Origin of the sequence: Anaeromyxobacter sp. SG17 (genome assembly GCF_022690695.1) — a bacterium.
Classification (GTDB): Bacteria; Myxococcota; Myxococcia; order Myxococcales; family Anaeromyxobacteraceae; genus Anaeromyxobacter; species Anaeromyxobacter soli.
In genome coordinates, this window is the sequence record NZ_JALCYX010000001.1 from 1 (window position 1) to 54666 (window position 54666).

Annotated in this window: 54 protein-coding genes and 1 riboswitch (1 of these 55 only partly in view); of the genes, 35 read left to right on the forward strand and 19 right to left on the reverse strand. The window is 75.0% G+C overall.

The window, feature by feature from the left end:
- Positions 1–95: 95 nt before the first annotated feature.
- Positions 96–875 carry a GNAT family N-acetyltransferase gene (locus MNY60_RS00005; RefSeq protein WP_242352854.1) on the reverse strand — a complete coding sequence of 260 codons (780 nt, stop codon included), beginning with the start codon at positions 873–875 and terminating at the stop codon, positions 96–98.
- A gap of 402 nt (positions 876–1277) precedes the next feature.
- On the opposite strand from MNY60_RS00005, the gene MNY60_RS00010 reads away from it, so the two are divergent.
- The 7 genes from MNY60_RS00010 to MNY60_RS00040 all read left to right on the forward strand — a co-directional run bounded on the left by MNY60_RS00010 (position 1278) and on the right by MNY60_RS00040 (position 8324).
- Positions 1278–1709, forward strand: coding sequence for a helix-turn-helix transcriptional regulator (locus MNY60_RS00010; RefSeq protein WP_242352990.1), 432 nt, complete (start codon positions 1278–1280; stop codon positions 1707–1709).
- 158 nt (positions 1710–1867) lie between these two features.
- Positions 1868–3079 (forward strand): threonine ammonia-lyase, encoded by a 1212-nt coding sequence (locus MNY60_RS00015; RefSeq protein WP_242341452.1) that lies wholly within the window; start codon positions 1868–1870, stop codon positions 3077–3079.
- Complete coding sequence (locus MNY60_RS00020) at positions 3080–3310, forward strand: hypothetical protein (RefSeq protein WP_242341453.1); 231 nt, start codon at positions 3080–3082, stop codon at positions 3308–3310.
- Between the two features lie 187 nt (positions 3311–3497).
- The gene (locus MNY60_RS00025) at positions 3498–4067 is read left to right on the forward strand and encodes an RNA polymerase sigma factor (RefSeq protein WP_242341454.1); all 570 of its coding nucleotides are present in this window, start codon (positions 3498–3500) and stop codon (positions 4065–4067) included.
- 14 nt (positions 4068–4081) lie between these two features.
- A complete protein-coding gene (locus tag MNY60_RS00030; RefSeq protein WP_242359809.1) occupies positions 4082–7387 on the forward strand; it encodes a protein kinase in 3306 nt (1101 codons plus the stop codon).
- A gap of 2 nt (positions 7388–7389) precedes the next feature.
- Positions 7390–7878: a hypothetical protein gene (locus tag MNY60_RS00035; protein WP_374109391.1), complete on the forward strand. Its 489-nt coding sequence runs from the start codon at positions 7390–7392 to the stop codon at positions 7876–7878.
- A gap of 113 nt (positions 7879–7991) precedes the next feature.
- A complete protein-coding gene (locus tag MNY60_RS00040; RefSeq protein WP_242337773.1) occupies positions 7992–8324 on the forward strand; it encodes a hypothetical protein in 333 nt (110 codons plus the stop codon).
- 9 nt (positions 8325–8333) lie between these two features.
- Here MNY60_RS00040 and MNY60_RS00045 read toward each other — a convergent pair whose 3' ends face one another.
- From MNY60_RS00045 to bioB, 3 genes are all read right to left on the reverse strand, one after another.
- Entirely contained in the window at positions 8334–8573 is a 240-nt protein-coding gene (locus MNY60_RS00045) for a DUF2905 domain-containing protein (RefSeq protein WP_242337775.1), read from the reverse strand.
- A 65-nt stretch (positions 8574–8638) separates the two neighbouring features.
- On the reverse strand, positions 8639–9817 hold the full coding sequence (gene bioF, locus MNY60_RS00050; RefSeq protein WP_242337777.1) for an 8-amino-7-oxononanoate synthase: 1179 nt from the start codon (positions 9815–9817) through the stop codon (positions 8639–8641).
- Positions 9818–9820: 3 nt separating this feature from the next.
- Entirely contained in the window at positions 9821–10930 is a 1110-nt protein-coding gene (gene bioB, locus MNY60_RS00055; protein ID WP_242352865.1) for a biotin synthase BioB, read from the reverse strand.
- Positions 10931–11091: 161 nt separating this feature from the next.
- Here bioB and MNY60_RS00060 point away from each other — a divergent pair, with 161 nt between their 5' ends.
- Complete coding sequence (locus tag MNY60_RS00060; protein ID WP_242337781.1) at positions 11092–11244, forward strand: lmo0937 family membrane protein; 153 nt, start codon at positions 11092–11094, stop codon at positions 11242–11244.
- 138 nt (positions 11245–11382) lie between these two features.
- On the opposite strand, the gene MNY60_RS00065 is transcribed toward MNY60_RS00060, so the two are convergent.
- On the reverse strand, positions 11383–11619 hold the full coding sequence (locus MNY60_RS00065; protein WP_242337783.1) for a DUF2892 domain-containing protein: 237 nt from the start codon (positions 11617–11619) through the stop codon (positions 11383–11385).
- Positions 11620–11736: 117 nt separating this feature from the next.
- Here MNY60_RS00065 and radA point away from each other — a divergent pair, with 117 nt between their 5' ends.
- Positions 11737–13122, forward strand: coding sequence for a DNA repair protein RadA (gene radA, locus MNY60_RS00070; RefSeq protein WP_242359810.1), 1386 nt, complete (start codon positions 11737–11739; stop codon positions 13120–13122).
- A gap of 40 nt (positions 13123–13162) precedes the next feature.
- Here radA and glpK read toward each other — a convergent pair whose 3' ends face one another.
- Both glpK and MNY60_RS00080 read right to left on the reverse strand, forming a co-directional pair.
- The gene (gene glpK / locus MNY60_RS00075) at positions 13163–14641 is read right to left on the reverse strand and encodes a glycerol kinase GlpK (RefSeq protein WP_242337787.1); all 1479 of its coding nucleotides are present in this window, start codon (positions 14639–14641) and stop codon (positions 13163–13165) included.
- Positions 14642–14643: 2 nt separating this feature from the next.
- Entirely contained in the window at positions 14644–15537 is an 894-nt protein-coding gene (locus tag MNY60_RS00080; protein ID WP_242359811.1) for a carboxylesterase, read from the reverse strand.
- Between the two features lie 101 nt (positions 15538–15638).
- Between MNY60_RS00080 and MNY60_RS00085 the strand changes: the two genes are divergently transcribed.
- From MNY60_RS00085 to MNY60_RS00125, 9 genes are all read left to right on the forward strand, one after another.
- Positions 15639–15950: a DUF3467 domain-containing protein gene (locus MNY60_RS00085; RefSeq protein WP_242337791.1), complete on the forward strand. Its 312-nt coding sequence runs from the start codon at positions 15639–15641 to the stop codon at positions 15948–15950.
- Between the two features lie 145 nt (positions 15951–16095).
- Positions 16096–16905 (forward strand): ABC transporter substrate-binding protein, encoded by an 810-nt coding sequence (locus tag MNY60_RS00090; RefSeq protein WP_242359812.1) that lies wholly within the window; start codon positions 16096–16098, stop codon positions 16903–16905.
- A 150-nt stretch (positions 16906–17055) separates the two neighbouring features.
- Positions 17056–17316, forward strand: coding sequence for a hypothetical protein (locus MNY60_RS00095; protein ID WP_242352873.1), 261 nt, complete (start codon positions 17056–17058; stop codon positions 17314–17316).
- Complete coding sequence (locus MNY60_RS00100) at positions 17313–17633, forward strand: helix-hairpin-helix domain-containing protein (protein ID WP_242337797.1); 321 nt, start codon at positions 17313–17315, stop codon at positions 17631–17633. Before MNY60_RS00095 ends, MNY60_RS00100 begins: the two co-directional genes overlap by 4 nt.
- Positions 17634–17745: 112 nt before the next feature.
- Positions 17746–17924: riboswitch (cobalamin riboswitch) on the forward strand.
- A gap of 79 nt (positions 17925–18003) precedes the next feature.
- The gene (locus MNY60_RS00105) at positions 18004–19971 is read left to right on the forward strand and encodes a TonB-dependent siderophore receptor (RefSeq protein WP_242359813.1); all 1968 of its coding nucleotides are present in this window, start codon (positions 18004–18006) and stop codon (positions 19969–19971) included.
- The gene (locus MNY60_RS00110; RefSeq protein WP_242359814.1) at positions 19968–21557 is read left to right on the forward strand and encodes an MXAN_6577-like cysteine-rich protein; all 1590 of its coding nucleotides are present in this window, start codon (positions 19968–19970) and stop codon (positions 21555–21557) included. Before MNY60_RS00105 ends, MNY60_RS00110 begins: the two co-directional genes overlap by 4 nt.
- Complete coding sequence (locus MNY60_RS00115; RefSeq protein WP_242359815.1) at positions 21545–22459, forward strand: ABC transporter substrate-binding protein; 915 nt, start codon at positions 21545–21547, stop codon at positions 22457–22459. The genes MNY60_RS00110 and MNY60_RS00115 overlap by 13 nt, the downstream gene beginning before the upstream one ends.
- A complete protein-coding gene (locus MNY60_RS00120) occupies positions 22456–23496 on the forward strand; it encodes an iron ABC transporter permease (protein ID WP_242359816.1) in 1041 nt (346 codons plus the stop codon). The genes MNY60_RS00115 and MNY60_RS00120 overlap by 4 nt, the downstream gene beginning before the upstream one ends.
- Positions 23493–24284 (forward strand): ABC transporter ATP-binding protein, encoded by a 792-nt coding sequence (locus MNY60_RS00125; protein WP_242359817.1) that lies wholly within the window; start codon positions 23493–23495, stop codon positions 24282–24284. The genes MNY60_RS00120 and MNY60_RS00125 overlap by 4 nt, the downstream gene beginning before the upstream one ends.
- Before the next feature lie 166 nt (positions 24285–24450).
- On the opposite strand, the gene MNY60_RS00130 is transcribed toward MNY60_RS00125, so the two are convergent.
- Together MNY60_RS00130 and MNY60_RS00135 are read right to left on the reverse strand one after the other, a co-directional pair.
- On the reverse strand, positions 24451–25746 hold the full coding sequence (locus tag MNY60_RS00130; protein WP_242359818.1) for a tetratricopeptide repeat protein: 1296 nt from the start codon (positions 25744–25746) through the stop codon (positions 24451–24453).
- A 131-nt stretch (positions 25747–25877) separates the two neighbouring features.
- Positions 25878–26741, reverse strand: coding sequence for a hypothetical protein (locus MNY60_RS00135; protein ID WP_242337811.1), 864 nt, complete (start codon positions 26739–26741; stop codon positions 25878–25880).
- A 102-nt stretch (positions 26742–26843) separates the two neighbouring features.
- Here MNY60_RS00135 and dksA point away from each other — a divergent pair, with 102 nt between their 5' ends.
- From dksA to MNY60_RS00150, 3 genes are all read left to right on the forward strand, one after another.
- The gene (gene dksA / locus MNY60_RS00140) at positions 26844–27197 is read left to right on the forward strand and encodes an RNA polymerase-binding protein DksA (RefSeq protein WP_242337813.1); all 354 of its coding nucleotides are present in this window, start codon (positions 26844–26846) and stop codon (positions 27195–27197) included.
- 224 nt (positions 27198–27421) lie between these two features.
- Positions 27422–28291 (forward strand): UTP--glucose-1-phosphate uridylyltransferase GalU, encoded by an 870-nt coding sequence (gene galU / locus MNY60_RS00145; protein WP_242337815.1) that lies wholly within the window; start codon positions 27422–27424, stop codon positions 28289–28291.
- Positions 28288–29055: a hypothetical protein gene (locus MNY60_RS00150; protein WP_242337817.1), complete on the forward strand. Its 768-nt coding sequence runs from the start codon at positions 28288–28290 to the stop codon at positions 29053–29055. The genes galU and MNY60_RS00150 overlap by 4 nt, the downstream gene beginning before the upstream one ends.
- A 383-nt stretch (positions 29056–29438) precedes the next feature.
- Here the strand turns inward: MNY60_RS00150 and MNY60_RS00155 are convergent, their stop codons facing one another.
- From MNY60_RS00155 to MNY60_RS24090, 3 genes are all read right to left on the reverse strand, one after another.
- Positions 29439–30911 carry a sigma-54 dependent transcriptional regulator gene (locus MNY60_RS00155; protein ID WP_242337819.1) on the reverse strand — a complete coding sequence of 491 codons (1473 nt, stop codon included), beginning with the start codon at positions 30909–30911 and terminating at the stop codon, positions 29439–29441.
- A gap of 17 nt (positions 30912–30928) precedes the next feature.
- The gene (locus tag MNY60_RS00160) at positions 30929–32479 is read right to left on the reverse strand and encodes an ATP-binding protein (RefSeq protein ID WP_242337821.1); all 1551 of its coding nucleotides are present in this window, start codon (positions 32477–32479) and stop codon (positions 30929–30931) included.
- Positions 32480–32628: 149 nt separating this feature from the next.
- Positions 32629–33603 carry a diguanylate cyclase gene (locus MNY60_RS24090; protein ID WP_242337823.1) on the reverse strand — a complete coding sequence of 325 codons (975 nt, stop codon included), beginning with the start codon at positions 33601–33603 and terminating at the stop codon, positions 32629–32631.
- A gap of 158 nt (positions 33604–33761) precedes the next feature.
- Between MNY60_RS24090 and MNY60_RS00170 the strand changes: the two genes are divergently transcribed.
- The gene (locus MNY60_RS00170; RefSeq protein ID WP_242337825.1) at positions 33762–34532 is read left to right on the forward strand and encodes a haloacid dehalogenase-like hydrolase; all 771 of its coding nucleotides are present in this window, start codon (positions 33762–33764) and stop codon (positions 34530–34532) included.
- Between the two features lie 13 nt (positions 34533–34545).
- Here the strand turns inward: MNY60_RS00170 and MNY60_RS00175 are convergent, their stop codons facing one another.
- Complete coding sequence (locus tag MNY60_RS00175; RefSeq protein ID WP_242337827.1) at positions 34546–35886, reverse strand: hypothetical protein; 1341 nt, start codon at positions 35884–35886, stop codon at positions 34546–34548.
- A 55-nt stretch (positions 35887–35941) separates the two neighbouring features.
- On the opposite strand from MNY60_RS00175, the gene MNY60_RS00180 reads away from it, so the two are divergent.
- The 4 genes from MNY60_RS00180 (at position 35942) to MNY60_RS00195 (ending at position 38585) form a co-directional block, all read left to right on the forward strand.
- A complete protein-coding gene (locus MNY60_RS00180; protein ID WP_242337828.1) occupies positions 35942–36505 on the forward strand; it encodes a cob(I)yrinic acid a,c-diamide adenosyltransferase in 564 nt (187 codons plus the stop codon).
- A 100-nt stretch (positions 36506–36605) separates the two neighbouring features.
- The gene (locus MNY60_RS00185) at positions 36606–37301 is read left to right on the forward strand and encodes an SDR family oxidoreductase (RefSeq protein WP_242337830.1); all 696 of its coding nucleotides are present in this window, start codon (positions 36606–36608) and stop codon (positions 37299–37301) included.
- A gap of 121 nt (positions 37302–37422) precedes the next feature.
- On the forward strand, positions 37423–37812 hold the full coding sequence (gene erpA / locus MNY60_RS00190) for an iron-sulfur cluster insertion protein ErpA (protein ID WP_242337832.1): 390 nt from the start codon (positions 37423–37425) through the stop codon (positions 37810–37812).
- Positions 37813–37931: 119 nt separating this feature from the next.
- Entirely contained in the window at positions 37932–38585 is a 654-nt protein-coding gene (locus MNY60_RS00195) for an MBL fold metallo-hydrolase (RefSeq protein ID WP_242337834.1), read from the forward strand.
- Positions 38586–38598: 13 nt separating this feature from the next.
- Here MNY60_RS00195 and MNY60_RS00200 read toward each other — a convergent pair whose 3' ends face one another.
- The gene (locus tag MNY60_RS00200; RefSeq protein ID WP_277956783.1) at positions 38599–39456 is read right to left on the reverse strand and encodes an enoyl-ACP reductase; all 858 of its coding nucleotides are present in this window, start codon (positions 39454–39456) and stop codon (positions 38599–38601) included.
- Between the two features lie 6 nt (positions 39457–39462).
- The gene (locus MNY60_RS00205; protein ID WP_242337836.1) at positions 39463–39792 is read right to left on the reverse strand and encodes a tetratricopeptide repeat protein; all 330 of its coding nucleotides are present in this window, start codon (positions 39790–39792) and stop codon (positions 39463–39465) included.
- Positions 39793–39894: 102 nt separating this feature from the next.
- Between MNY60_RS00205 and MNY60_RS00210 the strand changes: the two genes are divergently transcribed.
- The 6 genes from MNY60_RS00210 to narI all read left to right on the forward strand — a co-directional run bounded on the left by MNY60_RS00210 (position 39895) and on the right by narI (position 49072).
- Positions 39895–40503, forward strand: coding sequence for a molybdenum cofactor guanylyltransferase (locus tag MNY60_RS00210; RefSeq protein WP_242337838.1), 609 nt, complete (start codon positions 39895–39897; stop codon positions 40501–40503).
- 285 nt (positions 40504–40788) lie between these two features.
- The gene (locus tag MNY60_RS00215) at positions 40789–41307 is read left to right on the forward strand and encodes a hypothetical protein (RefSeq protein WP_242337840.1); all 519 of its coding nucleotides are present in this window, start codon (positions 40789–40791) and stop codon (positions 41305–41307) included.
- Entirely contained in the window at positions 41304–44909 is a 3606-nt protein-coding gene (locus MNY60_RS00220; protein ID WP_242337842.1) for a nitrate reductase subunit alpha, read from the forward strand. Before MNY60_RS00215 ends, MNY60_RS00220 begins: the two co-directional genes overlap by 4 nt.
- Positions 44910–44982: 73 nt before the next feature.
- A complete protein-coding gene (gene narH / locus MNY60_RS00225; protein ID WP_277956785.1) occupies positions 44983–46434 on the forward strand; it encodes a nitrate reductase subunit beta in 1452 nt (483 codons plus the stop codon).
- A complete protein-coding gene (locus tag MNY60_RS00230) occupies positions 46431–46976 on the forward strand; it encodes a molecular chaperone TorD family protein (protein WP_242359819.1) in 546 nt (181 codons plus the stop codon). The genes narH and MNY60_RS00230 overlap by 4 nt, the downstream gene beginning before the upstream one ends.
- On the forward strand, positions 46973–49072 hold the full coding sequence (narI, locus tag MNY60_RS00240; protein WP_277956786.1) for a respiratory nitrate reductase subunit gamma: 2100 nt from the start codon (positions 46973–46975) through the stop codon (positions 49070–49072). Before MNY60_RS00230 ends, narI begins: the two co-directional genes overlap by 4 nt.
- 79 nt (positions 49073–49151) lie before the next feature.
- On the opposite strand, the gene MNY60_RS00245 is transcribed toward narI, so the two are convergent.
- Together MNY60_RS00245 and crcB are read right to left on the reverse strand one after the other, a co-directional pair.
- On the reverse strand, positions 49152–50186 hold the full coding sequence (locus MNY60_RS00245) for a hypothetical protein (RefSeq protein ID WP_242359820.1): 1035 nt from the start codon (positions 50184–50186) through the stop codon (positions 49152–49154).
- 152 nt (positions 50187–50338) lie between these two features.
- On the reverse strand, positions 50339–50713 hold the full coding sequence (gene crcB, locus MNY60_RS00250; protein WP_242337848.1) for a fluoride efflux transporter CrcB: 375 nt from the start codon (positions 50711–50713) through the stop codon (positions 50339–50341).
- 187 nt (positions 50714–50900) lie between these two features.
- Between crcB and MNY60_RS00255 the strand changes: the two genes are divergently transcribed.
- Positions 50901–51647 (forward strand): SDR family NAD(P)-dependent oxidoreductase, encoded by a 747-nt coding sequence (locus MNY60_RS00255; RefSeq protein ID WP_242337850.1) that lies wholly within the window; start codon positions 50901–50903, stop codon positions 51645–51647.
- Positions 51648–51827: 180 nt separating this feature from the next.
- Here MNY60_RS00255 and MNY60_RS00260 read toward each other — a convergent pair whose 3' ends face one another.
- Together MNY60_RS00260 and MNY60_RS00265 are read right to left on the reverse strand one after the other, a co-directional pair.
- Positions 51828–52196, reverse strand: coding sequence for a DUF1841 family protein (locus tag MNY60_RS00260; RefSeq protein WP_242337852.1), 369 nt, complete (start codon positions 52194–52196; stop codon positions 51828–51830).
- A gap of 102 nt (positions 52197–52298) precedes the next feature.
- Positions 52299–52787 carry a hypothetical protein gene (locus MNY60_RS00265; protein WP_242337854.1) on the reverse strand — a complete coding sequence of 163 codons (489 nt, stop codon included), beginning with the start codon at positions 52785–52787 and terminating at the stop codon, positions 52299–52301.
- A gap of 376 nt (positions 52788–53163) precedes the next feature.
- On the opposite strand from MNY60_RS00265, the gene MNY60_RS00270 reads away from it, so the two are divergent.
- Complete coding sequence (locus MNY60_RS00270) at positions 53164–54501, forward strand: YeiH family protein (protein WP_242337856.1); 1338 nt, start codon at positions 53164–53166, stop codon at positions 54499–54501.
- A 9-nt stretch (positions 54502–54510) separates the two neighbouring features.
- A protein-coding gene (locus MNY60_RS00275) for a hypothetical protein (RefSeq protein WP_242337858.1) crosses the window boundary here: on the forward strand, positions 54511–54666 show its 5' portion. The gene runs 78 nt beyond the window's last position; only the first 156 of its 234 coding nucleotides appear in the window; its start codon is at positions 54511–54513; the stop codon falls past the right edge of the window.

The following is a 54666-nucleotide window of genomic DNA, read 5'->3' on the forward strand; positions in this document are numbered from 1 at the left end:
GGTCGCCGCGGGCGCCGCCGCCGCTCCGCGCCGCGCGCACGCGCCGAGCGGCAAGGCCGCGAGCGCCAGCGCGAGCGCGATCCCGCGCGCGGCGCTCATCGCTCCCTCACCAGCACGGCCCGCGGGTACGCGCAGCGGAAGCCCGCCTTCTCGAGCGTCCGCTGCGAGGCCGTCCCGGGCTCGGTCGCGGAGGCGGCGAGATCGCACCCCAGCGCGGCCGCCCACGCGAGCCGCGCGCGCACGAGCGCGAGCTGGAGGCCGCCCCCGCGCCGCTCGGGCACGACGCCGGCGCCCGACAGCGTCGCCACGCCGCGGTGCGCGGAGGCGAGCGCGACCCCCGCGAGCGTGCCGCGCTCGAACGCGCCGAACGCGACGTTGCCCGGGGCCCGGGGCATCGTCAGGAGCCCCTCGATCATGGAGGCGTACTGCGGCATCCGCCCGAAGTACGCCACGGCGAAGGTCTCGGCCCAGGCGCGCTCCTCCTCCCGCCGGATCGGCCGGACCTCCACGGTGGGCGCCTCCGGGAGCGGCGTGGGCGCGCGGAACCAGATCTGGTGGAACCGCTCGATGCGATAGCCGCGCCGCGCCAGCTCCGCGCGGAGCGACGCATCGGCCGGCGCGGCGATCTCGATCCGGATCGCGCCACCGCCGCTCCCGAGGTGCGCCTCGATGCGGTCGACCTCCGCGGCGGTCACCGTGCCCGCGAGGCCCACGCCGAGCGCCGCCGAGAACGGCGAGCCCTGCCCCTTGGAGACTGCGAGCCCGCCCCCGAGCTCGAGCGCTCCGCTCGGCCCCGGCTCGCCGGTCCGCGCGAGCTGCTCCGCCTCGGCGCGTTCGATGCGCCGGGCGAGCTCGCGCAGGTCGGGGAAGGGCATGGCTTCGAGTCTCCGCGCGGATCCCGAGCGTGTCCAGCGCGTTCGCGGCCGCTCGCCCGCTCGACCTCCGCGGTCACGGAGCGTCTCCCCGGCTGCGGCAGATCGCACGCTGCGCTCGCCCGTACCCACGGTCGGTGCCTGCGGTGAACCCGCGCAGAGTCCTTGGGTCACCGGACACGAAGGCCCCTGATCTGGCAGGCGAAAACCCAAATTAGCTTTCGAGCGGCCCGCGTCGGGTGACCTGTTGTTTTCAAGCCTGTAGTATGTGGGACCTGTCTCCACAGAGACGACAGGGGGTGCAGTGCCATGATGCGCGCGAACGTTCGCGTCCCCGCACCGCGGGGCGCCGCGGCTCATTGCGAGGGCGACGCCATGCTCCGCTGCGACCGTCAAGCGGAGGACATGCTACGCGTGTTCTTCCCGGAGGCCACCGACGGCGCAACCATTCCGAGCGAGCTCCGAGGCCTCACCGACGGGGCGCAGCAAGGGCCGCCGGGGATCCGCCGCACGCTCGTGATGGAGGGCCACGGCGAGCGGCTCCGGATCGAGGTCACCGCGGTCGGGAAGGGCAAGACGCAGCTGCACCTCTGGCGGGAGCCGCTGCCGGAGCCGGTGCAGATCGGGCCCGAGCCCGTGCAAGCCTCTCCCGGCGATGGGCTCACCCAGCGTGAACGCGAGGTCGCCCTGCTCGTCGCCGACGGGCTGCGGTCGCGCGAGGTCGCGGAGCGGCTCGGGATCGCCTCGCAGACCGTGAAGAGCCACCTCAAGACGATCTTCGACAAGCTCGGCGTCCGGAACCGCGTCGAGCTGGCCCGCCGCCTGGTCCAGCACTAGGCGGCGCGGCGCACGCCGTTCGCCGAAGCCCGGCGACGGCGGCGCGCCGCCTCCGTCACCGCCGAGCCCGTCGCTGGCCTCACGGCCGACGCGCAGGCCCGCCGCGCGCCCCCGGCCTTGCGATCGATCGCCCGCGAGGGGTAGCGTCACCCTCCCACATGATCACGCTCCAGGACGTCCAGGCTGCGCTCGGCCGGATCCGGGATCGCATCTACGTCTCGCCCTGCGCCCGCAGCGAGACGCTCTCCCGGCTGACCGGCACGAGCGCCCACCTCAAGCTCGAGAACCTGCAGATGACCGGCGCCTACAAGGAGCGCGGGGCGCTGAACAAGCTCCTCCTGCTCTCGCCGGCGGAGCGCGATCTCGGTCTCATCGCGGCGAGCGCGGGCAACCACGCGCAGGCGGTCGCGTACCACGCCGGCCGGCTGGGCGTGAAGGCGACCATCGTGATGCCGGAGACGACGCCCATCACGAAGGTCGCGAACACCCGCGCGCACGGCGCGCGGATCGTCCTCCACGGCGCGAACTACGACGAGGCGTACGCGGAGGCGCGGAGGCTCGAGCAGGTCGAGGGGCTCACGTTCGTCCACCCGTTCGACGACCCCGCCATCATCGCGGGCCAGGGGACGATCGGCCTCGAGATCCTCGATCAGGATCCGGAGGTCGAGACGATCGTCGTCCCGATCGGCGGCGGCGGGCTCGTGTCCGGCGTGGCGGTGGCGGCGAAGGAGCGCCGTCCGGGCGTGCGCGTCGTCGGCGTCGAGACCGAGGCTCTGCCCTGCATGATCGCGGCGATCGACGCGGGCAAGCCCGTGACGCTCGAGCCGGCGAACACCATCGCCGACGGCATCGCCGTGAAGCGCGCGGGCGAGCTCACCCTCGACCACGTGAAGCGCTACGTGGACGACATCGTCACCGTCTCCGAGGAGGAGATCGCGAGCGCGATCCTGTACCTCCTCGAGCGCGAGAAGACGGTCGCCGAGGGCGCCGGCGCCGTCACGGTCGCCGCGCTGATGCAGCGGAAGCTGCGCGGCGTCGAGGGCCGCAACGTCGTCGCGATCGTCTCGGGCGGCAACATCGACGTGAACCTCGTCGCCCGGGTGATCGAGCGCGGCCTCGTGAAGGACGGCCGGCTCGTCCGCATCAGCGTCGCGCTCCAGGACAAGCCAGGCCAGCTCGCGAAGGTGTCCTCGATCGTCGCCCACCACCGCGCGAACGTGATCGAGGTCCACCACACGCGCGCGTTCGCCTACCGGTTCGGCGACACCACCCTCCAGCTCACGCTCGAGACGCGCGGGCCCGAGCACGTCGAGGAGCTCCTCACCGCGCTGCGCGAGCGGGGCTACCAGGTGCAGCGCATGGGGCTGTAGATGGCGAGGCGGCGGGATCGCAGGGGGGGCGAGGCGCGGGCGGACGCGATCGTGGCGGACGCGCACCGGCGGCAGCGGGCGCGCACGCTCCTCATCGGCGCGATCGTGGCCGCGATCGTGGGGTTCGGCGCTGGCCTCCTCGTGCGGATGTGGACCGATCGCTCGCCCGAGGCGCGCGCCAGGGACGCCGTGGGAGAGCTACAGGAGCACGCGCGCGAGCACGCGCGCTGAAACGGCACGTCACGTCGTCCCCGCCCGCGCCTCGCTCCGGGGGAGCCCTCGCCCGCGCTGCGGGGGCGACCCGCGGAGGACGAAATTGGGCAGCCTCGTGTGCGTTGAACGGATCCGTCCGGTCGGTCATGATCCCGGCCTGGTAGCCGTGCCCCGGAGGTGGGAGCCGGCAGGGAGGTCCGCGCGCATGAGGGACGACCGCGCTGGGGCGCTCATCGAGGACGGAGAGCTCCAGGCCGGCGCGGAGGCGGTCGTCCGCGACTACGGCCCCCAGATCCTGGGGTACCTCACCTCGATCCTGCGCAACGACGCGGACGCGGCCGAGGTCTTCTCCCAGTTCACCGAGGATCTCTGGCGCGGGCTCCCCGGGTTCCGCGGCGAGTGCCCGGTGCGCGTCTGGGCGTACCGGCTCGCCTGGCACGCCGCGGCGCGCCACCTGCGCGATCCGTACCGGCAGCGCGGCAGGCGCCTGGAGACCACGGAGCTGTCGCGCATCGCGGAGGAGGTGCGCTCGAGCGTCCTCCTCGGGCAGCGCGAGGCGCGGCAGCGCGGCATCGACCTCCTGCGCGCGCGCCTCTCGCCCGACGAGCAGACGCTGCTCGTGCTCCGGCTCGATCGCGGCCTGTCCTGGCGGGAGGTCGCGACCGTCCTCGCGGAGGAGGGTGAGGGCGTGGACGAGCCGGCGCTCCGCAAGCGGTTCGAGCGCCTCAAGGAGCGGCTCGCCCGGATGGCACGCGAGGAGGGGCTCCTCGAGTAGGAGCGCGGGAGCGCATGGACGACGGGATCCACCCGCGGCGCCCCACCTCCCCGGAGCTGGCGGGGGACGGCGAGGCTCTGTCCTCCCTGCTCATGGAGCTCGCGAGCGCGCCCGCGCGCGATCCCGGCGACCTCGCCCGCCCCATCGTGGCGGGCCAGCGGATCGGGAGGTTCGAGCTCCTCCGTGAGGTGGGGCGCGGCGGCTTCGGCGTGGTCTTCGAGGCGCGAGACACGGAGCTCGGGCGGCTCGTCGCGTTCAAGGCCATGCGCCCGTCGCTCGCGCAGCCGGCGCTGCTCGAGAAGCCGCTCCGCGAGGAGGCCGAGGCGGCCGCCCGGCTCAACCACCCGAACGTCGTCACGCTGCACGACTACGGGATCCACGAGGGGACGCCGTACCTCATCCTCGAGCTCCTCCGCGGCGAGACCCTCCAGCAGCGGATCCGCCGCGGCGCGCTGGCGCCGCTCGAGGCGGTGCGGTTCGCGCGCGACGTCGCGCGCGGGCTCGTGCACGCCCACGCGAACGGCGTCGTCCACCGGGACCTCACGCCGGGCAACGTCTTCCTCACCGACGAGGGCGGCCTGAAGATCCTCGACTTCGGCCTCGCCCGCCTCCTCGATCGCGCGAGCCTCGCCGGCGGCACGCCGGCCTACATGGCGCCAGAGCAGCTCCGGGGAGAGCCCGGCGACGCGCGCGCCGACGTGTTCAGCGCCGCGGTGATGCTCTTCCAGATGCTCGCCGGACGGCTCCCGTTCCCGCAGGTCGAGGGCCGGAGCGCGGCCCTCGATCCCGGCCCGCCGCCGCCGCTCCCCCTGCACGACGCGCCGCCCGAGCTCCCCGCGCTGCTCGCGAGCGCCCTCTCGAAGGATCCCGCCGGGCGCCCCCAGAGCGCGAGCGCCCTCCTCGCCGCCCTGCAGCGCGTGGAGGAGGCGTACACCGAGCGGGCCGCCGCCGCCTCCCGGGCGCTGCGCCACCGCCGGCTGCGCCGCGTCGCGGCGGTGCTCGGCACGATCACGATCGCCGCGGCCTCGGGCGCGGCGGCGCTCGCGCTCCGGGCGCGCGGCGAGGCCGAGCGCGCCCTGCGCGCCTCGCGCATCGCGAGCGCGGCGGAGGGCGCCTCCGACCCGCTCGCCGCGGCGCTCCTCATGACCGAGCTCGGCGAGGATCCGCCCGCCCGCGCGCTCGAGATCGCGCAGCGGATCCTGTCGGAGCCGATCCCCGTCGCCGTGCTCGACCACCCGCCGGGCGGCCTCGGGCTCGCGGTGAGCCCCGACGGCAGAGAGGTCGCCGTGGGGGTGGGCTCGGCGGAGGCGGCCGGCGGCGGCGCCCCGGCGGCGGGCGTGGCCATCTGGAACGCGGACGGCACCGGGGGCGCTCGCGTCCTCACCGCCCCGGGCCTGCACACGACCGCGCTCGCCTTCACGCCCGACGGGGCGCGCGTCGTCGTGGGGACGCACGACGGCGAGCTGAGGGTGTTCCGCGCGGACGCGAGCGGGAGGCCGCTCGTGCTGGCCGCCGGCTCGAGCCCGCACGCGGCGCTGGCGGTCGCGCCCGACGGCCGATCCGCCGCGGTCGGCGCGCTCGACGGGCGCGCCTGGATCGTCCCGCTCGACGGCGCGCGGCCGGCGCGCCCGCTCGTCCACGACGGGGCGGTGCTGACCCTCGCCTACGCACCGGACGGCGCGCGGCTCGCCACCGGCGGCGGAGACGGGCACCTGCGCGTGTTCGACACGCGCTCGGGCGCGCTGCTCGCGCGCGTGACCCTGCCCGGCGGTGCGATCTTCGCGCTCGCCTGGGCCCCCGACGGCGGCGCGATCGCGACGGCCTCCGAGGACGGGGTGGCGCGCCTCTTCTCCGACGGCGGCACGCCCCGCGCGGCGTTCGGCGCGGCGGGCGCGCCGCTCTCCTCCGTCGCGTTCAGCCCCGACTCGCGGCGGATCGTGATCGCCTCGCAGGACGGGTCCGCGCGGATCCACCCGGTCTCCGCGCCCGCCCAGCAGGTGCGCCTGCGCGGCCACCGCGGCGCCGTCATCGACGCGCGCTTCAGCCCCGACGGCGCGCACGTCCTCACCGTCGGCGCGGACGGGACCGCGCGCGTGTGGGCGGCCGACGGCGAGGGCACGCCGCTCGTGCTCCGCGGCCACACGGCCTTCGAGGCGGCGTTCTCTCCCGACGGATCGCGCATCTTCACGCGGGGGAAGGATCGGACGATCCGCGTCTGGAAGGCCGAGGACCCGCGGGAGCGCGGCGTCCTCCGCGGGCACGGCGAGCTCGTGGACACCGTCGAGTGGACGCGCGACGGCACGCGCATCGTCACCGCCGGGCACGACGGCACGGCGCGGATCTGGCCCATCCACGGGGACGGCGCCCCCCTCGTCATCTCCGACCCGGGTCGCGTGCTGCACTCGGCGGACCTGGATCGCGACGAGCGGCGGCTCGTGACGGCGTCGGAGGACGGGACGGTACGGCTCTGGGACGCCCGCGACGGGCGGCTGCTCCGCGAGCTGCGCGGCCACACGAGCTCGGTCCTCTCGGCGGCGTTCAGCCCCGACGGCACCCGCATCGCGAGCGCCTCGCTCGACGGGACCGTGCGCATCTGGCCCGCCGACGGAGACGGCGAGCCGCTCGTGCTGTACGGCCACGAGAAGGGCATCACCTCGGTGTGCTGGACGCCGGACGGCAAGTTCGTGGTCTCGGCCTCGCAGCTCGACGCCACCGTCCGCATCTGGCCGGTGGACGGCTCCCCGGCGAGCGTCATCCGCGCGGAGCGGAGCGTCTTCCGCGCGACGGTGACGCCCGACGGGACGCGCCTGCTCGTCGCCGAGGAGAACGGGCCGCTGCACGTGTACCGGCTCGAGCCGCTCGAGGAGCTGCCGCCCATCGCGGCGCTGCCGGAGGGGCTCTTCTCCGCGGCGGCGAGCCCGGACGGCGACCGCATCGCGCTCACCTCGCACGACGGCATCGTGCGCGTCTACCCGGCCTCGGGCACCGGCGAGCCGCTCATCCTGCGCGGCCACGACGGCAGCGTGGGGCACGCGGCGTTCAGCCCGGACGGCACCGAGCTCGCGACGGCCTCGGTCGACGGCACCGCTCGCGTGTGGACCGTCTCGTGGGGACGCGTGCTCGCCCTCCTGCGCGCCTCGACGACGGCGTGCCTGCCGGTGGCGCACCGGGTCCAGATCCTCGGGGAGAGCGCGGCGGAGGCGGAGCGCCGGGCCGGCGCGTGCGAGCAGCGCCACGGGCGGGCGCCCGAGCCCCGCCGGCCTCCGGAGGGAGAGCCGGGCGCCGGCCTTCCGCCGCCGACCTCGGCGCGGGGAGGATGACCGTGAACGCCCGCGCCCTCGCCGCCCTCTCCCTCGTGGCCGCGCTCGCCGCCGCGCCCGCGCACGCCGACGCGCCCACGCCACCGCGGCTCCCGCCCCCCGCTCCGGAGCCACCGCCGGCCGGCGCCGAGCGCGTCGAGGTCCGCGTCACGTTCCCGCCCTGGCAGTACACCGGCAAGTTCCGGCTCGAGACGGTCTCCGGCGACCTCCTCGACGAGGGGACGGCGCGGGACGACGGCGGGTTCGCGTCGCAGGCGACGGTGGAGCGCGTGCTCGAGGGCGCGCGCGGGACGCTCGTCCTCCGCGTGCAGCGCACCGCGAAGGTGCCGCGCTTCCCGGCGCTGTTCGGGCGCTGGACGGTCGTGGGCGGCACGGGCGCGTACGCGCGCGCGGTCGGCCGCGGCACGTTCACGAGCTGTGCGTCAGGTGAAGTCGGTAAGGGAAGTCCCTTCGAGCTACAGACGCTCGTGGGCTACGCGCGCCTCCGGTGATACCCCTGGCCCTGCGGTGGGCCCCCCAGGGACCGCGCCGGCGCGCGTCACGAGACTGCTTCTCGCTGCTCTAGATCATCGGGTGGTGGCAGCGCCCTCTGGAGGAGCGGAAAATGACGCGCGAGAAGCAGGAAGTCCTCTTTGCCGGGTTGCCGCGCAGGCGGCGTCTCGCCGGGTTCGTCACGATCGCTCTCTGGCTCGGTATCGCCGTCGCCTTCGCGACCGACCTGGTGCCCACGAAGTCGAGCGCCGAATGGCTGTACGGGGTCGAGGCGCGACGCGACGCCTACGCCCACGTCCTCGCTGCGCGCGCCGCGCAGCAGACCGACGCGCCGCGCCGCGCGCGGACGCCGCCGGCCACCGCTCAGCGAGACCGAGCGGCGGCTGTCGTCACGCCCGCCACGCTGCAGGTCCACACGCCGCCCGCGCTCTGCCAGGCGCCGTGACGCGGACGGTCAGCCTCGTCGACCGAGGAGCCAGAGCAGCAGCGTGAGGAGGATCGACAGGACGATCGACGTGCCGAGCGGGAGGTAGAGGCGGAAGCCGTCCCGCTCCACGGAGACGTCGCCCGGCAGCCGTCCGAGGCGAAGCCCGGGGAAGCGCTCGGCGAGGATGAGGAGGACCCCGGCGAGCGCGATGATCGCGCCGGCGAGGACGAGCATCCGGCCGAGGCCCCCGAGGCCACCCGCTGCCATGCACCCATCCTAGCGGAGGCGAGAGCGTGTCGCGAAGGGTGAGCCGACGGGGACCCCGGTTCGGCTCAGCCCTTCGCGGCTAGGGGGATCACCTCTGCGAGCGCGCCGAGGAAGGCGTCCACCTGCGCCTCCGTGTGCCCTGCGGTCAGCGTGACGCGCAGCCGGCTCGTGCCGCGCGGCACCGTGGGCGGGCGAATCGCGCGCACGTAGAAGCCGCGCTCGCGGAGCGCCTGGGACGCGGCGACGGCCCGGGCCTCGTCCCCGAGGATCACGGGGAAGATCGGCGCGACCACGCGCGCCACGTCGAACCCGAGCCGGGCCAAACCGGCCTTCATGCGCGCGACGAGCGCCCCGAGCCGCTCCCTGCGCTCCGGCTCCGACGCGACGATCCCGAGCGCGGCGAGCGCGGCGGCCGACGCCGCGGGCGCGGGGGCCGTGGTGAACACGAACGTCCGCGCGCGGGTGATCAGCAGATCGACGAGCCGCCGCTCCCCGGCCACGAACGCGCCGGCCGCGCCGAGCGCCTTGCCGAGCGTTCCCATGTGCACGTCGACGCGGTGGGCGATCCCGAGCGCCTCGGCCAGCCCGCCGCCCCGCGGCCCGAGCACGCCCTCCGCGTGCGCCTCGTCCACGTAGAGCATCGCGCCGTGCCGGTCGCAGAGCTCGGCGAGCTCGCGGAGCGGCGCGGCGTCGCCGTCCATGGAGAAGATCGCGTCGGTGACGACGAGCTTGCGCCGCGCGCGCGAGCGCGCGAGCAGGTCCGCGAGCTCCTGCACGTCGCAGTGCCGGTAGCGCACGAGCTCCGCGCGTGACAGGAGGCAGCCGTCGACGATGGACGCGTGGTTCAGCACGTCGGAGAAGACCGCGTCGTCGCGTCCGACCAGCGCCGGGGGGACGCCCGCGTTCGCGTGGTAGCCGGAGCCGAACAGGAGCGCGGCCTCCGCCCCGGCGTGCGCCGCGAGCGCCCGCTCGAGCGCGCCGTGCACCGGGAGATCGCCGGCGACGAGGCGCGAGGCGCCGCTCCCCGCCCCCTCGCGCTCGGCCGCGTCCGCGGCGGCGCGCCTGAGGCGCGGGTCGGCCGCGAGCGCGAGGTAGTCGTTCGAGCAGAGGTTCACGAGGCGGCGGCCGCCGAGCTCCACCTCCGGCCCCTGGGGCGAGCCGATCGGCTCGAGCGCGCGGCGGAGCCCCTTCGTCTCGAGCGCCTCGAGCTCGCGATCGATCCAGTCGAGCGAGGCGCGCCCCATCGGCTACGCGCAGCCGCCGCGCGGCGCGCCGACGACGGGCAGCGCCCGCTTCCCGCCCGGCTCGGCGGCGCGGCGGTTCCACTCGGCGTCGGCCGGGACCGTCCCGTCGAACGACCAGGCCCGGCCGGTGTCGGGCGCCCGGAGCGAGAGCCCCTGGGCCTCCACCATCTCCACCGTCTCGCCCGGACCGCGCCCCGCGCTCGTGAGGTAGTTGCCGACCATGGTGCCGTTCGCGCCGGCCCGGAAGATGAGGTGCTGGTGGACGCCGAGGTTCACCTCGCGGCCGCCCATCACGAAGATGTGCGCGGCCGGCATCATGAGGCGGAACACCGCGATCGCGGCGAGGCACTCCTCCGCGGTGATCGCGCTCACGTGCTCCATCGGCGTGCCGGGCCGCGGGTTCAGGAAGTTCATCGGCACGCAGTCGACGCCGAGCTCGCGGATGGTCTCGGCGAGCTCGACGCGCTGCTCGGGGGTCTCGCCCATCCCGAGGATGCCGCCCGAGCACAGCTGCAGGCCCTGCCGCTTCGCGGCGCGGATGGTCTCGAGCTGCTCGTCGTAGGTGTGCGTGGTGCAGACGTTCTCGAAGAAGCTGCGCGCCGTCTCGAGGTTGTGATGGTAGTGCATGAGCCCGGCGGCCTTGAGCCGGACGAGCTCCGGCTCGCGCACGAGGCCGAGCGACGCGCACGGCTCCACCGCCGTCTCGGCGCGCAGCTTCCGCACCGCCTCCTCGATCGTCGCGAGCTCGCTCTCCTTCGCGACGCGCGTGCCGGAGGTCACGATCGAGAACTCGCGCGCGCCGGCGCGCTCCGCGGCCTTCGCCTGGGCCACGATCTCCTCGGCCGGGACGAGCGGATAGACCGGCGCGTCCGCCGCGGGGAAGTGCGCCGACTGCGAGCAGAACCCGCAGTTCTCGGGGCAGCGGCCGCTCTTCGCGTTCGTGATGCCGCAGAGCGCCACCTCGTCGCCGTGGACGGCCCGGCGCACGGCCTCGGCGCGATCGAGCAGCGCCTCGAGCGCAGGGCCGGAGGTGTGGCGGATGAGCGTGCGCGCCTCGTCGGCGCCGATGGGCGTGATGCCGGGCGGGAGCGTGGTCTTGGCGGTCTCGCACATGGGAGCCGCACGATAGAGGCCGCCGATCCGCTCGTCAACCGACCGGTCAGGCAGGGGTTTACGACGCGCCGCGCCGACCTCCCCCCGCGGCCCGGCGGAGCGGAGCCGCCGGCTGCGTCGGCCCCGGAGCAGTGGCTAGCTTCTCGATCGGGAGGGAAACAATGCTCTGGACGATCACGATCCTGCTCGTCGTGCTGTGGGCCATCGGCATGGTCTCCGGCGCGACGCTGGGCTGGTGGATTCACCTGCTGCTCATCCTCGCGGTCATCTCGCTCATCTTCGCTGTGATGCGCCGCGGTTCCGCTGCGGTCTGACGCTGGCGGCGGCGTCGTCCCGTACGGACGGCGCCGCCGCGTCGTTCCTGCCGGTCGCCCGCCGGCCAGGCGAGCCAGCGCCGCGCCATTCGACGGAGCGTGACGCGCCGCGACGACACCGTCGCGACCGCGCGGTGCTCACGCGCGCGGCTGCGCGAGCGTCTCCGGCTCCCGGTCGGGCAGCCCGGCCTTCCTCAGGATCATCTCCGCCGGGCAGAACCCCGAGAAGGCGCTCTGCACGAGGTTCAGGCCCACGAAGGCCGTGAACCACAGGAAGCGGGCCGAGACGAAGAGCGGGCTCGCCTCGACGCCCAGGGCGAGGGAAAGAAGGACGAAGGTTCCCGCGAGGACGCGGACGGCGCGATCTACGGTCATCTCAGGTGTACTCCCGGGCGACCTCGGGTGGACGCCACGGAGGTCGGAGACGGAGCGACGCCGAAAGGGTTCGCCCCGCCGCCCCGACGCGGTCAGAGCCGCGTGCTAACGGTGCGCATGGCCCGCCCCGCCCCGAAGGCGAAGACCGTCTACGCCTGTGCCGAGTGCGGACAGACGAGCCCGAAGTGGCTCGGCCAGTGCCCGGCCTGCAAGCAGTGGAACACGATGCAGGAGGAGGTCGCCGCGCCGGAGCCGAGGGGTGCGTCGCCGCGCGGCTGGGGGGTCGCCAGCTCGGCGAGGCCGATCTCGCTCGCCGAGGTAGAGGCCCGGGAGGAGGACCGGCAGCGGACCGGCATCGGAGAGCTCGACCGCGTGCTCGGCGGCGGCGTCGTCCCGGGTGCGCTCGTCCTGCTCGGCGGAGACCCCGGCATCGGCAAGTCCACCCTGCTCCTCGCGGCGCTCGACCGCCTCGCGCGCGCCACCCCGGACCGGCCGGTGCTGTACGTCTCGGGCGAGGAGTCGGCGCGCCAGGTGAAGCTCCGCGCCGATCGGCTGGGGGTCGGTGCCCCGAACCTCCGCGTGCTCGCCGAGACCGACGCCCAGAAGGTGCTGCACGCGGCGGAGGCGCTCGCGCCCGCCGCGGTGGCGGTGGACTCCATCCAGACGCAGTACCTGCCCGAGCTGCAGAGCGCGCCCGGCACGGTGACGCAGATCCGCGAGGTCGCAGCGCGGTTCATGGCGTACGCCAAGACGAGCGAGACGCCGGTCTTCCTCGTGGGGCACGTGACGAAGGACGGCGCCATCGCCGGCCCGCGCGTCCTCGAGCACATGGTCGACACCGTCCTGTACTTCGAGGGCGGGGGCGCGCACCCGTACCGCGTGCTGCGGGCGCACAAGAACCGCTTCGGCTCGGCGAGCGAGATCGGCGTGTTCGAGATGAAGGCCGGCGGGCTCGCCGAGGTCACGAACCCGTCGGCGCTGTTCCTCGCCGAGCGCCCCGAGGACGCGCCGGGCAGCGCCGTGGCCGCGGTGCTGAACGGGACGCGCACCCTGCTCGTCGAGATCCAGGCGCTCGTCGCGCCGACCGGCTTCGGCACCCCCCGCCGCACGGCGCTCGGGATCGACTCGAACCGGGTGGCCCTCCTCGCGGCGGTGCTCGAGAAGAAGGTCGGGATGGAGATCCTGGGCTGCGATCTCTTCGTGAACGTCGCCGGGGGGCTGTCGGTGGACGATCCCGCCGCGGATCTCGCCGCCGTGGCCGCGCTCGCCTCGAGCTTCCGCGATCGCGCGCTGCCGCGGCGGACGCTCGTGCTCGGCGAGGTCGGCCTCGCGGGTGAGGTCCGCGCCGTCTCCCAGCCCGAGATCCGCCTCGCCGAGGCGGCGCGGCTCGGCTTCGAGCGCGCCATCATCCCGGCCGCGAGCGCGCGGCACGCCGAGGTGCCGTCGGGGATCGAGATCGTCGGGGTGGACACCGTCGCGGACGCGCTCGATCGGTTGGGGTGACCGCCGCGCCCAGCGCAGCAGCCCGGGATCGTGCGCCGACTCAGGCCGACTGGACTGCCTTTCGCCACTTCGCGAGATGCCCCTCGCGCTCGACCGGCTTCATCCTCGGGTCGAAGCGCTTGCCGACCTTCCACGCCTTGCGGATCTCCTCGCGATCCTTCCAGAACCCGGTCGCGAGGCCGGCGAGGAACGCGGCGCCGAGGGCGGTGGTGTCGATCATGCGCGGGCGCTCGACGGGCACGTCGAGCAGGTCCGCCTGGAACTGCATGAGCAGGTCGTTCTGCGAGGCGCCGCCGTCCACCTTGAAGACCGGGTAGGCCTTACCCGCCTCGGCCCGCATCGCCTCGGCGAGATCGTAGATGAGGAACGCGATGCCCTCGAGCGTGGCGCGGGCGAGGTGCGCGGCGGTGACGCCCCGGTCGATGCCGCGGATGACGCCGCGGGCCTCGGGGCGCCAGTGCGGCGCGCCGAGCCCGGCGAGCGCCGGGACGAACACGAGGTCGCCCGTGTCCTTCACCTGCCTCGCGAGCACCTCGACGTCCGGCGTCTTCTTGAACAGGCCGAGCCCATCCCGCAACCACTGCACGGCGGCCCCCGCGATGAAGGAGGAGCCCTCGAGCGCGTAGGTCACCTCGCCGGCAACGTCCCAGGCGACGGTGGTGAGGAGGCCGCGCGACGACAGGAGGGGCTCCTTCCCGATGTTCTGGAGCAGGAACGCGCCCGTGCCGTAGGTGCACTTCGCCTCGCCGGGCTGGAAGCACGCCTGGCCGAACAGCGCCGCCTGCTGGTCGCCCGCCATGCCCGCGACCGGGATCCCGTCCGGCAGGACCTTCACGTTCCGCGTGACGCCGTACACGTGCGAGGAGGGGACGATCTCGGGCAGGACGTTGCGCGGCACGCCGAACAGGTCCAGGAGCTCGCGGTCCCACGCGCGCGTGCGCAGGTCCATGAGCAGCGTGCGGCTCGCGTTCGACACGTCCGTCACGTGGGTGGCGCCGTTCGTGAGGCGCCAGACGAGGTAGCTGTCGATCGTCCCGAACGCCGCCGCGCCCGAGTCCGCCCGCTCGCGCAGGCCGCGGACGTTGTCGAGGAGCCAGCGCATCTTGGTCGCGGAGAAGTAGGGATCGATGACGAGCCCGGTCTTCTCGCGCACCCGCGGCTCGTGCCCCTCCGCCTTGAGCAACGCGCACACGTCGGTGGTGCGCCGGTCCTGCCAGACGATGGCGTGGTGGAGCGCGCGCCCCGAGATCCGATCCCAGGCCGCGGTCGTCTCGCGCTGGTTCGTGATTCCGATCGCGGCGATGTCCCGACCGGTGAGGCCTGCCTCGCGCAGCGCGCGCTGGACCGTCGCGATCGTCGAGCCCCAGATGTCGTCGAGATCGTGCTCCACCCAGCCCGGCTTCGGGAAGATCTGCCGGAACTCCTGGTTCACCCGCGCGCGGAGCCCGAGCCGCTTGTCGAGGACGAGGACGGTCGTCCCGGTCGTCCCCTGGTCGATCGCCATCACGTAGGAAGCCATGCTCACCTCGCGCGCGGGCGCCACCCCGGCCCGCGTCGCCTCGTGCCGCCGCTCCGCTCCCGCGCCCGGGCGCCGTCCTCGCCGCGCGTCCTCCGCCCCGGCTCCGGCGTGGCGCGCGCCCCCGGCACGGGGAGGCTCGTCAGGAAGCGCGCGGTCACGTCGGCGCAGAGATCGCGCTCCACGTCGATCCCGACGAGGTGCCAGCTGTCCTCGAGGACCACGAGCTCGGCCGGCCCGCTCCCGATGCGCCGCGCGATCCGCCGGGCGCCGCCGACGGTGACGGTGTGATCGCGCGCCCCGGCGACGACCAGCGCGGGCGCGGCGATGCCCGGAAGCTGGCGGTCCACGTGCGCGGCGAGCGCGGCGAGCTCCGCGACCGCGCCGAGCGGCACGCCGCCGAGGGTCGGGCCGCGGTTGCGCTCGCGCATCTCGGGATCGCGGACGTCCGAGCCCGCCTCCTTGGGGACGACGATCCGCGAGATCGGCCCGAGCCGCGCCAGCAAGGCGCCGAGGCGGCCGTGGAGCTGGAGCTCGAGCGCGGGGGCGAGGAGGACGAGGCCGTCGACGCGCTCCGGGTGATCGTGGGCGAGCGCGCAGGCGACGAGCGCGCCCATCGAGCAGCCGACCACGAACGTGCGCCGCGCGCCCTCGAGCCGGCCGAGCTCCCGGCGCGCCTTCGCGATCCACTCCGACCACGGCACGCCGAGCAGGTCCCGGGGGTCGCCGCCGTGCCCCGCCATGACCGGCGCGAGGCAGCGCATGCCGGTGTCGGCGAGGCGGCGCGCCACGACGTGCATCTCGAAGGTGGAGCCCGTGAGCCCGTGCAGGAGCAGGACGGCGTCCGGGCCGCCGCGCAGCTCGAACTCCCTCCCGTGCTCGATGCCCGTGCGTGCCAACCGAACGATCGCTTACCCCTGGACGGGCTACGTTTCAATGCTCCCGGTGCGACGGCCCCGTCCAGGCAGCGCTCCCGGCGCCGGCATGCTAACACCGCGGCATGTCCGACAAGCCCGGCGTCCCGCCGCACGCGATCCAGCTCCAGCTCGAGATCGACCCCGTCACGGCGAACGGAGTGTTCGTCAACATGGCGATGGTGAACCACACCGAGACCGAGTTCACCCTCGACCTCATCTACATCCAGCCGCAGGCGCCGAAGGCGACCGTCCGCTCGCGGATCATCACGACGCCCAAGCACATGAAGCGGCTCATGCTCGCGATCCAGGACAACGTCGCGAAGTACGAGGCGCGCTTCGGCGAGCTGGACCTCGGCGACACGCCTCACTTCCCCCACGGAGGCGCGGTGGCGTGACGCCGGCGAGCCACGCCGTCTCCCGCCCCCTCCCGCTCGGGGTTCGTGCGTCGCCGCCCCTGCTCGTCGCGTCCCATCACGGCGCCGCCGGACGCGGCGACGCCCCGGCGCTCGCCTCGCTCGGCGATCCTCCACGGAGCGTTCCATGAAGATCTCCTCCCCGCTCCTCGGCACCACGTTCGAGCTGCCGGAGCGCCCCGGGCGCATCGTCTCCCTGGTCTCGTCCGCCACCGAGACGCTCTTCGCGCTCGGCGCGGGCGACGCGGTGGTGGGCGTCACGCCCTACTGCGCGCGCTACGTGCCCGGCCTCGGCGCGCCCGTGGTCGCCGACTACGTCTCCGGCGACCCCGAGGCGATCCGCGCCGTCCGCCCCGAGCTCGTCGTGGCGACCGACGGCGTGCAGCTCCCGCTGGCGCGCCGGCTCGCGGCGGCGGGGCTCCCGGTGGCGCTCCTGCCCGTGCCGCAGAGCCGGTTCGGCATCCTCGAGAACACCGTCGCGCTCGGGGCGCTCACCGGGCGGCTCGCCGAGGCGCGCTCTCTCTGCGACCGGCTCGAGCGCGCGTGCGCCGAGCTCGTCGCCTCCGCTCCCTCCCCGCGGCCACGCGCGTACGCGGAGCTGTGGTTCGGCCGCCACCTGCGGCGTCCCGGGGGGCGCGCGTTCGTGCACGACCTGCTCTGGCTCGCGGGGCTCGAGCCCGTGCACGGCGATCGGCCGGACGCGTACGCCCCGCCGGAGCTCGACGAGGTGCCGGGCCTCGCGCCGGACTGGGTGATCGTGTTCTCGGAGCCCGAGCACCCGATCGACGCGGAGGCGCTCGTGCGCGAGCGCGGCTGGGATCGGGCGTTCGCGCCACGCGTGCTCGCGTCCACCACCGAGCGCGGGCGGAACCTCATCCACGACGGCCCGTCGTTCGTCGAGACGGCGGCGTGGCTGCGCGACGCGACCGCCGCGTGAGAGCGCGGCCGCCGCGCGGCCGCCGCGGCCGGGCCTGAACCCCCGTTCCGTGGACGGTCCAAAGGATCCCGCGGGGTTGGGACCGGCACAGGCGCTGCTCTCCTGCCGCTCGCGCGCACGACCGCGCGCTCGAACGGAACGGAGAGAGAGATGAGCGACACGAACGACAAGGGCGGCGCCCGCAAGCTCGCGGTCTACGCCATCCCCGACAGCGCGAACGGCGAGCGGACCTGGTGGCCGAAGATCGGCGTCGCGTTCACGAACAGGGACGGCAGCATCGCGATCCTGCTCGACGCCTTGCCCCTCGGGACGAACAAGCTCCAGGTGCGCGAGCTGCGCGAGGACGGGCGGCCCGCGGGGAACGGAGCGCCGCGCCGCGTGGGGCTCGAGACCGTCGAGGTGCGGCCGTGAGGCGGGCCCTCCTCGCCGCGGTCGCCGCCGCGGTGCTGCTCCTCGCGGGCCCCGCGCTCGCCGCGAAGAGAGCGCTCGGCCCGGGCGAGCGGATCGACCTCAACCGCGCGAGCGTCGCCGAGCTCATGCGCCTGCCGGGCGTCGGAGAGAAGCGCGCCCAGGCGATCGTCGCTCAGCGGGCCCGCCAGCCGTTCCGCCGGCCGGAGGACGTGCTCGTCGTGAAGGGGATCGGCCCCGCGTGGCTCGCGAAGGTGAAGGCGAACGTCGCCGTGGGCTCCGCTCCGTCCGGCACCGCTGCGGTGACCGCACGGAAGTGAAGGCACCCGGATTCGCTCGGGGACCCGGCCGGCGCATGCACTCTCCGGCCGGGTGCCCCGGCGACGCCCCGCGGGGTCCTGCTTGACACCCGGCGCGGGCGGGCGCTACTCGTGGCTTCGATTCAGCGGCACGGAGGAACAGGGAAGCCGGTCGAAGTCCGGCGCGGTCCCGCCACTGTAGCCGGGTGAAGGTGCCTCGGAAGTCGCCACTGCCGCAGCCCAATCGCGGTGGGAAGGTGGAGGTACCGAGCGGAGCGTCCCTCCGCGACCCGGGAGCCAGGAGACCTCCCTCCGAGCCTGTCGCGCATGGTGCGCGGCCTCGCCGTTCGCGGCGAGCAAAGATGCATCGGGTCCGGAGGAGACCCGACACTTGGGCTCGACTTCCCGCTCATCGGGGCGCGCGTGCGCCCTCATCGCCGCGCTGGCGCTCGGGCTCGCGCTGCGTGCGCGCGCCGACGGCACCGTCCCCGACGCGCCGCCGTCCGAGAGCGAGCCGCCGGTGCGGCTCCCCGAGGTCGAGGTCCGGGTGCCACGCGCCGAGGTCGAGAAGGATCCGACCGCGTCCGCGACGGTGGTGTCCGCGAGCCGCTTCGAGGGCGAGGCGAAGGACGTGGCGCAGCTCCTCGCCACCGCCCCGGGCGTCTCGGTCACCCGCTACGGCACGCTCGGCCAGCTCGCCACCGTCTCGGTGCGGGGCGTCGCCGCGGACGGCGTGAAGGTGCTGCTCGACGGGCTCCCGCTCGGCACGGCTGGCGGCGGGGTGGATCTCTCGACCATCCCGCGCCAGTGGATCTCGCGCATCGAGGTGGTGCGCGGCGCGGCGGGCGCGCAGTTCGGCGCGGGCGCGCTCGGCGGCGCGGTGAACGTCGTGATGCGCCAGGGCGAGAAGGGCGAGCTCTCCGCCGAGGCGACCACCGGCGCCTTCGGCACCTACGCGATCTCCGCCGACACCGTCGCGGAGGTCGGGCCGTTCTCGCTCTTCGCGGCGGCCACCGGCGAGGACACCCAGGGCGACTTCACCTACGCATTCGACGACCGGCCGTCGCTGCCGGGGAGCCCCCTCGAGGAGCGGACCCGCCGGAACAACGGCGCGCGGCGCGCCGGCGCCCTCGCCAAGTTCGGCGGGGTCGCGAGCGGCTTCCGGGTCGACGGCCTCGCGCAGCTCACGGCCGGGCGGCGCGAGCTCCCCGGCTCGCCCTACCAGCCGACCCCCGCGGACTGGGAGGAGGACGGGCGGGTGCTCGCGATGCTGCGCGTCGCGCGCGCGGTTCACCCTCGCCTCACGCTCGCCGCTCGTGCGTTCGGCCGCCGCGACCTCCTCGACACGCGGCTCGCCGCGATGGGGTCGGACCCCACGCGTCAGCGCGGCGGCGCCGGCGGGCTCGAGCTCGAGGCGGGGCTCACGCACGGTCCGGGCGTCCTCACCGCCGCCGCCTCCGCGGAGGTGGAGGGCTACTCGAGCGACGCGCTCGGCGGGACGCGGAGCCGGCCCGGCTTCGCCGGCGCGCTCGCGGAGGACCTGCTCCTCGCCGGTGGCCGGCTGCGCGTCGGTCCGTCGGTGCGGGCGGAGCGGACCGGCGGATACTCGGGCGTCTCCGCCAAGCTCGGCGCCGCGTTCGAGCTCGCCCGCGGCCTCGCGGTCCGGGCGAGCGGCGGACGGACCTACCGCGTCCCGAGCTTCGCGGAGCTCTACCTCGAGCAGGGACTCCTCGCCCCGAACCGCGACCTGCGGCCGGAGACGGGCGCCGGCGCGGACGCGGGGCTCGTCTACGACGGCGCGCTCGGGCTCCTCTCCATCGGCGGCCACGCGACCGTCTACGACGACATCATCACGTACGAGCCGGCGAGCGTCGGCCGGTTCCGCCCGTTCAACACCGGCCGCGCGTTCGTCGCGGGCGTGGAGGCCGAGGCGGCGACCTCGCCCTGGCGGCGCGCGCTCGGGCTCGCCCTCTCCGGCGCGTACACCTTCCTCCCCACCGAGGTGCTGCGCGGCAGCGCCGACGTGCTCGGGAACGCGCTGCCCCGCCGGCCGCGCCACCGGGTCTACGCGCGGGCCGCGATCTCGCCCGGCCGCCTCGGCGCCCACGTGCAGGTGGAGCACGTGCGCGACCAGTACCTCGACATCCGGAACCAGGCCCGGCTCCCGGACCAGACGATCCTCGGCGCCGGCGCCTCCGTGCGGATCCTTCGCCAGCCGCTCGTGGCCCTCCACCTCGAGGTCGAGAACCTCGGCGACGACCGGACCCTCCTCGACGGCTACGGCAACCCCCTCCCCGGCCGGACGTGGATGGTCACGCTCCGCGCCGGGACCTCATCTCGCAGTGAAAGGACCCCATGACCCTCCGTTCCCCCCTCGCGGTCGCGCTCGCCCTCGCGTTCGCCCTCGGCTGCAAGAAGGACCTCGTCTGCCCCTCGGGCGAGGTCGACTGCGGCGGCCGCTGCGTGTCTCTCCTCACCGATGCCTCGAACTGCGGCGCCTGCGGAGCGACCTGCGGCGCGCTCGAGGCGTGCAGCGCCGGGAGCTGCGGCTGCGCGCCGGGCATCGCCCTCTGCGGCGGGGCCTGCACCGATCTCGCCCGCGACGCGCAGCACTGCGGCGCGTGCGAGACGGCCTGCGGCGCGGCCGACTTCTGCACGACGCAGGGGGACGCCACCGCCTGCACCGCGGCGTGTCCCGGCGGGTTCACTGCGTGCGGCCGGTCGTGCGTGGAGCTCGCGACGGATCGGCAGAACTGCGGCGCCTGCGGCAAGGCCTGCGGCGCGGGGGAGGCGTGCCGCGACGGCGCCTGCCGCGCCGAGGTGTTCGTCGCCTGCTACGCGACGGGGGACGTGCGGCCGGTGACGGTCGATCTCGCCCCCGCCGGCGCCCCGCGCCTGTCGCGCGGCGGTCCCACGGCGCTCGCGATGGGCGCGGACGTGCTCTACACCGCGAACGGCTTCCCCGCCGGGGTGGGCGTCGTGCCCATCGACGCGAGCCTGCCGACGAGCCTCACCGTGCTCCCCGGAAACGACCTGCAGTACGTCACGACCTACGCCGGCGCGGTGCTCGCCGCGAACTCCGGCGTCGGCACGCTCGTGGTCCTCGACGCGGCGGGCGGGGTGCTCGACGAGATCGTGCTGCCCGGCGACGCACCGAACCCGCACGGGCTCGCCGTCGCCGGGACGACCGCGTACGTCGCGCTGTACGGCAACGGGCCCACGGGCGACCAGACCGCCCCGGTCGGCCAGCAGATCGCGAAGGTCGATCTCTCCGGGCTCGCCGAGTGCGCGAAGCCGGACGCGCCCGCCTGCGGCGCGGGCGGCGCCTGCGCCGCCGGGCGCGAGTGCCGCGACGGCCGCTGCCGGGCGCGCTGCGGCGAGGTCACGGGCACGATCGACGTCCTCGCGGTCCCGGGCAGCGCCGACGCCCCCGGCTATCCGTTCCCGAACCAGGTGGCGACCGTCGGCGCCCGCGTGTTCGTGTCGCTCCCCAACTTGAAGTTCGCGGACTTCGGCGGCGGCTTCGCCGGCTACTTCGCCCCCGCGGGCAACGGACGGCTGCTCGTCGTCGACACCGCCGCGGGCGACGCGACGTCCATCGTGGACCTCGGGCCCGGCTGCAAGAACCCGGGCGACGTGGCGGTGCTGGGCTCGACGGTGTGGATCGCGTGCGGCTCGTTCTCCTTCCCGACCGAGGCCCCCGGCGCGATCGTGCCGGTGGACGTCTCGGGCGCGCCGAAGGTCGGCGCGGCGGTCGACGCGAGCGCGATCGTCCCGGGGAACGTGACGTTCTGCGGCGGGCGCGGCCTCGTGACCGACCAGAGCTCCGGGAAGGTGCTGCCCTTCGACCCTGCGTCGCGCGCCACCGGCGCCGCGACCGAGGTCTGCCCGGTGAATCCCGACACGCACTTCGCCTGGGTGTCCGACATCGCATGCAGCGAGTGATCCGCCCCGCCGCCCTGGCCCTCGCCGTCGCCGCGCTCGCCCTGTCGCGCGCGGCGGCGGACGATCCCCTCCGCCCGAGCGGCAAGGGCGCCGCGGAGGGTGGCGCGATCTGGGTGGGGCCGCGCCCGAAGGCGCCGCCCCGCCGCATCGTCGTGCTCGCGCCGAGCCTCACCGACGTCGTCGTCGCCCTCGGCCACGCGGACCGGCTCGTGGGCGTGACGCGGCTCGACGACTCTCCAGAGGTGAAGGACCTCCCGCGCGTGGGCGGGTTCCTCGACCCGAGCCCGGAGGCGGTGCTCGCGCTCTCGCCCGATCTCCTGCTGTGGGTGACGGACGGGGGCGCCCTCGGCGCGGTGCGGCGCATCGCCGAGCTGTCGGCCGCGTCGCGCCACCCGTTCCCGGTCCTCGCCATCCCGATCGTGAGCGTCGCCGACGTGCTCGCGACGCCGCGCCTCGTGGGCGAGGCGCTCGGAGACCCCGCGGGCGGTGAGCGGCTCTCGCGCTCCCTGCGCGCGGCGGTGGACGACGTGCGGCGCCGGGGGCGGGAGGTGAAGCGCAAGCGCGTCCTCTTCGTCGTCGGGCGGGAGCCGCTCGTGGTGGCGGGTCCGGGGAGCTTCCCCGACGAGCTCCTCGCGCTCGCCGGGGCGGAGAACGTCGTCCGCGGCGAGCGCCCCTGGCCGGTCTACCCGCTCGAGAAGGCGGTCGTGGACGATCCGGAGCTCGTCGTGGACGGCGCGGCGCGCGAGCCGCCGGAGGGGATCGCGCGGCTCGCCGCGATCCCCGCGGTCCGCCGCGGCCGGGTCTTCCGGATCCCGAACGACGATCTCCTGCGGCCGGGGCCGCGCATGGTCCGCGGCCTCGACGCGCTCTTCCGCGGGATCCACCCCGAGGCGAGCCGGTGACCGTGTCCCCCGCGGCCCGGCTCGCGCTCGCCCTCGCCGCCGGCGCCGTCGCCGTCGCCCTCGCGATCGCCCTCTCCTGCACGCTCGGCGCCCAGCCGATCTCCATCTCCGCCGCGCTCGCGGGCCGCGATCCCGACGCGGCGATCCTCCTCGGGCTGCGGCTCCCGCGCGCGGTGCTCGCCGCGCTCGTCGGCTGCGCCCTCGCCGCCGCGGGGACCGCGCTCCAGGCGCTCCTGCGGAACCCCCTCGCCGAGCCGTTCGTGCTGGGCGTCTCCGGCGGCGCCGCCCTCGGCGGCTCGATCGTGCTCGTCGCGGCGGCGGGGCTCGCGCGCGTCGCCGGGAGCGCGGGCGAGGCGCTCGCCGCGGCGCCGCCGGTCGCGGCCGGCGCCGTGCTCGGAGCGCTCGCCTCGACCGCGCTCGTGTTCGGGCTCGGCCGCGTCGCGGGGCGGCTCGTGCCGGAGGCGGCGCTCCTCGTCGGCATCGTCTTCAACGCCTTCGTCGCGGGCGTCATCACGCTCATCAAGCTGCTCGTCCCGCCCGAGCAGGCGAGCCGGCTCATGTACTGGCTCGTCGGCGCGGTCGGCTACGAGACCTCCGGCACGATCGCCGTCGGGGCCGTCCTCATCGCCCTGTCCGTGGGGGCGCTCGTCGCGCTCTCGGCGCGCCTCAACGTCCTCACGCTCGGCGACGAGGAGGCGGCCTCGCTCGGGGTCGACGTCAGGCGCGCCCGCGCGGCCGTGTTCTTCGCGGCGAGCGCCGCGACCGGCGCGGCGGTCGCGCTCGCCGGCATGGTCGGGTTCGTCGGCCTCATCGTCCCGCACCTCGTGCGCCGCGTGGTCGGGCCCGACCACCGCCTGCTCGTCCCCGCCTCGGCGCTCTTCGGCGCGGCCTTCCTCGTCCTCGCCGACGCGCTCGCGCGGCTCGCCTTCCTCCCGCTCGGCACCGAGCCGCCGGTCGGCGCGGTCACCGCGTTCCTCGGCGGGCCGTTCTTCCTCTGGCTCCTCCGCCGCACCGAGCGGCCGTCGGAGGCGGCGTGAGCGCGCCCGCGCCGGGCCCCATCGTCGAGGTGCGCTGCGCCTCGTTCGCCTACGGCGCGCGGAACGCGCTCGAGGACGTCTCCTTCACCGCGCGCGCGGGCGAGTTCGTCGGGCTGCTCGGCCCGAACGGCGCGGGCAAGTCCACCCTGGTCCGGCTCGTCGCCGGGCTCGCCGCGCCCTCGTCCGGCTCGGTGCGCCTCGGGGGGCTCGATCCCCACGCCGCGCCGCGCCGGGAGGTCGCCCGGGTCTGCGCGCTCGTCCCGCAGGAGCCGCGCGTCGGCTGGCCGTTCACGGTGCGCGAGGCGGTGATGATGGGGCGCACGCCGCACCAGGGCCTGCTCGCCGTGGCGACCCGCCTCGATCACGGGGCGGTGCGCGGCGCCCTCGAGGCCTGCGACCTCCTCCACCTCGCCGGACGCCGGCTCGACGCGCTCTCGGGCGGCGAGCGGCGCCGCGTGTTCTTCGCGCGCGCGCTCGCGCAGGAGCCGCGCGTGCTGCTCCTCGACGAGCCGACCGCCTTCCTCGACCTCGCCCACCAGGTCGCCGTGATGCGGATGGCCCAGCTCGCGGCCCGCGGCGGACTCTGCGTCGTCGCCGTGCTGCACGACCTGAACCTCGCCGGCGCCGCCTGCGATCGGCTCGTCGTGCTCTCCGGCGGCCGGGTCGTCGCGGAGGGCCGGCCCGCGGACGTCCTCACGGACGCGCGGGTGAGCGCGGTGTGGGGAGTGCCGGTGTGGCGCGGCGAGAACGGGGCGACGGGGAAGCCGATCGTGCTGCCGAACGTGTGAGGATGGCCGGCGCCCGGAAGGTGCACGGAACAGTCACCGTGGGAGTGCCCGGCCCATCGCGCGAGGAGAGGCGACGCCCCTCCCGGCAGCGGAGGAGTCGAGCGTCCCTTCGAGCGGTGAGTGAAGCTGACAGCGAGCGTATCGGCACGGGACGCCGGCGGCGCAGTCACCTCGCGGCGCCGAGCTCTCTCAGGCGTTTCTCGGCGATCTCTTGCTGCCTCGGCGAGATCGGCATGCCGAGGAAGCGCCGGTAGCGCGCGACCGCCTCCGCCTTGCGCCCACTGTCGCGGTAGACGTCGCCGAGGTTGAGCTGGATGGCCGGGCGCTCCGGAAACTGCTGCTCGCACTCGAGGAGGACCCTCTCCGCGGACGCGTGATCCCCGATCGCCCAGTATGCGAACCCGAGGTTGTTGCAGATCTCGCCCTCGTCCAGGAGACGCCGGCCATCCTGCAACGCGGACCTCCACGACGCGATCGCCTCGGAGCGGCGCCCCGCCTTCCACAGCGCGAGCGCTCCCGCGTCGAGCTCGCCGAGGTCCTCGCGCTCGCGGTCGAAGGCGGCGCTCGCGGTGTCGACCACCGGGCCGAGCGGACGGACGTCGAAGAGCTTGCGCCGAGCATCCCAGCGAACGAGCGTGGAGCAGTTCAGGTGCGCCCCTCCGGGCACGTAGAACTGCTCCACCGTCACGGCTGCGTCCGTGGCGCGCAGGGCGCTCACCGTCCCGAGCCCGCCGCAGCTCGCCGTCGGGCCGGACAACCCGTCCCCTAACTCGACCGTGCGCCCCGCGTCGATCGCTCCGCGTGAGGGGTCGTGGACGAACACCTTCGCCTCGAAGCCCGCGCCCGGATCCCTCTCGTCCACGTACCGCCCGCCGGACTGGACGTACACGAGGAGCAGCCCCGACCCCGGGAGCGTCGCCGCCATCAGCTGCGCCGGTCGCGCAGGGCCTGCAAACTCGACGAATGCACTCGACGCATGGAAGGTCGCCCTCGCGGACGCGCTCGGGCGGGCGCTCCAGCTCGCTCCGGTCGCCAGCGCGTCGCGCGCGGCGTCGGTCGCGAGGAGGTCCCGGCGCGTGACGTCGATCGTGGAGCGCTTCGGGTCCCATGTCACGAAGCAGGCCGGGCGCGGGTCGCGGCCACCCGCGAACCCGATCACCACGGCCCCGCCGATGCCGGCGACGTTCGGCGTCCCGTGCTCGGGCGAGCCGAGGCACCTCGCGTCAGGATCCGCACCTCGTATGGCCTCGGCGAGCGCCGCCGTCAGCGCTCCGTCCGGCGCGCCGTTCGCGCGCAGCACGAACGCAGCCTTCGGGCTCGGTCCGTCCGGCTGCGCGGGCCATGCCTCGACCACTGCCACGTGCATCGACGACCCGGGGAGCGGAACGTACTGCTCGTGCGCAGGGAGCGGGCCCCCGAGGAAGGCGCGAACGGCCGGGAGCACGAGGAACCCCGCGGGCACGGGAGCGGCAGCCGGTTCGTGAGGTCCTGTCCGGCTCGTGTTCGTCGCCGGAGCCGCGGCGGTCACGGCGAGCACGAGGGGAAGCGTCCACATACGCGCAGTCACCCGCCTCGACGACGCAGCTCCGAGCTTCAATCGAACATGTACATCTTCAGCGAAGCCGCGATCGTCCGCGCCGAGGTCGCGTCCAGGCTCTGGCGGTAACCGACGTCGAGCGCCACTCCACCGCGGGTGACGATGCCCGCGCCGAGCGACCACCACGACGTGTCGATCGTCTCGTCGCGCGCCCAGCCGGCGCGGAGCGGGACGAGGCCTCCCAGCAGCACCTCGGCGCCGACGCCGTAGCGGTTCTTCGTGGTCTCGGCGCGGTCGAGGTCTGCGCGCCAGTCCGCGGTGATCTGGAAGGCGCGGTCGTTGCCGAGCGTGAGGCCCGCGCCGACGCCCATCGGAGCCACCGCCTCGTTCGCGATGGGCACGAGGTTGTAGCCCACCGCGCCGAGCGAGACCCACTCGCCCACCTGCCAGAACAGTCCGGCGTCGCCGGTCGCCGCGCTCACCTTCTCGTTGGCGCGAAGCGAGAGCCACTTCGCGGCGACGCCCAGGTAGAGCTTCTCGGCGATCGGACCCGCGAGCGCGAGGTGGACGAGGTTCCCCGTGTAGTCCCCGTCGATCGCGCGCAGGTACGAGACGCCCGCGGCCACCGGCGACGAGAGCGAGTCGACCACGGAGCCGCCGAAGAGCTGCGCGACGCTCTCGGCCCCGCGCCGATCGACGAAGCCGCCCGCCTCGACCGAGTAGCGCCGGCGCGCCCCGATCGTCGCGGGGTTCACCAGGATCCCGTCGTTGCCTGCCGCCATCCCCACGCCGGCCGAGAGCGCGAGCGCGCGTGGACCGGCGAGGTCCGGGACCCCACCGGGCGGAGGCAGCTCGGCGGCAGCGGCGTGGGCGGCGACGATGACGGCCGCGAGGGCACTCGTCACGATTCGCGCGTGCACCGGGCGAGGATACGGGGACGTCACGCCCCCGGCAAGGACGCTTGTGGCGGTTTTCGGGAACGCGCTACGGTCGAAGGGTACGGCTCACCCGAGGAGGACCCCATGCGCAAGCGCGACACGGATCGCTACCGTGCTCTGCTCGAGGAGCAGCTCAGCGCGCTCGTGGGGCAGTCCGAGCGGGCGGTCCACGAGATGTCGGGAGGAGAGGGACGGCAGATCCCGGATCCGAACGACCGCGCCACGGCCGAGGAGGGCCGGAACTGGGCGCTCCGCCTGCGCGATCGCGACCGCAAGCTCATCACGAAGATCCAGGAGGCGCTCGCGCGCATCGAGGCCGGCACCTTCGGGCGCTGCACCTCCTGCGGACGCCCGATCGCGGCGGCGCGGCTCCGTGCACGCCCGGTGACGGACCTCTGCATCGGCTGCAAGACCGAGGCGGAGCGGCTCGAGCGCTGAACGGCCGGGTGCGCGCCCGCCCGAGGGTCGTAGGAGCACCCACCGCCTCGCGGCGTCCTGCGGCGTCGACGAGCGGGTCTAGGTCGAGGTCGAGGTCGAGGTCGAGGTCGGAGCCGGAGCCGGAGTCGGGGTCGGCTCCGCGCGGCGAGCCCGCCGGGGCGCACCCCCGATGGAACGCTTGCGGACTTCTGCTCGGCGCTGAGCGGGGCTAGATTGCCGGCACCATGGAGAACCGGACGATCCGCAAGGCCGTCATCCCTGCAGCGGGCCTCGGCACGCGCTTCCTCCCAGCCACGAAGGCGGTCCCGAAGGAGCTGCTCCCCATCGTGGACACGCCCACAATCCAGTACATCGTCGCCGAGGCGGTGGCCGCCGGCGTGCGCGACGTCGTGCTGGTGGTCGCCCGCGGCAAGGAGTCGATCGTCGATCACTTCGACATCGCCGCCGAGCTGGAGGCGCACCTCGAGCGCACCGGGAAGCTCGAGCTCAAGAAGCAGATGCGGTCCATCGCCCAGATGGCGAACGTCATCACCGTCCGCCAGCAGGAGCCGCTGGGGCTCGGGCACGCGGTGCTCTGCGCCCGCGACGTCATCGGCGACGAGCCGTTCGTGGTGATGCTCGGCGACGACATCATCGACGCGAAGGTGCCGGGCGCGAAGCAGCTCGCCGACTGCTACGCGAAGCACGGCCTCGGCACCGTGGCGCTCATGGAGGTCCCGCGCGAGGAGACCTCGATGTACGGCATCGCCGCAGGGTCGGAGATCGAGCCGCGCACCCTCCGGGTGGACCGCCTCGTGGAGAAGCCGAAGCGGGACCCGCCCTCGAACCTCGCGGTGATCGGCCGGTACGTGCTGCCGCCGCGCGTCTTCCAGGTCCTCGAGCAGGTTCGCCCCGGCGTCGGCGGCGAGATCCAGCTCACCGACGCGCTCGCGGTGCTGGCGCGCGAGGACGGGCTGCTCGGCTACCGCTTCGAAGGCGACCGATATGACGCCGGCGACCGATTGGGGTATCTGAAGGCGAACCTCGCGTTCGCGCTGAAGCGCCCCGAGCTCGCGGGCCCGCTGCGCGAGCTGATGAAGGAGATGTCCCGTTGACGAAGCGCCTCCTCGCCGCCCTCGCCGTCGCCGCCCTCGCGCTCCCCGCCGCCGCCTACGTCCTCCCGGTCTCGAGCATCCTCTCGCGCCTCGCCGCGAGGCGCGCCGAGCTCTCGCTCGCCTCGGTCGAGGCCCAGGGGACGTTCCAGGCGGAGGGCCCCGACGCCCAGAAGCTCGCGCAGGCGGCGGGGGTCGAGCTCCGCGGCCAGCAGCTCACCGTACCCGCGCGCTTCCTCATGAAGGTGCCGGGCCGCTGCCGCCTCGAGCTCGCGCCGCTGGACGTCCCGGAGGCGAGCCGGCCGTACGTCGCGATCCGCGACTCCCGCGTCGTCGGCTCGCGCGGTCTCGCTGAGCTCCCGGCCGCGGTCGCGCTCGTCCGCTCGACCTGCGCCCTCCTCGGCCCGTCGCTCGCCGGCGGCGGCGCCTCCGCGTACGCGAGCGTCCTCGGGCGGCGGGGGGTCTCGACCGCGGAGGTGTCCATCGGCCGGTTCGACGGCCGCCTCGCCTACGTCGTCGGCGCGCGATCGAGCAAGGACGCGAAGCCGGTAGCGTACGTGGACAAGGAGACCTTCCAGCCGATGCGGCTCGTCTCGGCAGAGGGCGGCGTGATGCTCGACGTCCGCCTCCTCGGCTGGGGCTCGCCGACGGGCGGCGACTGGTTCCCTCGCGCCGTCGAGGTCTGGAAGGGCGAGGCCGTCCAGCTCCGCTTCACGACGGAGAAGGCCGCCGCGAACCCGCGGCTCGGGGACCCGTTGTTTCCATAGAAGCGGGGGGGGGGGGGGCCCCCCCCCCCCCCCCCCCGGGCGGGGGGGGGGCCCCCCCCGCCCCCGGGGCGGGGGGGCCCCCCCGCCCCCCCCCCCCCCCCGGCCCCCCCGCCCCGGGGCCCCACCCCTGCTCGGCGGGGCCCGTGCGCCACCGCGTGGCGGCTTCGCCGCGAACGCGGCGGCGCCCCGCCGGGAGGGACTGCGTCCCTCCCCGTCGCTTCGCGACGGGGCCCCTCCCTGCTGACGGATGTCGGCGGGCGGCGTGAACGCGTGTCGCGAATGCGGCAGGAGGGACTGCTTCCTCCCCGGACACACGTCGGGCGGGAGCGTGAACGCGGCGGTGACCCGCCGCGGCCGGCGGGCTCGCTTCGTTCGCCTACCGCCTACCCTGCCGCGCGATCGGCCTCGTCCTGCTCGCCCACGTCGGGCTCCACGTCGGTGCGGTACTTGCGCAGCACGCGCTTGAAGTTGGACCGGTCCATGCCGGCCTTGCGGGCCGCCGCCGAGATGTTGCTGTCGCAGTGGCGCATCAGCGTCTCGACGTAGCCCTTCTCGAACCGGCGCAGCGCCTGCTCCTTCGCGGCGGCGTAGGACATGGTGAGCCACACGGACTCGTCGCCGCTCGCCGGCGCCTCGCGCACGAGCGGCGCGGTGCGGCCGGTCACGGCGGGCGGGAGGTCCGACGCGCTCACCGCCTCGCCGCGGCAGAGCACGACCGCGCGCTCGATCGCGTTCTCGAGCTCGCGGACGTTCCCGGGCCAGCGGTAGCCGCAGAGGAGCTCGACCGTCTCCGGCGACAGGGTGCGCACGCGCTTGGCGAGCCGCTCCGCGTACCGGCGCAGGAAGTGGTGGGCGAGCAGCGGGACGTCGTCGACGCGATCGCGGAGCGGGGGGAGCGGGATGTTGATGACGTTGAGGCGGTAGAACAGGTCCTCGCGGAACTTGCCGGCCTTCACGAGGCGCGGCAGGTCGCGGTGCGTGGCGGCGATGACGCGCACGTCGACCCGCACCGAGTCGGCCGAGCCGACGCGCTTGAGCTCGCCCTCCTGCAGCACGCGCAGCAGCCGGACCTGGGTCGCCATCGGGATGTCGCCGATCTCGTCGAGGAAGATCGTCCCGCCGTCGGCGGCGTCGAACAGGCCCTTCTGGTCGCGCTGCGCGCCGGTGAACGCGCCCTTCACGTGCCCGAAGAGCTCAGACTCGAGCAGCGTCTCGGTGAGCGCGCCGCAGTTGAGCGCCACGAACGGCTGGGCGCGCCGCGGGCTCCGCGCGTGCAGGGCCCGGGCGACGAGCTCCTTGCCAGTGCCGCTCTCGCCGGTGACGAGCACGGTGGTCGCGCTGTAGGCGACCGCCTCGATCATCCGCACCACCTCGCGGATGGGCGCGGAGTTGCCGACGAGCCCCTCCGGCGCCGCGCCCTCCTTCTCGCGGAGCTGCGTCTCGAGCCGGCGGTTGCGGTCGAAGAGCATCTTGCGCTCGGCCGCCTTGGCGACCGCACGCGCGACGAGCTCGACGTCCTCGAACGGCTTCGTGAGGTAGTCGTACGCGCCGGAGCGGACCGCGGCGAGCGCGGTCTCGACCGTCGCGTGCCCGGTCATCATGATGACCTCGACCTCGGGCCGGCGGTGCTTCACCGCCGACAGGAGCTCGAGGCCGGAGAGCTGCGGCATCTTGATGTCGAGCAGCGCGACGTCGAAGTCTTCGTGCGCGAGCCGCTGCGTCGCCGCGATGGGCGAGTCGAGCGCGACCACCGCGTAGCCCTTCTGCTCGAGCAGAGCCTGGAGCGCGCGGAGGAGCGTCGGCTCGTCGTCGACCACGAGGACGCGTACGGGCTTGGTGTCTGTGCCTTCGGCCATGATGAGGTCCCCTCGGTTCAGTGCTTCGACTGCGTCGCCGGCAGGTCGACCACGAAACAGGCGCCCCCCTCAGGGCCCGGCTCGACGCGGATCGAGCCGCCGTGGTCCTCGGCGATCTGGTAGCAGATGGAGAGACCGAGCCCGGTGCCCTTCCCCTCGGGCTTGGTCGTGAAGAACGGCTCGAAGATCCGCTTCGCGATCTCCGGGCGCACGCCCGGCCCGGTGTCGGCGACGGACACCCGCACGCGCCCCGGCGCGCCGGGGCCGGCGGTCACGGTGAGCCGGCCCGCGCCGCTCATCGCCTGGATGGCGTTCACCACCAGGTTCACGACGATCTGCTGGAGCTGGTTCGCGTTCCCGAGCGCGGTGACCGGCCGGTAGTCGCGCACCACCTCGACCTTCCCGTCCTTCATCTGCGGGCGGAGCAGGAACAGCGCGTCGTCGGCGACCTGCGCGAGCTCGACCGGGCCCTTCTCCTCGCCGCGCGGCCGGCGCGAGAAGCGCAGCAGGCTCTCGACGATGCGCTTGGCGCGCATCGCCGCGTCCTGGATGAGCTTCAGGTTCTCGAGGTCGGCCGGCGAGCGGTCCTCGCGGCTCATGAGCTGCGCGAAGGCCAGGATCCCGCCGAGCGGGTTGTTGATCTCGTGCGCGACGCCGCCGGCGAGCTGGCCGATGGCGGACATCTTCTCCGCCTGGAACAGCCGCTGCGTCACCTCGCGCTCCTCGGTGACGTCCTTCATCACCACGACGAAGGCGGCGTCCTCGCCCGTGAACGGGAAGGAGCGGACGAGCCAGGTGCGGTCGCCGCGGACGGCCTCGGCCTCGGCGCCGCCCGCCGCGACGCGGCACCGCGACGGGCAGGGCAGCGCGCCGAAGGCGTGCTCCCGGCAGCGCAGGCTGGGGAGCGCGTTCACGGCCACGCCCGCGGCGCGCGCGAACGCCGCGTTCGCGCGGACCACCTCGCAGCCGCCGCTCTTCACGATCGCGACCGGGTCGCCGAGCGCGTCGAAGCAGGCGCGCCACTCCTCGGCGGCGCGCACGAGGGCCACCTGCCGCGCCACGAGGTGCGCGTCGAGCTCGCGGTTCACCCGCTCGAGCTCCGCGTTGCGCACCGCGAGCTCGCCGGCGAGCCGGTCGTTCTCCTCGAGCGTCCAGAACTGGTCGATCGCGCTCTGCACGGTGATGAGCAGGTGCGCGTCGTCCCAGGGCTTCCAGATGAAGCGGAAGATCTCGGAGCGGTTCACCGCCTCCTCGATGGCGGCGGAGTCGGCCTGGCCGGTGAGCAGGACCCGCTGGACCCGCGGCCAGCGCTCCTTCACCCTGCGCAGGAGGTCGATGCCCGTCATGCCCGGCATCCGGTGATCCGAGACGATCGCGTGCACGGGCTCGCGCTCGAGGAGCTCGAGGGCGTCCTCCGCCCCGGCCGCCTCCAGGATCCGGCAGCGCGCGCGGCGCAGGACGCGCTGGAGCGCGCGCCGGACGAGCTCGTCGTCCTCGACGATGAGGAGGGTGCACTCCCGGCTGGGTCCGGGGTGCACGCATCCCGTCGAGGTGACCTGCGCGTCCATCACGGGGTGCCCCCACGGTGCATCGTCCGGTCCACGTGGGACGGACCCGGGGAGCAATGTTTTCGCAGCGTTGAGCGCGCTCGGACCCGGGTAGCGATGCGCTCCGGGTCAACCTATACCCTTACCCTGACAGTAACGCCACTTTGCGTTCAGCCGTTTGCGGGAGGGCCGGGCGGCGGGGTCGAGCTGGGCGACTGGTAGAGACGGATGGTGTTCCGCCCGGCGCGCTTCGCCTGGTAGAGCGCGTCGTCCGCGAAGCGGAGGAGGTGCTCGTGCGCCGTGATGTCCTTCGAGGGGAAGAACGCCACGCCGAGGGAGGCGGTCACGCGCAGCTCCGCCGGCCCGGCGTGCGCCTCCGCCGCGACGGCGTACGCCTTCGCGCCGAGCGCGCGCCAGATCCGCTCCGCGACGGCGAGGGCGCCGGGCAGGTGCGTCTTCGGCAGGATGACCGCGAACTCCTCGCCCCCGTAGCGGCAGCAGATGTCCGGATCGCGGATCGACGCGCGCGCCACGGCGGCCGCCTCGCGCAGCACCGCGTCGCCGGCCGGGTGGCCGTGCCGATCGTTCACGGTCTTGAAGTGATCGAGGTCGATCATGATGAGCGACAGCGGGTCCGCGTAGCGGTGCGCGCGGCAGAACTCCTCGTAGAGCCGCTCGTCGAAGAAGCGCCGGTTCTTGAGGCCCGTCAGCGCGTCCGTGACCGAGCGCTCCTCCAGATCGCGCTGGGCGCGGCGGAGCTGGTCCTGGAGCGACTTGATGCGCAGCATCGCCGCGCAGCGGGCGAGGACCTCCGCCTCGGCGAACGGCTTCGCGAGGAAGTCGTCCGCCCCGAGCCGCAGCCCGGTCACCTTGGAGTCGACGTCGCACCTCGCCGACAGGATCATGACCGGGACGAAGGGCTCCTCGGGCCTGGCCTTGACGGTGCGCAGCACCTCGAGCCCGTCCAGGTCCGGGAGCATGAGGTCGAGCAGCACGAGATCGGGCGGCACCCCGCGGATGGCGCGGATCGCCTCGCCTCCGTCGCGCGCGATCCGGACGCGGTAGCCCTCACGCCTCAGCACGGACACGAGCCAATCGACCTGGCTCGGCGAGTCGTCGACGACGAGGATCTCCGGCGCGGGCACGCGGCGCCGACTCTAGCCGAGATCCGGGGGGCCCCCAAGGACGCGGGCGTGCGCGCCTACGCCCACGCGACGCGCCGCGCGCACACCGGCGACGCGCTCCCACCGCAGGCTCCCACCCGGGCGTTTCCGCCGCCGCGCCGGCGCCCTACTCGAGGGACATGAGCCGCCGCACGCGCCCAGCCGCGCAGGAGCCCACCCTCGCCGCCGCGCTCTCGCGCGCCGCCGCCGCCGCGCCCCGGGGCGTGGTCGTCCTGGATCTCGACTCGACGCTGCTCGACAACCGCCCGCGCCAGGCCCGCATCCTCCAGGACTACGGCCGCGTGGCGGGGCTGCCCGCGCTGCTCGAGGCGCGCCCCGAGCACTGGCAGGGGTGGGACCTGCGGCTCGCGATGGCCAACGCCGGCCTCACGCCCGCGGAGGTGGCGGCGCACGCCGGACCGGCGCGGCGCTTCTGGGCGGAGTGGTTCTTCACGAGCGCGTACTGCCGCCTCGACGCCGCGCTCCCCGGCGCGGCCGCGTTCGTCCGCGCGCTCGCGAGCGCCGGCGCGCGCATCGCGTACGTGACCGGCCGACCCGCCCGCATGGTCGAGGGCACGTTGCACGTCTTCCGGCGCGAGGGGTTCCCGGCCCCGGACGGCGCGGGCGTACACCTGCTCATGAAGGACGACCTCGCGCTCGACGACGACGCGTGGAAGGAGGTCGCGGCCGCGCGCGTCGAGCGGCTCGGCCCGGTGGTCGCCGCGTTCGACAACGAGCCCGCGCACGTGAACCTCTACGCCCGCCGCTTCCCGGAGGCGCTCGTCGTCCACCTCGCGACCGATCACTCCGCGCGGCCGATCGCGGTGCTCCCGGGGATCCCGGCGATCGCGGACTTCCGCTCCGGGCCGCTCACGGGGGAGGAGCCGTCCGCCGCCGCGGGAGTCCCGTGACCCGCCGCGGCGCTCACCGCAGCGCCTCGTACACGTCCGCGGGCACCACCGGCGCGAGCCCGCCGCCGCCGAGGATGTTGACCACCGGCGAGGCGGCGGCGCGGACCACGGAGCCGTCGGCCCGCGAGGGCCCCAGCCCGCAGTAGGTGGACAGGTCGCGATAGAGCATCCCGCTGTCGAGGCCCTCCGGCGTCACGCGCGTCGCCGCCCGGCGCGCCGCGAAGATCCGCTCCTGCGCGACGAACCCTCCCCCGCGCGCGTCGCCGAGCGCCGCCTCGACGGTCCGCGCCCACTCCTCGGGGGCCTCCTCCGCGCCGAGGTGCACGCTCTTCCCGCCGTAGTCCCAGCTCCGCTTCAGCACCCAGCGCGCCCGCTCCTCGAGGAGGCGCGGCGCGAGCGCCGGGGTGAGCCGCCGCGTGATCGGGAGCCGCGCCGCGGCGGCGCGCTCCTCCGCGTCGAGCCCGGCGCGCCCGGCGAGCGCCGCGTCGTCCGCGCACTCCGACAGCCGCGCGAAGAGGGCCTTCGCCTCGAGCAGGCCGTTCACCGGGTTCACGAGCACGTGGCGCGCCGGGGCGAGCAGCGCGCGCGCGAACGGCGTGGCCGGGTCCACGCGGTTCGCCCACACGTGCCGGTACAGCACGTCCCAGCGCTCCGGCTCGCACGCCGCCGGGACGAGGTTCGCCGCGGCGTGCCCCATCCGCGCGAGGTGGGCCTGGAGGCACCGGAGCTCGCCGATCTGCGCGTCGCCCGGCCGCGCGACGATCGCGATCGACGGGCGCTCGCGCGTGCCGCCGCGCGCCCGGTAGTACGCGACGAGCACCTCGCGCAGCCGCTCCATGTGGCTGCCGCAGCGGGCGACGAGCGCCTCCGCCTCGCGGGGAGGCTTGCCGCGCGCGGCGGCGGCGGCGCGGATCCAGGCGTGCGCGGCGAGATCCGCGTAGCCGGACATGGCCGGGATGGTGGCGTTGAGCTCGAGCGCGCGGGGCGGGCCGCCGCCCTCGGGGACGAGGAAGTCGACCCGGGCGTGGAGCACGGGGAGCGGCGCCTCGGCGAAGAGCTTCGCCATCGCCTCCGCCTCGAGGCCCTCGAACGGCTCCACGAGCGCGGCGCGATCCCGCGCGTCCCCGTGGAGGAGGAGGTGGCGCGCGAGCTTCACCGCGCCGGACAGGATCGCCTGCGCCTCCCGCGCGGCCGCGGCGAGCGCCTCGCGCGACGGCACCTCCGGCTCGGCGACGAGCGGGATCGGCACCACGCTCCCGTCGGGCCTCGCCACCGTGAGCCCGCCCGCCCAGGCGCGCTCCGCCGCCGCGCGTCCGACCGCCGCGAGCGCGTCTCCCTCGAAGATGGGCTCCATCCGCTCCTCGCGCGGGCGTTGCGGCCCGCCTCGTGCCTCTGATAGGCACGCTGGCGTGAAGATCTACACGAAGAGCGGCGATCGCGGAGAGACCGGCCTGTTCGGGGGGCCGCGCGTGCGGAAGAGCGACGCGCGGGTCGACGCCTACGGCGAGGTGGACGAGCTCAACGCGGCGGTGGGCTCGGTCCGCGCGATCGTCGAGGATCCCGAGATCGACGCCCAGCTCGCGCGCGTGCAGCACGAGCTGTTCTGCGTCGGGGCGGAGCTCGCGACGCCGCACGAGGCGAAGGCGCGCAGCGCGATCCCGCCCATCGCCCCGGCGTGGACCGCCCGGCTCGAGGCGGCCATCGACGCGTTCGACGCAGCGCTCCCGCCGCTCCGCCAGTTCGTGCTCCCGGGCGGCACGCGGACCGCGGCGGCGCTCCACCTCGCGCGCTGCGTCTGCCGCCGCGCGGAGCGGCGGGTGGTGGCGCTCGCGGCGGAGGTCGAGGTCGCGCCCGAGGCGCTCGCGTACCTGAACCGGCTCTCCGACTTCCTGTTCGTCGCGGCGCGGGTCGCGAACGCGCGAGCGCGGCGCGACGAGACGATCTGGGACCCGCCGCGCGAGGACGAGGCATGACGGCGCCGTCCGCGCGCATGGAACCGGCCGCGACGCCCGCCGCCTCCCTGCGCGACGGCACCGCGCGCCTCGCGGCGGCGCCAGGCAGGCGAGGGCCGCCGTGACGCCGGTCGCGCTCGTCACCGGCGCGGGCGTGCGGGTCGGGAACGCGATCGCGCGCGACCTCGCGCGCCACGGGTACGCGGTCGTCGCCCACTACCGCTCGCACCCGCCGCGCGGCCTCGCGGACGCGCTGCAGGCGGACCTCGCCCAGCCGGACGGACCCGCGGCGCTCGCCGCCGCCTTCCGGCGCGGCCACCGCAGGCTCGATCTCCTCGTGAACAGCGCGGCGGCGTTCGACGCGCTCCCGCTCGAGGAGACCGACGCCGCGGCGTTCGACTCGCAGATGGACCTGAACGCCCGCGCGCCGCTCCTGCTCACGCGCGCGCTCGCGCCGCTCCTCCGCCGGTCCCACGGCTCCGTCGTGAACGTCGCCGACGTGGGCGGCGGCCTCGTGCCTTGGCGCGGCTTCGCGGCCTACGCGGCCTCCAAGGCGGCGCTCGTCCGGCTCACCGAGTGCCTGGCGCTCGAGCTCGCGCCGGAGATCCGGGTGAACGCCGTCGCGCCCGGGACGGTGCTCTGGCCGGAGGCGTACCCGGAGAAGCTCCGCCGCACGCTCGCCGCCCGCATCCCGCTGGGGCGTCCGGGCACGCCCGCCGACGTCGCGGCGGCCGTGCGCTTCCTCGCCGGGGCGCCCTTCGTGACCGGCGCGGTGCTCCCCGTGGATGGCGGGCGCCACCTCTCGGGGCGCGCCTGAAGCTCGCGGCTTCCGCGCCCGTCCGCACCTCGCATTGAAGCGCCCAACCCCCGCTGTTAGACTCCCTTGCGTCACGTCAAAGCGGGCGGGCGACCAACCCCGCCACGGAGAATTTCGACACATGGATGCCATCACCCAGACTCCCGTCACCCCTGCCGCCCCCGCCGCCGACGCCGGGACGGAGAATCCCGTCAGCCTCACCGCCAAGGCGATCGAGATGGTGAAGGACGCGATGGAGCGCGAAGGGCTCCACGCGTACGGCATCCGCGTCGGCGTGATGGGCGGCGGCTGCGCGGGCTTCCAGTACTCGATGGACTTCGAGAAGGACCCCCGTGAGGGCGACGTCTCGTTCGAGCAGGACGGCGTGAAGCTCTACGTCGATCCGATGAGCTCGATGTACCTCCAGGGCGTCACGATCGACTACGTGGTCGGCCTCCAGGGCGCCGGCTTCAAGTTCAACAACCCCAACGCGCGCACGACCTGCGGCTGCGGGTCGTCCTTCTCGTACTAGCCAGGCGCGCGCCCGCGAGCGCGGGTCGCCATCGTCGCCGGGGGCCGGGGGATCGATTCCCGCCGGCCCTCGTCGCTTCCAGGGGCCCGGCAGCGCGCGAGGGCCGGGGGATCGAAGCGATGCTCGTCGTCCGGAACGCCGTCGTCGGCCCCTTCGCCGCGAACGCCTACGTCGCCGCCTGCGACCGGACGGGCGAGGCGCTCCTCGTGGACCCGGGCGGCGAGATCCCGCGCGTCCTCGCGCTCCTCGAGCCGGACTGGCGCGTGACGCGGATCCTGTGCACGCACGGACACATCGATCACGTCGCCGGCGCCGCCGAGGCGAAGGACGCGACGGGCGCCCCCCTCTCGCTGCACGCGGCCGACGCGGGCTGGCTCGAGGCGCTGCCGCGCCAGGCGGAGATGTTCGGGTTCGATCCGGTCGTCGCGCCGGCGGTCGATCACCAGCCGGCCGACGGTGAGACCTTCCGCGTGGGCGCGTCGGAGGGGCGCGTCATCCACACGCCCGGTCACAGCCCGGGCTCGATCTGCCTCTTCTTCCCGGAGGAGCGGCTGCTCTTCAGCGGCGACACCCTGTTCGCCGGCTCGGTCGGGCGGACGGATCTCCCCGGCGGCGACTTCGACGCCCTGCACGCCTCCATCCAGGGGAAGCTCTTCCCGCTCGGCGACGAGGTGCGCTTCCACCCCGGCCACGGGCCGGCGGGGCTCCTCGGGGAGGAGCGCCGCTCGAACCCGTTCGTGGGAGAGAAGCCGCGGCGCGGCCGCTTCGTGTGAGCGGCGGCGGCGCCTACTCCATCGACACGACGCCCAGGATGTTCTGCCCGGCGTCGACGTGCAGCACCTCGCCCGTCACGTTGCGCGCCAGGTCCGAGCAGAGGTAGAGGGCCGCGCGCGCGCAGTCCTCCTGGTCGACGTTCCGGCGGAGCGGCGTCTTCGCCGCGTTCTCGCCGAGCATGGTGCGCATGCCCTTGATGCCGGCGGCGGCGAGCGTCTTGATGGGCCCGGCGCTGATCGCGTTCACCCGGATGCCCTCCTGGCCGAGGTCCTCGGCGAGGTAGCGCATCGAGGACTCGAGCGCGGCCTTCGCGACGCCCATCACGTTGTAGTTCCGGACGACCTTCTCGGCGCCGTAGTACGTGAGCGTCACGATGCTCGAGCCAGCGGGCATCATCGGCCGGAACGCGCGGGCGAGGGCGATGAGCGAGTAGGCGGAGACGTCCATGGTGATGCGCCACGCGTCGCGGGTCGTCACGTCGGCGAAGCGGCCGTCGAGCGCGCTGCGCGGCGCGAAGCCGATCGAGTGGACGAGCACGTCCACGCGATCCCACACCTTGCCGATCTCCGCGACCGTGCGGGCGATGTCCTCGTCCTTCGAGACGTCGCAGTCGACGATCGCCTTCGCGCCGATGCCCTCGGCGATGGGGCGGACGCGCCGCTCCATCGACTCGCCGGGGTACGTGAACGCGAGCTCGGCGCCCTCGCGCTGGAACGCCTCCGCGATCCCCCAGGCGATGGAGCGGTCGTTCGCGACGCCGGTGATGAGCGCGCGCTTGCCGCGCAGGAGGCCGCCGAGCGAGAGCCGGACGTCGTCCGTCTCCATGCGCGCGCGGGTCACTTCGACGTCCTTGGGATCGATGGGGCTCATCTTCTGTCAGGCTCCTCGGGCACGGACGGCGTCGAGCGCCTGCGAGAGCTCGCTCCGTGCGTGCATGTCGTTCGTGCGGGTCGCGGCCGCGATCCCGTCCTCGTAGGCCCGCGCCGCCTCGCCGTCCAGGCCCGCCGTCTCGAGCGACTGGCCGAGCATGAGGTAGGTCGGGACGTAGTCGGGCTTGCGCCGCGCCGTCTCGCGGAACTCGGCGACGGCCTCGTCTCCGCGGCCGGCGGTGCGGAGCGCCATCGCGAGCGAGTAGCGCGCGAAGGCGTCGTCCGGGCTCTTCGCCACGAATGCCCGGAAGGCCTCGATGCGCTGTTCCGGCGTCATAGGGGGGCTAGGGTTGTACCCGAATCGACCGCTCGACTCCATAGCGGCGGCGGTCCGCCGGCGCCCGGCGGACGCCTCCTCACGTTATGCTCGACCCCGGTGATGTCGGCACGCATCTCGGACTGCACCGGCGCGCTCATCGCGGGCGGACGGGCGACGCGGCTCGGCGGCCGGCCGAAGGGGCTCCTGCGCGTGGGCGGCGAGCCCATCGCGGCGCGCTCGCTCCGCCTGTTCCGCGCGCTCTTCGACGGCGGCGCGCTCGTCGTCGCGAACGACCCCGCGCCCTACGCGCCGCTCGGCGCGCCCATCGTGCCGGACCTCGTGAAGGGGAAGGGCGCGCCCGGCGGCGTTCACGCCGCGCTCTCCGCGGCGCGCACGACCTGGGTGTTCACCGCCGGCTGCGACATGCCCTTCGTGTCCGAGGCGGGCATCGCGCTCCTCGCCTCGCGCCGGGCCGGGGCCGAGGCGGTCGTGGTGCGCTGGCAGGGCCGCCTCGAGCCCCTGCACGCGCTCTGGTCGCGCGCGTGCCTGCCGCTCCTCTCGCGCCTCCTCGCGGAGGGCGATCCGTCGCTCCAGGCGATCGCACGGAGCGTCGCGGCGGCGATCGTGGAGGAGAGCGAGTGGCGCGCGGTCGATCCCGAGGGGCTCGCGTTCGCGAACGCGAACACGCCCGAGGATCTCGCGCGGCTCGGGCTCGTCCCGCCGCCGTGAGGGCGCGGCGGCGCCCGCGCCCGGGGCGCCGTCGCACGAGCACCCCGCGAGCATCGACTCCGTCGCGAGCGGCCGCGGGGGCGCGCGCAAAGCATGCGGACGTCCGGATCCGACCTACCGTTCCATCGGTGGATTCGGTGAGGTCAGCGGTCGCGTATTGACGCACGTCAAATCAGGCCCCGAATGGCCACCGACGGAAACTCTTCCGGTCTCGGCAATTCCTGCGCTAACCAGCAATGGCAACTTCGGGTCAACCAGCACCGACCCGCACCCGAGGAGCAAGCGATGCCTCCCATCGATCGCCTGTGCGGCGCGCTCGTCCTCGCCGCCGCGCTCACCCCCGGCCTGGCCGGCGCCGCCGCCGACCCGCGCCAGGGCGAGGCGCTCTACGTGGGGACGACGCCGCTCGCGAACGGCGGCGCGCCGTGCCTCGCCTGCCACGGGCTCGCGGGGCACGGGCTCGCCTTCAGCGCGAGCTTCGGGCCGGACCTCTCGGCCGCGGCGGAGACCTACGACGCGGAGACGCTCGCGGCCGCGCTCGAGGACGTGCCGTTCCCGAGCATGGAGCCCATCTACCGCGGCCACGCCCTCACCGCGCGCGAGCGCGGCGACCTCGCCGCGTTCCTGCTCGAGGCGCGCGCGGCGCCGCCTCCCTCGGGAGGCGCGCTCGGGCGCCTGCTCCTCGAGGCGGGCCTCGTCGCCGCGGCGATCTTCGCGCTCCTCGCCGTCCTGTTCCGCCGCCGCATGCCGCCCGTCTCGGCCGCGCTCGCGCGCGCCCGCCGGGCCGAGGGGGGTTCCCGATGAGCTTCCTGCGTGACGTCCTCGACCCCTCCTCGCGCCGCTGGGAGCGGCTGTGGCGCGACCGGCACCAGCACGACCGGTCCGTGCGCTCGACCCACGGCGTGAACTGCACCGGGAGCTGCTCCTGGAACGTGCACGTGAAGGAGGGGATCGTCGCCTTCGAGACCCAGGCGACCGACTACCCCGCCCTCGAGGGCGTGCCGCCCTACGAGCCGCGCGGCTGCCAGCGCGGCGCGTGCTACTCGACCTACCTCTACTCTCCGCTCCGCGTGAAGACCCCCTACGTGCGCGGCGCCCTCCTCGACGCGTGGCGCGCGGCCAGGGCGGCGGACGCCGATCCGGTCGCGGCCTTCGGCGCGCTCATGGCCGACCCGGCGCGCCGCGCCGTGCTGCAGGCGGCGCGGGGCAAGGGCGGCTTCCGCCGCGCGAGCTGGCAGGAGGCGGTCGAGATCGTCGCGGCCTCCATCGTCCACACCGTGAAGCGCTGGGGCCCGGACCGCGTCATCGGCTTCTCGCCCATCCCGGCCATGTCGATGCTCTCGTTCGCCGCGGGCTCCCGCTTCCTCCAGCTGCTCGGCGGCGTGAACCTCTCGTTCTACGACTGGTACTGCGACCTCCCGAACGCCTCGCCGGAGGTGTTCGGCGAGCAGACCGACGTCGCGGAGAGCGCCGACTGGTTCAACAGCAAGTACGTGCTCGTGCTCGGCTCGAACGTGGCGGTGACGCGCACGCCCGACGCGCACTTCCTCGCGGAGGCGCGCCACGACGGGGCGAAGGTCGTCGTGCTCTCGCCCGACTTCAACCCCACCTGCCGCCAGTCCGACTGGTGGATCCCCGCGCACGCCGGGCAGGACGGCGCGCTGCTCTGCGCGGTGAACCACGTGCTGCTCTCGGAGGTCCACGCCCAGCGCGAGGTGCCGGCGTTCCGCGACTTCCTCACCCGCTACACCGACGCGCCGTTCCTCGTCGCGCTCGACGTGAAGGACGGCGTCGCCGCGCCCGGGCGCATGCTCCGCGCGGAGGCCCTCGGCCGCTACCGCGGCGAGGAGCACGGAGGGTTCAAGTTCCTGGTCTGGGATCGCGCCGCCGACGCCCCGCGCATGCCGCAGGGCACGCTCGGCTTCCGCTGGCAGGCGCGCAAGGGGCAGTGGAACCTGAAGCTCGAGGACGGGCAGGACGGCTCGCCCATCGACCCGGTGCTGTCGTTCCTCGAGCGCCACGACGCGGTGGTCGCGCTCGAGGTGCCCGACTTCGGCACGGACCGGGTGTGGCGGCGCGGGGTGCCGGTGCGGTTCGTCGAGACGGACGCCGGCCGGGTGGCGGTCGCGACCGTGCAGGATCTGCTCTTCGCGCAGCACGGGGTGGGGCGCGGCCTCGCGGGCGAGTACCCGGCGAGCTACGACGACGCGGAGGCGCCGTTCACCCCCGCCTGGCAGGAGCGGTACACCGGCGTGGACCGCGCGCAGGTCGTGAGGCTCGCGCGCGAGTGGGCGGACACGGCGGAGCGCACCGGCGGGCGTTGCTCCGTCATCATCGGCGCCGGCGTGAACCACTGGTACCACGCGGACCTCGCCTACCGCGCCGCGCTCACGACGCTCATGCTGTGCGGCTGTGTCGGCAAGAACGGCGCCGGCCTCAACCACTACGTCGGCCAGGAGAAGCTCGCGCCGGTGGCGCCGTGGGCCACGCTCGCGGGCGCGCTCGACTGGGCGAAGCCGCCGCGCTTCCAGAACGCGCCCTCGTTCCACTACGTCCACTCCGACCAGTGGCGCTACGAGCACGCCGAGCGCGAGGGCCGGCTCGATCCCGCCTCGCGCGGCGATCGTCCCCACGCGATGGACCACCAGATCCGCGCGGTGCGGCGCGGCTGGCTCCCGTTCTACCCTCAGTTCGACCGGAGCTCGCTCGAGGTCGCGCGCGAGGCGGCCGAGGCCGGCGGGGCGGAGCCGAAGGCCATGACCGCCCACGTGGCGCGCGCGCTGGAGGAGAAGCGCGTGCGGCTCGCGGTGGAGGATCCCGACGCGCCCGAGGCCTGGCCGCGGGTGCTCCTCGCCTGGCGCGGCAACGCGCTCTCCTCGAGCGCCAAGGGCCACGAGTACTTCCTGCGCCACTACCTCGGCGTGAAGGCGCTCTCGATCGCGGAGGAGTCGCCGGAGGGCGCGCGCGAGGCGGTGGTGCGCCCCGCGCCGGAGGGGAAGCTCGACCTCGTGGTCGCGCTCGACTTCCGCATGACCACCACCGGGCTCCTCGCCGACGTGGTCCTGCCGGCGGCGACCTCGTACGAGAAGGACGACCTCTCCTCGACCGACCTCCACTCCTTCGTCCACCCGATGCAGGCGGCGGTCCCGCCCTGCTGGGAGGCGAAGAGCGACTTCGACGCCTTCGCGGCCCTCGCCGACGCGGTCACGGCGCTCGCGAAGGCGCACCTCCCCTCCCCCGTGCTCGACGTGGTCGCGACCGCGATCGCGCACGACACGCCCGCGGAGATGGGCGATCCCGAGGCGCCGGACTGGGCCGACGGCGCCGCGCCGCTCGTGCCCGGCCGCAACGCCCCGGCGCTGGCGATCGTCGAGCGCGACTACGCGCACCTCGCCGAGCGCTTCCGCGCGCTCGGGCCGCTCGCCCGCGAGCAGGGCATCGGCGCCCACGGCCTCGGCTGGCCCATCGCCGACCTCTACGACGAGCTCCTGCGCGAGCGGCCCACCGTCGCGTTCGGCGGGAAGACCTACCCGTCGGTCGCGACGGCCCGCGACGCCGCGAACGTGGTGCTCCACCTCGCGCCCGAGACGAACGGCGAGGTCGCCTGGCGCGCCTTCCACGAGGAGGAGAAGAAGGTCGGCCTCCCGCTCGCGGACCTCGCCGAGGGCACGCGCGGGGTGCGCACCACCTTCGAGGACCTCGCGGCCCAGCCGCGCCGCGTGCTGACGAGCCCGTGCTGGTCCGGGATCGTGAACGACGGCCGGCCCTACGCGGCGTACACGCTCAACGTCGAGCGGCTCGTCCCCTGGCGGACGCTCACCGGGCGCGCGCACCTCTACCTCGACCACCCCGGCTTCCTCGCCGCCGGCGAGGGGCTCCCCACCTACAAGCCGAAGCTCGATCCGGCGCTGCTGCAGGACCTCGACGCCACGCAGGCGGACGGGCCGGCGCTGAAGGTGAACTTCATCACCCCGCACGGAAAGTGGAGCATCCACTCGACCTACGGCGACACCGTGCGCATGCTCACCCTCTCGCGCGGGCTCCACCCGCTCTGGCTCAACGACCGCGACGCCGCCGGGTGCGGGATCCGCGACGGCGACTGGGTCGAGGTCGTGAACGACCACGGCGCCGTGGTGACGAAGGCGGTGGTGAGCGCGCGCGTGCCGCGCGGCATCGCGATGCAGTACCACGCGCCCGAGCGGACGATCGCCACGCCGCGGACGCCCGCGCGCGGGGGCCGCCGCGCGGGCGTGCACAACTCGCTCATGCGCATCCGGCTCAAGCCCACGCTCATGCTCGGCGCCTACGGGCAGATCTCGTACGGCTTCAACTACTGGGGTCCCACCGGGACGAACCGCGACGCTTACGCGCTCGTGCGCAGGCTCGAGCGCGCGCCGGAGTACTGACGACCGCGATGGCACGGCAACGTTCAACGAGCGAAGCGAGCCCGCCGGGGCGCCCGTTCAACTGGAGACGGCCATGACGATGGAAGTGCGCGCGCAGCTCGCGTCGGTGTTCCACCTCGACAAGTGCATCGGCTGTCATACCTGCTCGGTGGTCTGCAAGAACCTGTGGACCGACCGGCGGGGCTCCGAGCACATGTGGTGGAACAACGTCGAGACGCGGCCCGGGACGGGCTACCCCGCGCTTTGGGAAGACCAGGAGCGCCACCGCGGCGGGTTCGTGGTGGAGGACGGCGAGCTCCGGCTCCGCCTCGGCGGCCGCGGCAGCATCCTCGAGCACCTGTTCCAGGCCCCGCGCCTCCCCACGCTCGACGACCAGTACGAGCCGTGGACGTACCGCTACGAGGACCTGTTCCAGGCGAAGGCCTCGGACGACCTGCCCACCGCGCGGCCGGTGTCGGCCGTGACGGGCCTGCCGATCGACCCGAGCGCCGGACCGAACTGGGACGACGACCTCGCCGGCTCGAGCGTGCACGCCGCCGCGGATCCCAACCTCGCCGCGCTCGAGCCGGCGGAGCGCGAGGCGCTCCTCGCGCTCGAGGGGCTCGTCTTCTTCCACCTGCCCCGCACCTGCAACCACTGCCTCAACCCGGCCTGCGCCGCGGCCTGCCCGTCCGGCGCCATCTACAAGCGCGGCGAGGACGGGATCGTGCTCATCGACCGGGAGGCCTGCCGCGGGTGGCGCATGTGCGTCCCGGCCTGCCCGTACAAGAAGACGTTCCACTCGTGGTCTGAGGGGAAGTCGGAGAAGTGCATCGGCTGCTACCCGCGCGTCGAGAGCGGCGAGCCCCCCGCCTGCTTCCAGGCGTGCGTCGGGAGGATCCGCTACCAGGGCGTCCTGCTCTACGACGCGGAGGCGGCCCTGCGCGCCGCGCGCGCGCCGGAGCACGATCTCGTCGCCGCGCAGCGCGCCGCGCTGCTCGACCCCGCCGACCCGGAGGTCGTCGCGGCGGCGCGGCGGAGCGGGATCTCCGACGCGACCCTCGACGCCGCGCGGCGCTCGCCCGCCGATCGGTTCGTGCGGCAGTGGGAGGTGGCGCTGCCGCTCCACCCCGAGTTCCGCACGCTGCCCATGGTCTTCTACGTGCCGCCGCTCTCGCCGGTGCGGACCGGCGCCGCTGACGGCGCGGCCCTCACCCCGGCCGACGCCCAGCGCATCCCGGTCCGCTACCTCGCGGCGATGTTCGCGGCGGGCAACGACGAGGTCGTCCGGTCCGCGCTCAGGCGGCTCGTCGCGGTGCGCACCCGCCGCCGCGCGGCCACGGTGGGCGACGTCAGCGAGGCGGACGCGGCCGAGGCGCTCCGCACGGCCGGGCTCACGCCCGAGGTGGCGGACGCGCTCCACCGGCTCACCGTGTACCCCACGCTCCGCGAGCGCGTGGTGCGGCCGCCCGGCGGGCGCGAGGCCGAGACCGAGCAGCTCGTCGGCCTGCAGGGCCTCGCCGGGCTGCGCGCGAGGGTACCGTGACCGCGCCCGCGCTCTCGCGCGAGGCGGCGCGCGCGTTCGCCGACCTCCTGTCCTACCCCGACGACGCGCTCCCCGGCCGGCTGCGCGCCCACGCGAGCCACCTCCCGGGCGGGATCGGCGCCGCGCTCGACAGGCTCGCCGACCGGCTCGCGCTGCTCGGCCCGGGCGGCGCGGAGGAGCTCTACACGGCCACCTTCGATCTCCGCCCCGCGGTGAGCCCGTACGCCGGGATCCACCTCTGCGGCGAGGGGCCCCGGCGGAACGCCCTCCTCGCCCACCTCGCGGCGCTGCGCGCGGAGGCGGGCCTCCCCCGCGCGAGCGAGGTGCCCGACCACTTCGCCGAGCTCCTCCGCTACGTCGCGGAGGCGCCGGAGGGCGGCGAGGCCGACGACGTCGCCGCGCTCGTCCTCGCGCCCGCCGCCCGCCGCGCGGCCGCCGCGCTCGACCACGACCACCCGTACCGGGCCGCCCTCGAGGCGCTCGCCGCCGCGCTGCCCGCGCCGGCCGGCCCGCCCGTCGCGCCCCAGGAGGCCGGACCATGACGGACCTCGTCCTCTTCGCCGTCGTCCCGTACGTCGCCGTCGCCCTCGCCGCGGCCGGGCTCGTCCTCCGCCACGCGGGGGCGGGCGCCCCCATCTCCGCGCGCTCCTCGCAGCTCCTCGAGTCGCGCCTCCTCCACTTCGGCGCGGTCCCGTGGCACGTCGCGATCCTCGCCATCCTCTCCGCGCACGCCTTCGCGGCGCTCGCCCCGCGCACGATGGGCCGCGTGCTCGGCGACCCGGCGCGGCTGCACCTCCTCGAGGTGACGGGCCTCGCGCTCGGCGCCTGGGCGCTCGCCGCCGGCGCGCTCCTCCTCTGGCGGCGGCTCGCCCTGCCCCGCGTGCGCGCCGTCACGAGCGCCATGGACGTCGTGGTCCTCGCGCTCCTCGTCCTGCAGGTCGGGCTCGGCCTGTACGTGACGCTCTCGCTGCGCTGGGGCTCGATCTGGTACCTGCACACGGCCGCCCCGTGGCTGCGCTCGCTCTTCACCCTCTCGCCGGATCCGGCCTTCGCGGCCGTGCTGCCGACGCCGGTGAAGCTCCACGCGGTGCTCGCGTTCGTGCTCGTGGCGCTCATCCCGTTCTCGCGCCTCGCCCACGTCGTCTCGTTCCCGCTGCGCTTCGCCGGCGGCGTCCGCGGCCGCACGGTCTGGGCGCGCGCCCCCGCCGGCGTGGACCTGCCCCGGCCCGCCGCCGCGGTGCTGCGCTCCCGCGCGCTCGAGCCGCAGGTGCTCTCGGTGTGGGACCCGGAGGACGCGGCGGCGTGGGCGCGGAGCGGCGAGGCGACCGCCCGGCGCAACCTCTGGATCTCGATCTTCGCGCTCTTCCTCGCGTTCTGCGTGTGGATGGTCTGGAGCGTCGTCGTGGTCCGGCTGCCCGACGTGGGCTTCGCGCTCGACACCGGCCAGCTCTTCTGGCTCGCCGCGCTGCCGGGGCTCTCCGGGGCCACGCTCCGGATCTTCTACTCGTTCGCGGTCCAGCTGTTCGGCGGGCGCCTGTGGACGACGATCACCACCGCCTCGCTGCTCGTCCCCGCGATCGGCATCGGCCTCGCGGTGCAGGACCCCACGACGCCCTACCCCGTGCTGCTCGTCCTCGCCCTCCTCGCCGGCCTCGGCGGCGCGAACTTCGCCTCGAGCATGGCGAACATCGGCTTCTTCTTCCCGGGCGCGAGGAAGGGCACCGCGCTCGGCCTCAACGGCGGCCTCGGGAACCTGGGCGTGTCCGGGATGCAGCTCCTCGTGCCCTTCGCCATCACCGCCGGCGTGTTCGGCGCCCTGGGCGGCGCGCCCCAGGTCGCGGTGAAGAACGGCGTGGAGCAGCACCTGTGGCTGCAGAACGCCGGCTTCGTGTGGGTGCCCTTCATCCTCCTCGCGACGGCGCTCGCCTGGCTCGGCATGGACGACGTCGCGAGCGCGCGGGCCTCGTTCCGGGAGCAGGCGCGCATCTTCCGCAAGCGGCACACCTGGATCGTCTCGGCCCTCTACCTGGGATCCTTCGGCTCGTTCATCGGCTTCTCGGCCGCGCTGCCGCTGCTCGTGAAGGGGTCGTTCCCCGGCGTGGACCCCGTGCGCTACGCGTTCCTCGGCCCGCTCGTGGGCGCGCTGTTCCGGCCGGTGGGCGGGTGGCTCGCCGATCGCGTCGGCGGCGCGCGCGTGACGCTCTGGAACTTCCTCGTCATGGCCGGGCTCGCGCTCGCCGTGCTCTCGTTCCTGCCCCGCGGCGGCGCGGCGGGCCACTTCGCCCCGTTCCTCGGCGCGTTCGTGCTCCTCTTCGCCGCGACGGGGGTGGGGAACGGCTCCACCTACCGCATGATCCCGGCGATCTTCGCGGCCCTGAACCGCGCGCCCGCGGGCGCCTCCCCCGCCGCGCTGGCGGCGGCGCGCCGCGCGGCCGCCACGGAGTCCGCCGCGGTGGCGGGGTTCGCGTCGGCGGTGGCCGCGTACGGCGCCTTCTTCGTCCCGAAGGCGTTCGGGACCTCGGTCGCGCTCACCGGCGGGCCGGGCGCGGCGATCGTCGGCCTCGTCGCGTACTACGCCCTCGCCGTCGCCGCGACCGCGTGGTGGTACGCGCGCAGGGGCGCGGCGATCAGCTGCTGAGCGCGCCCGCCGCGGCGGGCCGAGCGGAGGACGCGAGGAGCGGGCGGCGTCGCGGGGGGAGGCGGCGCCGCCTCCCCCTTCACCAGCTGTACCCCATGCCGAGCTTCAGGTAGGGCCCGTCCTCGCCGCCGGTGTAGCTCGTGAAGTTCTCGTCCTGCGCGTCCCCCGCGAGCCGGGCGCCCCACCCGCCGCCCACGCTGGAGGTGAAGCCGCTCGCGTGGATCATGTTGAAGCCGATCTCCGCGGCCACCCCGACGCGCGCGAAGTTCGAGGAGCCCTGGACGGTCTCGCGTCCGAAGCTGAGGTCGATGCGCGGCCCGATGCGGAGCCCCTCGTTGTTGCGCCCGAAGACGAACAGGTCGGCGCCGCTCCCGAGCCCGAAGGAGCTCACGTTTCCGTTCGAGGCGTTCGTGCGCGAGTACCGCGCCGAGACGAGCCACGACGCGTGCTCCCACGGGAAGGGCCGGATGTAGGTGGCGTTGACGCCGAGCCCGCTGAACCAGCCGAGCGGGTTCGTGACGACGGTGTTGTCCACCGCTCCCCGGGAGGTCATCCCCATGCCGACGCGCCGCTCCCGGAACTCGCTCGGAGGCTGCGTGAAGCCGGTGGGGATGCTCTCGCCGGGCGGCGGGGTCGCCGTGCCGACACCGGGTGCGACCGTCCCGCCCTGGCGCACGAGCCCCTCGCAGCTCGCGCGGAGCGCCGTGACGTCCACCCCGGACTCCACACGCCCGTTCAGCAGCTCGACGCACGAATCGGCGAGCGTGCGGCCGGGGGGAGCCACGCGAGGCTGCCCGGCCGGCGCCGCGGACGCCGTCGGCTGCTGCGGCGCAGGGGCCTGCTGTGGCGCAGGGGCCTGCTGCTGCGGCGTGACGGCCTGCGGCGCAGGGGCCTGCTGCTGTGGCGCGGCGGCCTGCTGCTGCGGCGCGGCGGCCTGCTGCTGCGGCGCGGCGGCCTGCTGCTGCGGCGCGGCGGCCTGCTGCTGCGGCGCGACGGCCTGAGGTGCCGCCGACTGCTGCGGCGCCGCGGCGGATTGCTGTTGAGACTCGGCCTGCCCCTCCGCGGTCGCGGCGACGAGCGCCGCGAGCGTGGCCGCCAAGAGCTTCCTTTGCATGGCCCCCTCCCGCCGCGTGCGCCCGCCCGCACCGTCGCCGGCCGGCGATCCTGGCCGCGGCTCCGGGTACTTCCCCGGAGCTAAGCGTGTGCACGGGGGCACCCCGGGCGCATCCGGCGAGCGTGCGACGCCCGGGCGAGCCGGGCGCGAGCTCACCCGAGCGTGCGCGCGGCGAGGAGGCCCACGAACCCCGCGGCGAGGCACCCCAGGAGCGTGAGGGCGACGTTCGCGAGCGCGTGCGCCGGGCCGCGCTCGAGGAGGGCGAGCGTCTCGTAGTTGAACGACGAGTAGGTCGTGAAGCCGCCGAGGATCCCCGCCCCGAGGAAGAGCCGCACCTCCGGCGAGATCCCCTCCCGCGCCCCCGCGAGCCCCATGAGCAGCGCGAGCAGGAACGAGCCCACGACGTTCACGATGAGCGTACCGCGCGGGAAGTCGGCGCCGAGCGCGCGCGCCGCCCAGGTCGAGACGAGGTAGCGCGCGCCGCTGCCGAGCGCGCCGCCCGCGCACACGATGAGGAGCCGGATCACGGCCGCCGGTCTATCGCGGCCGGCGCCGATCCGCAACGGTGCGGCGCCGCGCTGGACGACCGTTCGCGGCCCCGCCGCGATGCGCGGGTCGCCCCGGCGGGCTCGCCTCGCTCGCGGACCGTTTCCAAAATCCCGATCGCTCGTCTAGGCTCGCCTCGGCCCTTCTCCCTCGCACCGGAGGTCACCCATGATGAAGAGACGCGTCGCCCTCGTGACGGGCGCGAGCCGCGGCATCGGCGCGGCGACCGCGAAGCTCCTCGCGCGCCACGGCGCCGCCGTGGCCGTCAACTGGTTCCAGAGCGAGGAGGCGGCGCGCGCCGTCGTGGACGAGATCCGCGCCGCGGACGGGCGGGCGGTCGCGGTGCGGGCCGACGTGCGCGATCCCGGGCAGGTCGCGGGGATGGTCGCGGAGGCGGAGGCGGCGCTCGGCCCCATCGACACGCTCGTGGTGAACGCGTCGATCTCGTTCCCCATCCGCCCGTTCGTCGAGTACCGCTGGGCGGACTTCCAGGCGAAGCTCGACGGTGAGCTGGGCGCGGCGTTCCACTGCTGCCAGGCGGTCGCCCCCGGCATGATCGCCCGCGGGTCCGGCTGCATCGTGGCGATCTCGAGCGGCCTGTCCCGCCACCCCGGCCCGGGCTTCTGCGCCCACAGCACCGCCAAGGCCGGGCTCGACGCCTTCGTCCGCGGGCTCGCGCTCGAGCTGGGGCCCCACGGCGTCCGCGTGAACGCCGTCGCGCCTGGGCTCACCGACACCGACGCGACCGCTCATCAGCCGGCCGCCCAGAAGGAGGCGATGGCCCGGATGACGCCGCTCCGCCGGATCGGGGTGCCCGAGGACGTCGCGGGCGCGGTGCTGATGGTGGCGTCCGAGCACGGGCGCTTCCTCACCGGCGTGTACGTGCCGGTGAGCGGCGGCGCGCTCATGGCCTGAACGGCCGATCACGATCCGCGAACAGGCGAGCGAAGCGAGCCCGCCGGGGCGACGCCGGCGAAGCGGCGAAGCCGCTCGCGGCGGCGCCCGGGACCCGGCGAGCAGGGGTGGGGTCCCCGACGACGGCGGTCAGCCGTCGGCGGGGCGGGGGCGCCGCCCCCGTTCGAACATGGCTGGCCGCTACCGCGCCGGCGCCGGCGGCTGCAGGGCGTCGAGCGCGCGGGCGTAGGCGGCGGCGTCGAAGCGGCCGCCCTTGAGCGCGGCGTCGAGCGCGTCCGCCGCCACGCGCCCCACCACGTGCAGCGCCTCGTGGCGCGTGAGGCCGCCGGCCACGAGCCGCTCGACCGCGCCGCGCGCCTGCGGCGGCTCGCCCGAGGCGAGCTGGTCCTCCACCACGAGGTGGAGCGCTGCGTGGACGCGCGGCTTCGGCATCGGCGGGTGCGGTCGGGAGAGCGCGTGGTGGTGCGCCTCGACCGCGCGCAGGCGCTCCTCCTGCGGGACGTCCTTCCAGGCGCGCGGCTCGGGCGCGCGATCGGCGTCGTAGTCCATGCTCGGCGCGGACCTTAGCGCCGCGCCCGGAGGCGCCGCAACCCGCCGCGAGGCGAAGGCGCGCGCAGCATCGGACGACGAACAGGCGAGCGAAGCCCGCCGTCAGTACACGTGACACCCGACGCACAGCGGTCGGGTGGCCACCGCCTCGCCCGGCCGGGGCCGCCGTGCCTGCGCCTTGCCCGCGTCCTCTCCGGGGAGGACGGCGCGAGGATCGGGCGCGAGCCGCGCCTCGGCGCCGGGCGGGAGCGCGACGTGGGCGGCCCAGGGCGAGTCGGCGTCGTGACAGGTCGCGCACCGCACCTCCCCCTCGGGCAGCCGGATCTGCCGGCGGGCGACCTCTGCGGGATCGCGCAGCGCGGACGAGCGACCCGCCTGGGCCTGCGCGTACGAGAAGTCCACGGGGTGCGTATGGCCTTCGCGCCCGCGCGGGTGGCAGGCCACGCACGCGGCGCTCGACGCGGTCGCCTGGGGCGAATGAAGCGCGCACGCTCCGGCGGCATCGGCGGTCGCCGGAGCCGGCACCTCCGCCCCGGCCGGCGCGGCGAGCGCCCAGAACGTGAGCACTGCGACCGGTGCACGCCTCGTCATGACCGCCTCCTCGACAGAACGAGATAGTGGCGCTCAACCCCGGCGAGGAGACCCCGTCACGGCGCGGAACGGGCTCCGGGGGGAACCGGCTGCGCTCGTCCGTTAAGTCGGACACTCATCCGTTGTCCGCTTGACAGGAGTTTCGTCCGTCATCTAGGATTCGCACACGATGCGCGCCCTCCCCGCCTCCTCCCGCTCCGCCGCGCGTCGGACGCTCCACCGGCGATGCATGTGTCGCCGGCCGGCGCCTCCCGCGCGAATGCGCGGCTGAGCGCCGGCGAGCTCCTTCACCCCGTTCGAGTAGACGCGCCGGCCGTCACGGGCTGCCGGACGGCGCGTCCCTGGCGAAGCCCTGCGCACCGCACGAGGAACTCCCATGTCCGCCGCTCCTCCCTCCACGCTCCCCTGGCACCGCCGCGAGGACACCTGGGCGATCCTGATCGCGCTCGGGATCGTGCTCGCCGTCACCTCCGCCTTCTTCCTCGGCGCGACGCGGCTCGTCTCGACGGCGGCGCTCTCCTTCCCCGCCTGGTCGGACGCCGGGAAGGTGCTCGCGACGCTGCAGGCGAACCCGGCCTCGCCCCTCGTGCTCTTCGGCGTCTTCCTCGCGCTCTTCGGCGCCGCCTCGGCGGTGATCGGCTGGGACGTCGCGAAGTACGCCGCCGGGTTCGGCGTGCTGTTCGTGTTCTCGATCGTGGTCGCGATCCTCGGCTCGAACGAGGTCCTGAAGGCCTGGCAGCTCGAGCCGCCCCTCCTCGCGCTCGTGGTCGGCATGGTGCTCGGGAACGCCGTCGCGCTGCCGCGCTGGTTCCAGTCGGCGCTCCGCACCGAGTTCTACGTCAAGGTCGGCATCGTGCTCATGGGCGCGACGCTGCCGTTCACGATCATCCTCCAGGCCGGCCCGCTCGCCATCCTGCAGGCGACGATCGTGGCCGTGACGACCTTCGCCGCGATCTACCTCGCCGCGACCCGGCTGTTCGGCCTCGATCCGCGCTTCGGCGCCACGCTCGGCGCGGGCGGCTCGATCTGCGGCGTGTCGGCGGCCATCGCCATCGGCGGCGCGTGCCGCGCGGAGAAGAGCCACGTCTCTGTGGCGATCTCGATGGTGATCCTCTGGGCCGTCGCGATGATCTTCCTCCTCCCCGTCGGGGCCCGGCACCTCGGCCTCGGCCCCGGCCAGGCCGGCGCCTGGATCGGCACCTCGGAGTTCGCCGACGCCGCGGGCTTCGCCGCCGCCGCCACCCTCGGCGACGAGCGCGCCATCAAGACGTTCACGCTCATGAAGGTGGTCGGGCGCGACATGTTCGTGGGGGTGTGGGCGCTCGTGGTGGCCTTCCTGTCGGTCACGCGCTGGGAGCGGAAGGGCGCCGCCGAGGCGGAGCGGGTCCGCCCGGCCGAGATCTGGCAGCGCTTCCCCAAGTTCATCCTCGGGTTCCTCGTCGCCTCGCTCGCCGTGACGGTCGTGCTCGCCTCCGTCGACTCGAAGATCGGGACGCAGTTCTCCAAGGAGGCGATCGGGCCCCTCAAGAACCTGCGCGGCTGGGCGTTCACCTGGACGTTCCTCTCGATCGGCTTCACGACCCGCTTTCGCGAGCTGACCCGGTTCGGCTGGCGCCCGTTCGCCGCGTTCGCGCTCGGCGTCCTCGTGAACGTCCCGCTCGGCTACTGGCTCTCCACCTCCGTGTTCGCGTCCTACTGGGACGCGGTGAAGTAGGAGGCCGCGATGGTCGACCACGTCACCCGCGTCACCGTGGACGCCCGCGCGCCGCGGTCCGGCGCGCTCGCCGACGCGCTCGCGGCGCGTGGGTTCGAAGTCCGCCGCGAGCGCGCTCGCATCGTCGCCGAGTCCACCACGGTCGAGGCCGGCGACGCGAAGCGC

Bases quoted from the DNA above. Each gene is read 5' to 3' on its own strand.
- MNY60_RS00005 (WP_242352854.1), bottom strand. From the start codon at position 875: ATGCCCTTCCCCGACCTGCGCGAGCTCGCCCGGCGCATCGAACGCGCC.
- MNY60_RS00010 (WP_242352990.1), top strand. From the start codon at position 1,278: ATGCTACGCGTGTTCTTCCCGGAGGCCACCGACGGCGCAACCATTCCG.
- MNY60_RS00015 (WP_242341452.1), top strand. From the start codon at position 1,868: ATGATCACGCTCCAGGACGTCCAGGCTGCGCTCGGCCGGATCCGGGAT.
- MNY60_RS00020 (WP_242341453.1), top strand. From the start codon at position 3,080: ATGGCGAGGCGGCGGGATCGCAGGGGGGGCGAGGCGCGGGCGGACGCG.
- MNY60_RS00025 (WP_242341454.1), top strand. From the start codon at position 3,498: ATGAGGGACGACCGCGCTGGGGCGCTCATCGAGGACGGAGAGCTCCAG.
- MNY60_RS00030 (WP_242359809.1), top strand. From the start codon at position 4,082: ATGGACGACGGGATCCACCCGCGGCGCCCCACCTCCCCGGAGCTGGCG.
- MNY60_RS00040 (WP_242337773.1), top strand. From the start codon at position 7,992: ATGACGCGCGAGAAGCAGGAAGTCCTCTTTGCCGGGTTGCCGCGCAGG.
- MNY60_RS00045 (WP_242337775.1), bottom strand. From the start codon at position 8,573: ATGGCAGCGGGTGGCCTCGGGGGCCTCGGCCGGATGCTCGTCCTCGCC.
- bioF (WP_242337777.1), bottom strand. From the start codon at position 9,817: ATGGGGCGCGCCTCGCTCGACTGGATCGATCGCGAGCTCGAGGCGCTC.
- bioB (WP_242352865.1), bottom strand. From the start codon at position 10,930: ATGTGCGAGACCGCCAAGACCACGCTCCCGCCCGGCATCACGCCCATC.
- MNY60_RS00060 (WP_242337781.1), top strand. From the start codon at position 11,092: ATGCTCTGGACGATCACGATCCTGCTCGTCGTGCTGTGGGCCATCGGC.
- MNY60_RS00065 (WP_242337783.1), bottom strand. From the start codon at position 11,619: ATGACCGTAGATCGCGCCGTCCGCGTCCTCGCGGGAACCTTCGTCCTT.
- radA (WP_242359810.1), top strand. From the start codon at position 11,737: ATGGCCCGCCCCGCCCCGAAGGCGAAGACCGTCTACGCCTGTGCCGAG.
- glpK (WP_242337787.1), bottom strand. From the start codon at position 14,641: ATGGCTTCCTACGTGATGGCGATCGACCAGGGGACGACCGGGACGACC.
- MNY60_RS00085 (WP_242337791.1), top strand. From the start codon at position 15,639: ATGTCCGACAAGCCCGGCGTCCCGCCGCACGCGATCCAGCTCCAGCTC.
- MNY60_RS00090 (WP_242359812.1), top strand. From the start codon at position 16,096: ATGAAGATCTCCTCCCCGCTCCTCGGCACCACGTTCGAGCTGCCGGAG.
- MNY60_RS00095 (WP_242352873.1), top strand. From the start codon at position 17,056: ATGAGCGACACGAACGACAAGGGCGGCGCCCGCAAGCTCGCGGTCTAC.
- MNY60_RS00110 (WP_242359814.1), top strand. From the start codon at position 19,968: ATGACCCTCCGTTCCCCCCTCGCGGTCGCGCTCGCCCTCGCGTTCGCC.
- MNY60_RS00115 (WP_242359815.1), top strand. From the start codon at position 21,545: ATGCAGCGAGTGATCCGCCCCGCCGCCCTGGCCCTCGCCGTCGCCGCG.
- dksA (WP_242337813.1), top strand. From the start codon at position 26,844: ATGCGCAAGCGCGACACGGATCGCTACCGTGCTCTGCTCGAGGAGCAG.
- galU (WP_242337815.1), top strand. From the start codon at position 27,422: ATGGAGAACCGGACGATCCGCAAGGCCGTCATCCCTGCAGCGGGCCTC.
- MNY60_RS00155 (WP_242337819.1), bottom strand. From the start codon at position 30,911: ATGGCCGAAGGCACAGACACCAAGCCCGTACGCGTCCTCGTGGTCGAC.
- MNY60_RS00160 (WP_242337821.1), bottom strand. From the start codon at position 32,479: ATGGACGCGCAGGTCACCTCGACGGGATGCGTGCACCCCGGACCCAGC.
- MNY60_RS00170 (WP_242337825.1), top strand. From the start codon at position 33,762: ATGAGCCGCCGCACGCGCCCAGCCGCGCAGGAGCCCACCCTCGCCGCC.
- MNY60_RS00175 (WP_242337827.1), bottom strand. From the start codon at position 35,886: ATGGAGCCCATCTTCGAGGGAGACGCGCTCGCGGCGGTCGGACGCGCG.
- erpA (WP_242337832.1), top strand. From the start codon at position 37,423: ATGGATGCCATCACCCAGACTCCCGTCACCCCTGCCGCCCCCGCCGCC.
- MNY60_RS00195 (WP_242337834.1), top strand. From the start codon at position 37,932: ATGCTCGTCGTCCGGAACGCCGTCGTCGGCCCCTTCGCCGCGAACGCC.
- MNY60_RS00200 (WP_277956783.1), bottom strand. From the start codon at position 39,456: ATGAGCCCCATCGATCCCAAGGACGTCGAAGTGACCCGCGCGCGCATG.
- MNY60_RS00205 (WP_242337836.1), bottom strand. From the start codon at position 39,792: ATGACGCCGGAACAGCGCATCGAGGCCTTCCGGGCATTCGTGGCGAAG.
- MNY60_RS00210 (WP_242337838.1), top strand. From the start codon at position 39,895: ATGTCGGCACGCATCTCGGACTGCACCGGCGCGCTCATCGCGGGCGGA.
- MNY60_RS00215 (WP_242337840.1), top strand. From the start codon at position 40,789: ATGCCTCCCATCGATCGCCTGTGCGGCGCGCTCGTCCTCGCCGCCGCG.
- MNY60_RS00220 (WP_242337842.1), top strand. From the start codon at position 41,304: ATGAGCTTCCTGCGTGACGTCCTCGACCCCTCCTCGCGCCGCTGGGAG.
- narH (WP_277956785.1), top strand. From the start codon at position 44,983: ATGACGATGGAAGTGCGCGCGCAGCTCGCGTCGGTGTTCCACCTCGAC.
- narI (WP_277956786.1), top strand. From the start codon at position 46,973: ATGACGGACCTCGTCCTCTTCGCCGTCGTCCCGTACGTCGCCGTCGCC.
- MNY60_RS00245 (WP_242359820.1), bottom strand. From the start codon at position 50,186: ATGCAAAGGAAGCTCTTGGCGGCCACGCTCGCGGCGCTCGTCGCCGCG.
- MNY60_RS00255 (WP_242337850.1), top strand. From the start codon at position 50,901: ATGATGAAGAGACGCGTCGCCCTCGTGACGGGCGCGAGCCGCGGCATC.
- MNY60_RS00260 (WP_242337852.1), bottom strand. From the start codon at position 52,196: ATGGACTACGACGCCGATCGCGCGCCCGAGCCGCGCGCCTGGAAGGAC.
- MNY60_RS00265 (WP_242337854.1), bottom strand. From the start codon at position 52,787: ATGACGAGGCGTGCACCGGTCGCAGTGCTCACGTTCTGGGCGCTCGCC.
- MNY60_RS00270 (WP_242337856.1), top strand. From the start codon at position 53,164: ATGTCCGCCGCTCCTCCCTCCACGCTCCCCTGGCACCGCCGCGAGGAC.